The sequence below is a fragment of the Streptomyces katrae genome (assembly GCF_000717655.1).
Lineage (GTDB): Bacteria > Actinomycetota > Actinomycetes > Streptomycetales > Streptomycetaceae > Streptomyces > Streptomyces katrae_B.
The window spans coordinates 1-56,783 of record NZ_JNZY01000037.1; the positions used below are offsets into that span (position 1 = coordinate 1).

At 71.2% G+C, this 56,783-nt stretch carries 49 protein-coding genes and 5 pseudogenes (1 of these 54 running past the window's edge); 26 read left to right on the forward strand and 28 right to left on the reverse strand.

What is annotated here, in order from left to right:
* Window positions 1-137 precede the first annotated feature (137 nt).
* Both IF09_RS0131570 and IF09_RS0131575 read right to left on the reverse strand, forming a co-directional pair.
* Window positions 138-815 carry a hypothetical protein gene (locus IF09_RS0131570; protein ID WP_030301589.1) on the reverse strand — a complete coding sequence of 226 codons (678 nt, stop codon included), beginning with the start codon at window positions 813-815 and terminating at the stop codon, window positions 138-140.
* On the reverse strand, window positions 812-2,161 hold the full coding sequence (locus IF09_RS0131575) for a hypothetical protein (protein WP_158710094.1): 1,350 nt from the start codon (window positions 2,159-2,161) through the stop codon (window positions 812-814). Before IF09_RS0131575 ends, IF09_RS0131570 begins: the two co-directional genes overlap by 4 nt.
* 136 nt (window positions 2,162-2,297) lie before the next feature.
* Between IF09_RS0131575 and IF09_RS45940 the strand changes: the two genes are divergently transcribed.
* Window positions 2,298-2,567, forward strand: coding sequence for a hypothetical protein (locus IF09_RS45940; RefSeq protein WP_158710095.1), 270 nt, complete (start codon window positions 2,298-2,300; stop codon window positions 2,565-2,567).
* 583 nt (window positions 2,568-3,150) lie between these two features.
* Here IF09_RS45940 and IF09_RS0131590 read toward each other — a convergent pair.
* The 9 genes from IF09_RS0131590 to IF09_RS0131630 all read right to left on the reverse strand — a co-directional run bounded on the left by IF09_RS0131590 (window position 3,151) and on the right by IF09_RS0131630 (window position 11,672).
* Window positions 3,151-3,813 carry a deoxynucleoside kinase gene (locus IF09_RS0131590; RefSeq protein ID WP_030301591.1) on the reverse strand — a complete coding sequence of 221 codons (663 nt, stop codon included), beginning with the start codon at window positions 3,811-3,813 and terminating at the stop codon, window positions 3,151-3,153.
* A gap of 597 nt (window positions 3,814-4,410) precedes the next feature.
* A complete protein-coding gene (locus IF09_RS0131595; RefSeq protein ID WP_030301592.1) occupies window positions 4,411-5,541 on the reverse strand; it encodes a hypothetical protein in 1,131 nt (376 codons plus the stop codon).
* Window positions 5,538-6,470, reverse strand: coding sequence for a phytanoyl-CoA dioxygenase family protein (locus IF09_RS0131600; RefSeq protein WP_030301599.1), 933 nt, complete (start codon window positions 6,468-6,470; stop codon window positions 5,538-5,540). The genes IF09_RS0131595 and IF09_RS0131600 overlap by 4 nt, the downstream gene beginning before the upstream one ends.
* 14 nt (window positions 6,471-6,484) lie before the next feature.
* Entirely contained in the window at window positions 6,485-6,946 is a 462-nt protein-coding gene (locus IF09_RS0131605; RefSeq protein ID WP_030301601.1) for a lasso peptide biosynthesis B2 protein, read from the reverse strand.
* A 1-nt stretch (window position 6,947) separates the two neighbouring features.
* On the reverse strand, window positions 6,948-7,199 hold the full coding sequence (locus tag IF09_RS0131610; protein WP_030301602.1) for a lasso peptide biosynthesis PqqD family chaperone: 252 nt from the start codon (window positions 7,197-7,199) through the stop codon (window positions 6,948-6,950).
* Entirely contained in the window at window positions 7,193-8,992 is a 1,800-nt protein-coding gene (locus IF09_RS0131615; protein WP_030301604.1) for an asparagine synthase-related protein, read from the reverse strand. The genes IF09_RS0131610 and IF09_RS0131615 overlap by 7 nt, the downstream gene beginning before the upstream one ends.
* 120 nt (window positions 8,993-9,112) lie before the next feature.
* Complete coding sequence (locus tag IF09_RS45945) at window positions 9,113-9,235, reverse strand: lasso RiPP family leader peptide-containing protein (RefSeq protein WP_158710096.1); 123 nt, start codon at window positions 9,233-9,235, stop codon at window positions 9,113-9,115.
* 176 nt (window positions 9,236-9,411) lie between these two features.
* Complete coding sequence (locus tag IF09_RS0131625) at window positions 9,412-10,461, reverse strand: COX15/CtaA family protein (protein WP_267882190.1); 1,050 nt, start codon at window positions 10,459-10,461, stop codon at window positions 9,412-9,414.
* An 863-nt stretch (window positions 10,462-11,324) separates the two neighbouring features.
* The gene (locus IF09_RS0131630) at window positions 11,325-11,672 is read right to left on the reverse strand and encodes a hypothetical protein (protein ID WP_030301607.1); all 348 of its coding nucleotides are present in this window, start codon (window positions 11,670-11,672) and stop codon (window positions 11,325-11,327) included.
* 330 nt (window positions 11,673-12,002) lie between these two features.
* On the opposite strand from IF09_RS0131630, the gene IF09_RS0131635 reads away from it, so the two are divergent.
* Window positions 12,003-13,925: a hypothetical protein gene (locus IF09_RS0131635; RefSeq protein ID WP_030301610.1), complete on the forward strand. Its 1,923-nt coding sequence runs from the start codon at window positions 12,003-12,005 to the stop codon at window positions 13,923-13,925.
* Window positions 13,926-14,110: 185 nt separating this feature from the next.
* Complete coding sequence (locus tag IF09_RS40930) at window positions 14,111-14,482, forward strand: DUF6193 family natural product biosynthesis protein (RefSeq protein ID WP_030301612.1); 372 nt, start codon at window positions 14,111-14,113, stop codon at window positions 14,480-14,482.
* 136 nt (window positions 14,483-14,618) lie between these two features.
* Here the strand turns inward: IF09_RS40930 and IF09_RS42110 are convergent, their stop codons facing one another.
* Together IF09_RS42110 and IF09_RS0131650 are read right to left on the reverse strand one after the other, a co-directional pair.
* Window positions 14,619-16,253 carry a sigma-70 family RNA polymerase sigma factor gene (locus IF09_RS42110; protein ID WP_051833193.1) on the reverse strand — a complete coding sequence of 545 codons (1,635 nt, stop codon included), beginning with the start codon at window positions 16,251-16,253 and terminating at the stop codon, window positions 14,619-14,621.
* A 571-nt stretch (window positions 16,254-16,824) separates the two neighbouring features.
* Complete coding sequence (locus tag IF09_RS0131650; RefSeq protein WP_030301617.1) at window positions 16,825-17,235, reverse strand: DUF4345 domain-containing protein; 411 nt, start codon at window positions 17,233-17,235, stop codon at window positions 16,825-16,827.
* Window positions 17,236-17,328: 93 nt separating this feature from the next.
* On the opposite strand from IF09_RS0131650, the gene IF09_RS0131655 reads away from it, so the two are divergent.
* Window positions 17,329-18,045, forward strand: coding sequence for a TetR/AcrR family transcriptional regulator (locus tag IF09_RS0131655; protein WP_078613567.1), 717 nt, complete (start codon window positions 17,329-17,331; stop codon window positions 18,043-18,045).
* Here the strand turns inward: IF09_RS0131655 and IF09_RS0131660 are convergent.
* The 4 genes and pseudogenes from IF09_RS0131660 to IF09_RS40940 form a co-directional block, all read right to left on the reverse strand.
* Window positions 18,014-18,238 (reverse strand): hypothetical protein, encoded by a 225-nt coding sequence (locus IF09_RS0131660; protein ID WP_234321217.1) that lies wholly within the window; start codon window positions 18,236-18,238, stop codon window positions 18,014-18,016. The genes IF09_RS0131655 and IF09_RS0131660 overlap by 32 nt on opposite strands.
* 106 nt (window positions 18,239-18,344) lie before the next feature.
* A pseudogene (locus tag IF09_RS48625) lies at window positions 18,345-18,940 on the reverse strand (aldehyde dehydrogenase family protein).
* A pseudogene (locus IF09_RS48630) lies at window positions 18,870-19,280 on the reverse strand (aldehyde dehydrogenase family protein); the annotation flags it as partial. The pseudogenes IF09_RS48625 and IF09_RS48630, both read right to left, overlap by 71 nt.
* A gap of 151 nt (window positions 19,281-19,431) precedes the next feature.
* Window positions 19,432-20,140, reverse strand: a pseudogene (locus tag IF09_RS40940) (alpha/beta hydrolase).
* Between the two features lie 497 nt (window positions 20,141-20,637).
* Here IF09_RS40940 and IF09_RS0131680 point away from each other — a divergent pair.
* The 5 genes from IF09_RS0131680 (at window position 20,638) to IF09_RS45070 (ending at window position 26,470) form a co-directional block, all read left to right on the forward strand.
* Window positions 20,638-21,180 (forward strand): GNAT family N-acetyltransferase, encoded by a 543-nt coding sequence (locus IF09_RS0131680; RefSeq protein ID WP_030301625.1) that lies wholly within the window; start codon window positions 20,638-20,640, stop codon window positions 21,178-21,180.
* 587 nt (window positions 21,181-21,767) lie between these two features.
* Window positions 21,768-23,120: a discoidin domain-containing protein gene (locus IF09_RS0131685; RefSeq protein ID WP_030301627.1), complete on the forward strand. Its 1,353-nt coding sequence runs from the start codon at window positions 21,768-21,770 to the stop codon at window positions 23,118-23,120.
* Window positions 23,120-24,391: an MFS transporter gene (locus IF09_RS0131690; RefSeq protein WP_030301629.1), complete on the forward strand. Its 1,272-nt coding sequence runs from the start codon at window positions 23,120-23,122 to the stop codon at window positions 24,389-24,391. The genes IF09_RS0131685 and IF09_RS0131690 overlap by 1 nt, the downstream gene beginning before the upstream one ends.
* On the forward strand, window positions 24,388-25,374 hold the full coding sequence (locus tag IF09_RS0131695) for a hypothetical protein (protein WP_030301631.1): 987 nt from the start codon (window positions 24,388-24,390) through the stop codon (window positions 25,372-25,374). The genes IF09_RS0131690 and IF09_RS0131695 overlap by 4 nt, the downstream gene beginning before the upstream one ends.
* Window positions 25,375-25,858: 484 nt before the next feature.
* Window positions 25,859-26,470 carry an RICIN domain-containing protein gene (locus tag IF09_RS45070; protein WP_030301633.1) on the forward strand — a complete coding sequence of 204 codons (612 nt, stop codon included), beginning with the start codon at window positions 25,859-25,861 and terminating at the stop codon, window positions 26,468-26,470.
* A 71-nt stretch (window positions 26,471-26,541) separates the two neighbouring features.
* On the opposite strand, the gene IF09_RS0131705 is transcribed toward IF09_RS45070, so the two are convergent.
* A complete protein-coding gene (locus IF09_RS0131705) occupies window positions 26,542-27,408 on the reverse strand; it encodes a hypothetical protein (protein ID WP_158710097.1) in 867 nt (288 codons plus the stop codon).
* Between the two features lie 391 nt (window positions 27,409-27,799).
* Between IF09_RS0131705 and IF09_RS40945 the strand changes: the two genes are divergently transcribed.
* Window positions 27,800-28,603, forward strand: a complete 804-nt coding sequence (locus tag IF09_RS40945) for a M4 family metallopeptidase (protein WP_158710098.1) — start codon at window positions 27,800-27,802, stop codon at window positions 28,601-28,603.
* A 228-nt stretch (window positions 28,604-28,831) separates the two neighbouring features.
* A complete protein-coding gene (locus tag IF09_RS0131715; RefSeq protein ID WP_030301639.1) occupies window positions 28,832-30,298 on the forward strand; it encodes a multicopper oxidase family protein in 1,467 nt (488 codons plus the stop codon).
* A 199-nt stretch (window positions 30,299-30,497) separates the two neighbouring features.
* Here IF09_RS0131715 and IF09_RS0131720 read toward each other — a convergent pair whose 3' ends face one another.
* The gene (locus tag IF09_RS0131720; protein WP_030301640.1) at window positions 30,498-31,400 is read right to left on the reverse strand and encodes an NAD-dependent protein deacetylase; all 903 of its coding nucleotides are present in this window, start codon (window positions 31,398-31,400) and stop codon (window positions 30,498-30,500) included.
* Between the two features lie 85 nt (window positions 31,401-31,485).
* Complete coding sequence (locus tag IF09_RS0131725; protein WP_030301641.1) at window positions 31,486-31,995, reverse strand: MarR family winged helix-turn-helix transcriptional regulator; 510 nt, start codon at window positions 31,993-31,995, stop codon at window positions 31,486-31,488.
* Between the two features lie 52 nt (window positions 31,996-32,047).
* Between IF09_RS0131725 and IF09_RS0131730 the strand changes: the two genes are divergently transcribed.
* A complete protein-coding gene (locus tag IF09_RS0131730; protein ID WP_078613570.1) occupies window positions 32,048-32,659 on the forward strand; it encodes a TIGR03086 family metal-binding protein in 612 nt (203 codons plus the stop codon).
* A gap of 437 nt (window positions 32,660-33,096) precedes the next feature.
* On the opposite strand, the gene IF09_RS0131735 is transcribed toward IF09_RS0131730, so the two are convergent.
* Window positions 33,097-33,468, reverse strand: coding sequence for a peptidoglycan-binding domain-containing protein (locus tag IF09_RS0131735; protein ID WP_030301646.1), 372 nt, complete (start codon window positions 33,466-33,468; stop codon window positions 33,097-33,099).
* A 259-nt stretch (window positions 33,469-33,727) separates the two neighbouring features.
* Between IF09_RS0131735 and IF09_RS0131740 the strand changes: the two genes are divergently transcribed.
* Together IF09_RS0131740 and IF09_RS0131745 are read left to right on the forward strand one after the other, a co-directional pair.
* Entirely contained in the window at window positions 33,728-34,927 is a 1,200-nt protein-coding gene (locus IF09_RS0131740; RefSeq protein WP_030301647.1) for a sensor histidine kinase, read from the forward strand.
* 20 nt (window positions 34,928-34,947) lie between these two features.
* A complete protein-coding gene (locus IF09_RS0131745) occupies window positions 34,948-35,625 on the forward strand; it encodes a response regulator transcription factor (protein ID WP_030301649.1) in 678 nt (225 codons plus the stop codon).
* Window positions 35,626-35,775: 150 nt separating this feature from the next.
* On the opposite strand, the gene IF09_RS0131750 is transcribed toward IF09_RS0131745, so the two are convergent.
* Complete coding sequence (locus tag IF09_RS0131750) at window positions 35,776-36,501, reverse strand: DUF6193 family natural product biosynthesis protein (protein ID WP_030301651.1); 726 nt, start codon at window positions 36,499-36,501, stop codon at window positions 35,776-35,778.
* Window positions 36,502-36,661: 160 nt separating this feature from the next.
* Here IF09_RS0131750 and IF09_RS0131755 point away from each other — a divergent pair, with 160 nt between their 5' ends.
* Window positions 36,662-37,018, forward strand: a complete 357-nt coding sequence (locus tag IF09_RS0131755; RefSeq protein ID WP_030301653.1) for a VOC family protein — start codon at window positions 36,662-36,664, stop codon at window positions 37,016-37,018.
* A gap of 13 nt (window positions 37,019-37,031) precedes the next feature.
* Window positions 37,032-37,310, forward strand: coding sequence for a DUF2079 domain-containing protein (locus tag IF09_RS0131760; RefSeq protein WP_030301655.1), 279 nt, complete (start codon window positions 37,032-37,034; stop codon window positions 37,308-37,310).
* A gap of 145 nt (window positions 37,311-37,455) precedes the next feature.
* On the opposite strand, the gene IF09_RS42115 is transcribed toward IF09_RS0131760, so the two are convergent.
* Both IF09_RS42115 and IF09_RS0131770 read right to left on the reverse strand, forming a co-directional pair.
* Complete coding sequence (locus IF09_RS42115; protein ID WP_051833200.1) at window positions 37,456-39,309, reverse strand: hypothetical protein; 1,854 nt, start codon at window positions 39,307-39,309, stop codon at window positions 37,456-37,458.
* 160 nt (window positions 39,310-39,469) lie between these two features.
* Complete coding sequence (locus IF09_RS0131770) at window positions 39,470-40,633, reverse strand: ricin-type beta-trefoil lectin domain protein (protein WP_051833203.1); 1,164 nt, start codon at window positions 40,631-40,633, stop codon at window positions 39,470-39,472.
* A gap of 743 nt (window positions 40,634-41,376) precedes the next feature.
* Between IF09_RS0131770 and IF09_RS0131775 the strand changes: the two genes are divergently transcribed.
* The 9 genes and pseudogenes from IF09_RS0131775 (at window position 41,377) to IF09_RS0131805 (ending at window position 52,560) form a co-directional block, all read left to right on the forward strand.
* On the forward strand, window positions 41,377-43,596 hold the full coding sequence (locus IF09_RS0131775) for a serine/threonine-protein kinase (RefSeq protein WP_030301662.1): 2,220 nt from the start codon (window positions 41,377-41,379) through the stop codon (window positions 43,594-43,596).
* Between the two features lie 490 nt (window positions 43,597-44,086).
* Window positions 44,087-44,593 (forward strand): annotated as a pseudogene (locus IF09_RS47465) (carbohydrate binding domain-containing protein); the annotation flags it as partial.
* Between the two features lie 42 nt (window positions 44,594-44,635).
* Window positions 44,636-45,751, forward strand: a complete 1,116-nt coding sequence (locus IF09_RS47470; protein ID WP_418953085.1) for a chitinase — start codon at window positions 44,636-44,638, stop codon at window positions 45,749-45,751.
* 1,135 nt (window positions 45,752-46,886) lie between these two features.
* The gene (locus tag IF09_RS0131785; protein ID WP_030301666.1) at window positions 46,887-47,720 is read left to right on the forward strand and encodes a PIG-L family deacetylase; all 834 of its coding nucleotides are present in this window, start codon (window positions 46,887-46,889) and stop codon (window positions 47,718-47,720) included.
* A 418-nt stretch (window positions 47,721-48,138) separates the two neighbouring features.
* Window positions 48,139-49,245, forward strand: a pseudogene (locus IF09_RS46525) (type III polyketide synthase); the annotation flags it as partial.
* A gap of 201 nt (window positions 49,246-49,446) precedes the next feature.
* Entirely contained in the window at window positions 49,447-50,046 is a 600-nt protein-coding gene (locus IF09_RS46530) for a cupin domain-containing protein (RefSeq protein WP_199920513.1), read from the forward strand.
* Between the two features lie 106 nt (window positions 50,047-50,152).
* Window positions 50,153-50,707: a hypothetical protein gene (locus tag IF09_RS0131795; protein WP_158710099.1), complete on the forward strand. Its 555-nt coding sequence runs from the start codon at window positions 50,153-50,155 to the stop codon at window positions 50,705-50,707.
* A 27-nt stretch (window positions 50,708-50,734) separates the two neighbouring features.
* The gene (locus IF09_RS0131800; RefSeq protein ID WP_030301673.1) at window positions 50,735-51,274 is read left to right on the forward strand and encodes an ArsR/SmtB family transcription factor; all 540 of its coding nucleotides are present in this window, start codon (window positions 50,735-50,737) and stop codon (window positions 51,272-51,274) included.
* Window positions 51,271-52,560, forward strand: a complete 1,290-nt coding sequence (locus tag IF09_RS0131805; RefSeq protein WP_030301675.1) for an MFS transporter — start codon at window positions 51,271-51,273, stop codon at window positions 52,558-52,560. The genes IF09_RS0131800 and IF09_RS0131805 overlap by 4 nt, the downstream gene beginning before the upstream one ends.
* 163 nt (window positions 52,561-52,723) lie before the next feature.
* Here the strand turns inward: IF09_RS0131805 and IF09_RS0131810 are convergent, their stop codons facing one another.
* Complete coding sequence (locus IF09_RS0131810) at window positions 52,724-53,242, reverse strand: cupin domain-containing protein (protein WP_030301677.1); 519 nt, start codon at window positions 53,240-53,242, stop codon at window positions 52,724-52,726.
* A gap of 82 nt (window positions 53,243-53,324) precedes the next feature.
* On the opposite strand from IF09_RS0131810, the gene IF09_RS0131815 reads away from it, so the two are divergent.
* The gene (locus IF09_RS0131815) at window positions 53,325-53,933 is read left to right on the forward strand and encodes a TetR/AcrR family transcriptional regulator (protein ID WP_234321218.1); all 609 of its coding nucleotides are present in this window, start codon (window positions 53,325-53,327) and stop codon (window positions 53,931-53,933) included.
* Between the two features lie 194 nt (window positions 53,934-54,127).
* On the opposite strand, the gene IF09_RS0131820 is transcribed toward IF09_RS0131815, so the two are convergent.
* From IF09_RS0131820 to IF09_RS45960, 3 genes are all read right to left on the reverse strand, one after another.
* Window positions 54,128-55,453: a hypothetical protein gene (locus IF09_RS0131820; RefSeq protein ID WP_051833207.1), complete on the reverse strand. Its 1,326-nt coding sequence runs from the start codon at window positions 55,451-55,453 to the stop codon at window positions 54,128-54,130.
* Between the two features lie 453 nt (window positions 55,454-55,906).
* Window positions 55,907-56,350, reverse strand: coding sequence for a hypothetical protein (locus tag IF09_RS45950; RefSeq protein WP_199920514.1), 444 nt, complete (start codon window positions 56,348-56,350; stop codon window positions 55,907-55,909).
* 276 nt (window positions 56,351-56,626) lie between these two features.
* Window positions 56,627-56,783, reverse strand: partial view of a hypothetical protein gene (locus tag IF09_RS45960; protein ID WP_030301683.1) — the 3' portion only. It continues 77 nt past the right edge of the window; the window shows 157 of its 234 coding nt (coding positions 78-234); the start codon falls outside the window, past its right edge — the gene reads right to left on this strand; the stop codon is at window positions 56,627-56,629.

Sequence of the window (56,783 nt, forward strand, 5' to 3'; positions counted from 1 at the left end):
AGCCACCAGCGGACAGCAGACACACGAAGACGCCCGGCCGGGACCTCCCGGCCGGGCGTCTTCGCGCGCCCACCCGTCCACCGCGCACGGCGCCGGCCGCCGGGCCTCGCCTTGGGCAGCGTGAAGCGGCCCGGGGTCTACCTGCGCCCCCAATGAACCGGCGGAAGTGGTGGCGGGGGTGGACCGAGTGGCGGCGGGGGCGGTGCCGTGGGCGGGAGCGGCGGCCGGTGCCGCAGCAGATCGATCGGCTCGCGCAGGCGCAGCGCGGCGGGGAGGTCCAGCCGCCCCTCGCGAGAGGCGACCACGACGTCCCGCACCGCGAGCTTGCCCTCCACCGCGCACTGCCCGCTGCGGACGGCGACGAGCAGGCCTTCGCGGACGACCCCGACGAGTCCGCTGATCCGGAAGAGGACGCTGAGGTTCACGAGGACGGTGGCGGCCGGCGCGCCGTCCACGAGGAGGTCCACCGACGGGTGATGCGCGGAGCTGATGGTGTGGGTGGCCAGGGCGACGACCTCCTCGCTGCCGGGATACCGGCGCGTGCTCCGCGCCGCCTCCTTGAGGGCTTCGTGCTTGGACCAGCCCGAAGCCACCAGGGAGACGAGGTCGAGGTCGAGGAAGCCGTTGACGACGCTGGCCAGCTCGCGCCCCACGGCCCGCTCGGCCGCGGTGTTCAGGCGGTGCACGCCCGGGAGGAGGCCCGTCACCGCACCGTGGGCCTGGAGGGAGTCGGCGAGTGCTTCGGAGCCCCGGCCCTGGGGGCCGAGCAGCAGGTCCCGGACGGTGAGGGGCTCGACGACGGGGGCCGTGGTCATGAGTCCTCCTCCTTCAGCGTCTGGTCACCCGGGTCCGGGTGCGGTTCCAGCCGTACGGAGCGGGTCGGCGGGCCGGTCTCGGAGGGCTCGGCCACGTCCGTCGCCGCGGGGGCGGGTCGCAGCCGGGAGCTGACGTGGTCGTGGACCCAGCGCGGCCCGCGGTGGCGGTGGCTGAGGTATGCGGATCCCGCGAGGGCCAGCAGGGCCGCGCCGAGCAGGACCGAACCGACCAGCAGGCCGACGGGAACCGTGACGGGGGCGGGTTCGGGGCTCGGGGTCGGGGTCGGCGTGGACGGCGTCGGGGTCGGGGTCGGAGGCGTCGGGGTGGGTGGGACCGGACCGGCGCCGGTCACCGCGAACGCCGCCTCGGCGCCCGCACCCGTGTCATCCGTGCACTCGGCCCGTACGGTGTACGAGGCCTCGCCCGTATCGGGCGTCACGTCGAACCCGGTGTCGAAGGTGCCGTCCTCGGCGGGAGCCACCGTGCCCCACTGCTCGCCCTCCCACGACAACGCCACCTCCGGGCAGTCGAATCCCGAACCGGATACGGCCACGGACCCGCCACCGAACGGCAACGAGGGGGGATCGAGCGTCACCTCCGGCTGCGGACCGGGCGCAGCGGTCACCGTGAACCGCTGCCCGGCATAAACCTGCTCGTACCCGGCGCAGGTTGCGGTGACCGTGTGATCCGTGGCGTCTGCGTCGGACGGAACGGCGAACTCGGCCGTGAACGCGCCGCCGTCCACCGTGATCTCCGCCGGCGTGACATCCGGGAGCGGACTGCCGTCCCACGTCAGCGTGACCGTACCCGCCTCGCCGCGGTCCGCGGTGCAGCCGTCGAACCCGGAGCCGGTCACGGCGACCGACGTCCGTACGGCACCCTCGGCCGGGTCCAATGTCAGGGACGTCGGCCCGGGCTCTGGTGTCACTTGGAAGTCGGCGGTCGCCTTGAGCTTCGAGTTGACCGTGCAGAGCGCGGTGACCTTGTAACTGCCCGGAGTCGCATCGGACGGAACCGCGACGGCCGTCTCGAACTCCCCGTCGGCGTCGGCCGTGACGAAGCTCGGATTTTCGGCGCCCTCCCAGGAGACGCGGATCTCGGCGGCCTCGGCAGGACGCGGCTCGGGCGCGAGGCCCGCCCTCGTGCAGTTGTCGAACCCGTAGCCGTGGACCCCCACCCTGCTCCCCGGCGCGCCCTGGGACGGATCGAGCGTGATGGACCGTGCTGCAGGGGCCCGGACCGGCGGGGCGGCAGCAGGAGAAGCAACGGGCACGCCCCACGCGAACACCGTGCTCAACAGCACCGCGGTCAGCGAGCGGCCGGCCCATGGGGCAAGGGGAAGCATGACCCTCCGTGAGCTGCTCCCCATTCTCCTCCGAGTCCCGCCGGCCCGCCTCCGCCGCCCGTCGGGGCCCGGTCGCGAACGTCCGGAGCGGGGATTGCCGCAAGGCCGTCCCCGAGCTTCGCGGCAGGACCTTACGGTGGACGGTGTCGGCGGCTTCCGGCGCGACGTCCACGAGTGTGGCGCACAGGCCGAGTGCCGCGTCGACGTCGCCCCTACAGCAGGGGGCCAGAGCGAGGACGATCCTGCGCAGGTCGTCCGGCTCGCGCCCGTACGGCGTTTCGGGCGCGCGCAGGGCAATGAAGGAGGCCAAGTGCGGTGCGTCGGACGGAAGTTCGCCCAGGCCCTCGGCGACCGGGCCGAGGAATCCGCAGGCGGCGGCTGCCTGTGTCTCGACCTTGAGGGCTAACGCGCCGCTCTCCACGAAGGGGTATCCGAAGCGTCCCCCTCCCGGAGGGTTCATGCCCGCAACAACGTCCCGGGCCCGGTCCACCTGACCGCCTGCCCACACGGCCTCGGCGAACGCGGCCTGTACCCGGAGGGCTTCCTCACCGAGCGCCTCCTGCTGTCCACGAGGCGGTTGAAGGCCGAGCGCGCCGACTCCCGCCCGAGGTACAGGGACTCGATGTTGATCCCCCGGACGTGCGCCCGGCGCGGCGGAACCGACCGTCACGGTCGGTCCATCGACAGCGTGGGCTCCGCGCGCATCAACTCGGCGAAGTGCCCGTCCTGGCGCATCAGGGCGCCGAAACCAACTCCTCGACGAGGCCCCGCCCCAGGAGCGTGTCGTCGTCGTCCGCGTGGCACAGGTGCCCGACCACCACCGTCGACGGATCGCCCGGACCGATTCGTCCAGGAGCTCGCGCGCCAAGGCCGACTTGCCGGAACCGGGCTGGCCGACGACGAGCAGTGGCCCGTCCTGCCGCCCGGCGAGGTGGCCGAGAGCGCTGCAGCGGGATCGTGGAAGCCCGGGCCGGGGTCGCACGGCGAGCTCAGACTCGGTGCGAGACCGCCGCCAGGGCGTCCTTGACCTCCTGCGCCACACGGGCCGCGTCCTCGGGGTTGTTCACCACGTCCGTGTGGTTCATGTCGACGACGAGGACTTCGCTGGCCGAGTAGTGCTTGTGGACCCAGTCGTCGTAGCCGGACCACAGCGTCCGGTAGTACTCGACGAGGCTCTCGTCCTGTTCGAAATTGCGACCCCGCAGCCCGATGCGGTGCAGCACCGTCTCGAAATCCGCCTTGAGATAGACCATGAGGTCGGGCGCCTTGCGGTACGGCAGGCCGTCTATTTCGCGCATCATCTCGTTGAGCAGCCCCTCGTACACCTGCATCTCGAGGGAGCTGATCCGGCCCAGGTCGTGGTTGACCTTGGCGAAGTACCAGTCCTCGTAGATGGACCGGTCGAGGACGTTGTCGCCCTGCTTGTACGCGTCCTTGATCGAGGCGAACCTCGTCTGCAGGAAGTACAGCTGGAGCAGGAAGGGGTAGCGCTTGGCCTGGATCTCCTCGGGGCTCGCCGTGTAGAAGAGCGGAAGGATCGGGTTGTCTTCCACGCTCTCGTAGAAGACTTCGCTGCCCAGTTCCTTGGCGAGCAGTTCGGCCACACTCGTCTTGCCGATGCCGATCATGCCTCCGACGCAGATCACTGGCATACCTCACTTCTCCCTGGCGGTCTTCTGTTCGTGGGCGCGAGGGCTGGGTGCCCCACGCCACTGAGACGCACGCCGGTGGTCACGCGACTCCCCGGGATCTTCGTGATCAGCGTCATGTGGTGGTCCCCGTCCGGACCAGGGCTCTGGCACGGGCCGCCCCCCTCGACCGGTCGGCCTGCCGTTCCGCAGTCGCCACGCACAGCGACGAGCCGCAGCCCCGCGGCCGCCTTGAATCTTAAATGACGATTCACCCCACGCAGGCCAGAGCGCCCGGCACCCGCCTCACATACGGCGGGGCCCGCGCGCTGCCCGGCCGCGGGCGGTCGGCAGGCCCCGCGCTCGGACACCCGCTCGCCGGGTTCCCGGCGCACCGGGACGATGCCGACACCGCCCACCGCGGCCTCCCACGGACACTTCCCCGTCCTGCGGCAGGGGCGTGCGCAGGCTTATGTGACCGGCCAGGGCTGGAACGGCAGGTGCCCGGGGAGCAGGTGCCAGTCGTTGACGTCCTCGTCGGCGGGCGGCAGCGCGGCCGGCGTGAGGCGTGCGCCGACGACCAGGGGCAGGTGTCGTCGCCGGTGGCCTCGCCCGACGGGGCTACGTCGCGACCGGAAGCGTGTCCGGGCGGGGGCGTGCCGGGGTCCGGGCCGTCCGGGCCGCCTCCACCGCCGCGGCCGAGGTGTAGAGGGTGAGGGCCCCTCCGCCGTGGAGCAGCTTGGCCGCTGCCCAGTGGAACGGGTTCGCCGGCCCGTCCACAGCCGCGGCGTGGTCACCCACCAGCCGCCCCACCCGGGCCAGGAGCACGGGGTCGAGCCTGCTGCGCAGCCGGCTGTGCGTCTCCTGCTGCTGCGGGGCATACAGGCTGAACGGCAGGTACAGCGTGGCGTCGTCCGGGCGTTTCCCGCCGCGCGAGGTCATGCTCCAGCACAGGGTCGGGCGCACCCCCGGCGTGTCCAGCGCCGCCCCGCCCTGCGGGGCGGCGTCCGCGACCAAGCCGGCCGCGGCAGCCGCCGCACCGCGGCCCAAAGGAGCCAGGCGTGCCTCGAGTTCGGCCGTCGAGCGTTCCGCGACCGTGGTGTAGAACTTGATCCGGGCGTGCGGGGACTCGTCCACGTCGAGCGCGAAGAAGGCCGGCATCAGGTGCGCCATGCCCTGCGGGTCGTGGCGCCGCAGCCAGCTCCACGCCCCGCCCTGGCCGAGCCGGACGAGCGCCGTCCCGACCGTCTCCCGGCTCTGTTCGGTGCCCGCCGCCAGCGTGTCGAAGTACACCTTGGGGCGGGCGATGCCCGAGGCGCGGACCGAAGCCGCCAGGCACATCCCGAACGCCGCCCGCTCGCTGCGCGGGCGGAACAGATCGGCGACCTCCCGGGCCCGCTCCAGACGCGCGACGCCCCGCCGTTCCAGCTCGGCCAGCGTCCGCCCGCCGCGCTCCCAGCTCCCGTCCGCCGTGGCGGGACCCCGTTCGGGAAGCGGCCGGAAGAAGAGCCGTACGTCGACGCGGTCCTCCCGCAGCACGAGCGAGTACTCGAACGGGGCGGTCGACACGGCCTCCTGCCTGGTCCCGCCGCCGTCGACGTCCCGCGAGACCCGGTGGCCCCATCCTTCGAAGAGGGTGCAGACGGACTCCTCGGCCGCCGCGTCGAAGCCGCGCCCCAGTTCCAGTACCTCTCCGAGGTAGCGCAGCCCGTCGACGGCCAGTCCCGCGTACCCGGACCGCTCCGTCGTCACCGGGCGACCGGCGCCGGGACCTGAACCGGGACCTGAACCGGGCTCGGCGGCAGGTAGGGCTCGGAGTCGATCCCGGGGTACATCCGTTCCAGGTGCCCGATCGTCTCGTCGGTCCAGTAGTCGTCCCCGGGGGGCGGGAAGCCCAGGAGGTGGCGCTGGCGCGGGTCCAGTTCGACCATGAGCTCGTGCAGGGTGTCCCAGTTCGGGTGGGCCGGCCGCATCGACCACAGGTGCTTGTCCGTCCAACGGGCCTGCGCACCGTGCATGTTGAAGAAGAGCGCGAGCCGCCGTCCGAGCCGTTCGTTGTAGGCCGACCCCCGGTGGACGATGTCGCCGACGAACAGCAGGAGCGAGCCGGCCCCGGCCTCGACGGGCCGCTCCTGCTCGTACAGGCCGGGATACTCCGCCTTGTCGTACGAGCCCTTGCCCGCGTCGGTCAGCAGGGGAAGCCCGAGGTGCGCGGCGCGGTCGACGACGTAGGTGGGCGCGGTGTCCACGGTCACGTCGGTGAGGTAGAGGATGCCGTACACGCGCTGGTAGACGCCGTCCGCACGCGGGTGCACCAGGCTGCTGGCCGCCCAGGCGTCGTTGTGGAGGGTCTGGTCCCGGCTCTCTCCGTACGCCGTGCCGTACTTGGCCTGGATGAAGGAGCTCGTCAGCCGCAGGTCGGTGGTGCCGAGCAGGTCCTCGACGACGTCGATGACCCGGAGGTCCAGCGCGTGCCGGTTCAGGTCGTTGCTGGTGAAGGGGAACGGGACCGCGTGCTTGAGGGCGTTGACCTCCTCGGGGGTGCTCCCGCTCGCCTCCGGGTCGGGGAAATAGGTGTCGATCGCGGCCTGCGCCCGCGCGAGGGCCTCGCCCGTCACGAAGCCGGGCACCAGGGCGTATCCCCGGCTCGCCAGTTGCTCCACTATGCGCTTGGTGTCCATGGTGTCCGTCCGTCTCAACTCTCGGAGGTGTGCTCGTCTCGCCCGCCGCTCCGCTCCGTGCGGGGGGCGCGGGAGACGACGATGTTCTTGTGGAAGGCGTCCAGCCGCATGGACTCGCCGACCGCCCGGCCCTCCACCTCGATCCACGCGTGCGCGGCGAACGGCATCAGGCTGACGCCGGAGACCCAGTCGGGCCAGCTGCCGCGCAGTCGGGCCAGCAGGGCCGCGGCGATCGAGCGTTCCAGGCAGTACGGTCCGGCGGCGCGACGGCTGACGGAGACGACGTCGCTGCGCGCGGCCAGTGCCTCGGCGTGGGTGGCAGGGCGGGCGCCGCCGCTGGCCCGGCGCAGCACCCGCTCCAACGCGTGCGGGCTCAGCCGGGTCAGGAGGCGGCTCGCCACAACGGCCAGCATCGGCAGGGGCCGCCGGCGCAGGGGCAGCCGGGCGCGTGGCTCCAGGGTCATGGGCAGTGTCACGTCACACCAGCACCCTGGCGCGCCGCATGGTGTCGATCAGCTTCGCGACGTCGCCCGGTATCCGGTCGGCGGCCGCCGGGTGGCGTGCGGACAGCTCGTTCACGACCTCGTCCTGGGTGCGTCCGGCGGCGAGCATCTCGAACACCGCCGTCCCCATGGGATTGATACGGAAGTACGTGCCGGACTTCTTGTCCAGGAGAACCGCGGCGTCCTCGGTCCTGGTGAGTACGACGTGAGGGGAGATCTTCAGCATGGTGAGGCCAGTCGTCGGTTCGTGAGGGGGAGTTCGGGCGCCGGGGCCGGGGCCGCCGCGACGGCCTGCATCCAGGCCTCGGCGGCGATGGTCAGCTCCAGCGCATTGGTCTCGTACTCGGGGCGCATCGTGTCCCGCAGGGTGGCGCGCAGCCGGTCGATGTCCACCAGGCCGTGCTCGGCGAGCAGCGAGTCCTCGAACAGGCCGAGGAGCGAGCGGCGGTTGCGGGCCAGGCCGCGGTGCACCGACATGCTGAACTCGCCCTTGGTGGAGCGGGAGAGCGCGCCCGCGCGGGAGTCCGGCGTCGCGTCCACCCGCATGGCGGCCTTCAGGACCGGCTTGAACCCCGTGCCCGGCAGGGCCTCGGCCCGCGAGACCGACAGGGCGGCCTCCAGTACCGCGTCGTCCATGTACGGCAGTGACAGGGTGATCCCCTGGTGCTCCATCAGCGCGCGCAGCGGACCGAGCCGTTGTCCGCCGATGCGGTGTCCCGCGATGCTGGTGTGCACCGAGCGGGAGTCCGCCTGCGGTGTCCGGCCGCCATCGCCGGCGGCAGCGACCGCGCGGACGGCCTCGACGTTGGCGGGTGTCGACCACGGGGTCACGCGGACCTGCGGGCCCCAGCTCAGGCCGGGGCCCAGGACGTCCGGCCGGGGCAGGTGCAGACTGCCCAGCTGTTCCTCGAACCAGCCCTGGTACGTCTGTTGCCGGGCGAGCGCGCGCAGGACGGAGGGCAGGCTCCAGCGCCTCAGCCGGGCCAGGTCGCGGATGCCGCGTACCGCCCGCAGGGGTGCGCGTGCGTAGAGGTCGCCGAAGTACGACGGCGCGATGGTGAACAGTTCGTCCCCGCCGAATCCGCCGATGTGCACGTCGGAGCCGGTGGCGGCGAAGATCCTGGACATCGCGGTCTTCCGCGCCCGGTTCCGGATGAGGGTGTACGGCTCGCCCAGTCCGTAGGGGACGTCCTGGACGAGTCCCCGGACCGGTTCCCAGATGCCGTCGTACGGACCCGGGACGTCCTCGGGGCCGAGGACCGTCAGGGGTCGGTCGATCTCCCGGGCGGCGATCTGTGCCCAGTGGGCGTCGTCGTGGTTGGGATCGACGGTCTGCTCGACGAAGGACTGGAACCGGGCGCCCTGGCCGGCCAGGAGGAAGCAGAGGGACGTGGAGTCCATTCCGCCCGACAGGTCCGCCGAGAGGCCGCGCGCCGTGGCGAGCCGGACGGCCACCGCCTCCTCCAAGGCGGCCCGTAACCTGGGTGCGCCGTCGGCGACGGACAGCTCCGGCGCCGGGGGATGCCACCAGGTGCTGGACTCGACCCGGTCGGCGGTCATGTGCAGCCGCTGGTCGGCGGGGAGCCGGTGGACCCCGTGCCAGTAGGTGCCGTGGGTCAGTCCGTAGTCGAATCCCGGGTGCAGCATCCCCCAGGCGACCATCTCGATGCGCGGCGTGGCACCGCTCAGCCGGGCCAGTGGTTCGGCCGAGTCGGATGCGGCGTACGAGCCGTCCTGCCGACGGGTGTAGAACACCTGGCGCAGGCCCGAGGCGCTGCCCTGGATGTGGGTGGAGCGGCCGTCGGTGTGGAGGATGTGGAAGCTGCCTGGGATTTCGTGCGCGGCGGCCATCAGGTCGGCGGCGCGGTCGTGCTGCGCCAGCAGGCGGGCCAGACACCCCGCGTCGATGCTCGTCTCGCCGAACAGCGCGAGGCGTCTGGCGCCGGCTTCCGCGGCAATCAGGCGGGAATGGGAGCGGTCCGCGACCACCCATGTCCGGCCCGAGGCGTACGTCAGCACTTCGGTGTTATCAGGCGGCCCGGTGGGGACCGGAAATGCGTCATCGACGTTCTCCGGGAAAGCGATGAACCATGACGCACTCAAGGAATCCCCCTAGCCAACTGAATTTGCGCGCGGTGATCAGATGATCGCCGTGCCCTCACCGTCGTTGCTGGCCCAGCCGTACCACATCGTGAGCTCGGAGAACTCGCCGATGGGCAGCATTTCGGGCGCCTCGTACTCGAGGACCTCGTGGTCGTTCATTTGTGTCACCCCCTTCCGCTCGATTGATTTTCAACCTAACAAGCGGTGGCGGGGATTTGCGAGAACGTTTTTTCGATGCCGTCGCCCGTGGTGGCCGGAAGCCGAGGCGCGAACGGAAACGGAATCTTGAAGTCCAATTGTCGAGTACATGGCAGATACACTGGTCCCCGGGTGGATCAGGCGTGCGTAGCGGCGCCCCGCGCACGCGGCAGCGGTGCGCCGCCCGGCGGACCGGAATGACCGAAAGAGGCCCTCTTGACCGTGAAGTGCACCTGAAGTACTCCCGTCCACACGAGCGCCGAGCCCAGCAGGTGGAGCATCACGACGAGCGAGGGCAGGGCCGTCAGTGACTGCACGAGCCCCACGACGCCCTGGCCCAGGAGCACGGCGAGGAAGACGCCGGCCTTGCGGCGCGCGGCACCGAAGCCGTCCCGGGACAGCGCGGACAGCAGCACTCCGGCCAGGACCAGGACCGCCACGGCCAGTACGCCGTGGACTACCGTCACGGCCGTCCAGTTGAAGGGCATGCGCGGAACGTCGGAGGAGTCACCCGCGTGCGGTCCGGAACCGGTGGCGAGCGTGCCCACGACGATCAGCACGGCCGTCACTGCGACCAGCGACGCCGACAGCGACCGGATCCGCGCGGCGGACCGCGGCGGGAGCGGGGCCGGTGCGCCGGGCCGGTCGCCCTCGCCGCCCTGGCTGCTGTCGTCACTTCCGCCACCCGCGCCATCCACAGCACCGTCGGCACCGGCGTACGCCGCGTGCCAGGTGTACACCGCGGCGGTGAGCAGCAGCGTGGCGGCGAGGAAGTGCGCGGCGACGATGTACGGGCTCAGCCGCATCCACACGGTCACTCCGCCGACGACCGCGTTCAGCACGACGATCCAGAACTGCGCCCAGCCTCCGCGCAGTACCGCGGGCATCGGCTTTTCCTGGAGGCGTGCGGTAATGATGACCCAGCCCACCACCGCGCACAGCGCCCCGGTCAGGAGCCGGTTCCCGAATTCGATGGCGCCGTGCACTCCCATTTCCGCAGTGGGGGCCAGTGTCTCTCCCGTGCACATGGGCCAATCGGTGCAGCCGAGACCGGAGCCGGTGACGCGGACGATTCCACCGGTCACGATGATCGCGATACTTGCCACGACCGAGCCCAGTGCGGCCAGTCTGACGCTTCTCGCTCCGAGCGAGTACCTGCCGGCAAGCCATGAAAGGGGAGTTCGCACGATCAGCCTTCCTTTATTCCGCTTTTACGTGCCGTGGCACGGAACCCCCAGCCTACGCCGCGCTTTTACCCCGGCCTGACGGGGCGTCGCACCCGGAAGGGAGCGGGAAGAAGGGGCGGAATGGGCGCGCGATCCGGCGCGGGCGGGCGGGGTGAGGCGGCGGCTCCCCGGCGGGGGCCCCGGCCGACCACCGGGACACCCTCCCCCCACCGATACGAACGGGCTGCGCCTGGTCAGTCGGTCGCGGCGGGCGGTTGCGCCCGCCCACGGCAGTGGCAAGCGGAGCGCGCCGGGCCCTCCGCGGGCCGGGGACGCGCCGGCGTCTGCACGAGGGCTGCGGAGTGCAGCCCTTCCCACGCCCACGACCGGGACGCGTTGGGATCCACGGCCTCCAGCCCGTGGGCGGTCAGCCGGACACAGCTCCCGTCGGCGGCCGGCGGGGAGCCGACGTATGCCGCGTCCGGAGTGATCCAGAAAAGTCCGACCATCGCCACAACCGACTCCCACTCTCGTCTTTTCGGATGCCGGGCCCCCTCTCCACACCGGTATCAAAGACACGCCGAGTGCCGCGATGCGAACTGCTCCGGCGCCCTGAAGCGGGTGCCGGAGGAGGTACCCAGGGCGGCAGCCGCAGTACCTCGCGCCGGCGTGATCCCCGCGTCCGTCACCCGCGCGCGTCTCCTCCGTCGCGGCCCGGATCCCCGGCAGCGCCCATCCGGGGCGACGTCTCGGCGCCCCGGATGAGCGCTGCGCCCCTGGCTCTGGCCGGCTGTCAGTGCCAGGGGGGCAGTGGGGAAGCCAGTTCCCGTACGCGTCGGCTACGCATGTGTGCTGTAGCGGAGCCTGGGGGCTGGTGCCCTGGCTCAGGCGGTCTCGTACACCCAGCCGGAAGTCGCGCCGCCGCCGACACGGGCCCGCCACGCGATGGTGTTTCCGTCCCGGATGCCGGTCTCGTTGGCGTACACGTCGCGCCAGGTGCCGTTTCCGTTGTGGTTCCCGAACGTCTGCTGGGGACCGCCGTTGACCCTGACGTCCAGGTACGCGGTGCGGCCGTCGGCCTCGGTGTCGCCGATGCCGAACATGTTCCGGGACGGGTCGAAGTACACGTACGCACCCTTGATGACGCGGGTGTCGGCGCTGGCCGAGGTCGCGGCGGTCACCACGGTGACCGCGGCTGTGGCGACGGCGAGCAGAGCGAGCTTCTTTCGCATGTGTTCGTCTCTTTCGGCAGAGTTCCGGTTGTTCCGGCGGATGGGTTCCGCCGGTGTTCCCAGATTTCGGCCGGCCCGATTGTCCGTCCACAGAAATCAGGGAAATCGCAGTTCGGCCGCGGACAATCGGGATTGTCCGCGGACAGGTCCGGATCCATCGCCGTCCGCGTCCCTCCTTTGCCGGATGAGCCGTGCGGAATCGAGCCATGGAACGTCAGGTTGTCCGACAACCAGTGGAAAGCCCGACGCCTCACCTGATCTGCTGGTACGTCGACCGGAACGGGGCGGGCGGAAACCCGGGCGCCCCGCGGACACGGAGGAGCCGCACGGATGGGCAGGGCGGGGCGTCTGCAAGGGGAACCGAAGGGGGAGACCGTCCAGGCGAATGCGCTGGCGGTGTTCCTGCGGGGCATGACGGAGGGCCGTACGGTCCGGGAGCTGGCGAAGTCGTACGGGGCGGGAAAGACGAGTTGGAGCGACTACCGTTCGGGAGCGAAGATCATTCCTCTGGACCTCCTGAAACACGTGGTATTCGGCCGGGTCCGCGATGAGAGGGGCCGCGCCGAATTGTGGAGGCGTGCCCGGGAACTGCATGCCGCCGCGTGCGCGGCCGAGGACGGCAGGGCCCGATCGGAGGGCGGAAGGGAAACCGCTCCGGAGACATGGGAGACGCTTCGGCGCGCCCGGCGTCAGGCCGACACCGAACTGGCCCAGTCGGAAGAGGCGTTACGCACCCTTCTGGGGCTGACGGCCAGGCTCCAGAAGGAACTCGACGACGCCATCGCCCGAGCCGAAGGCGGGCCGGCCGTCAGCGCCGAACCCGAGCCACAGCAGGTGGAGCGGCGCGCAGACGCAACGCCCGCGGACCGCGCCGATCACCTGCCGGGGACGGAGCTCGTCCTGTGGGCGCCGCGTCCTCCCGCCCTGTACCGCCTGGGGGACGCCGTGGCCCGGATCGGCGCCGAAGCAGAGGCCCGCAGGCGGCAGATCACCCTTCTGCGCGACGAGGTCCGGCACTTACGGGATCCGTATCCAGCACCGGTGAGCGGGAGCCTGGTACTCCGGGAATCGCGCGTACCGGCCGCCCGGGCACACCGGAAGCTGCCGGCCTTCCCGATGCGCTCCCGCATCCTCCGAGGCGCCCGCGATCCGCGACGGCTGCGCCGGGTGCTGCTGCTCACCGCGCTCGCCCTGGTCCTCTCCGTACCTGCCACCTCCCTGGAGCAGGTCCGGCAATGGACGGCGCCCTCGGCGGCCGTGCCCGTGACCACCCTCCCTCGCGGCCCCCGGGAGTCCCCCGCGGGCTCCCCGCCCCCGGCCGACTCGCTGTCGCCGGGAAGCGTGCCGCCACGGAGTGCCCCCGCCGCGGGCGCCACCGCACCCCCACCGACCTCGTCCCCCTCCCCGGCGGCGGCGAGCGCCGGTGACCCGGACGCGGCGCCGACCGCCCCCGGCGGACCCGTCGACGTACCGGCCGCGACCGGCAGCGGCGTCTACGCGATAGCGGAGGACGGTTCGGCTGTTCTCCAGTGGAGCGGCGACGGCAGCGAATGGGTGAGGATCGGCGGTCCGGCGGCCGAGCTCTACGCCGGCCCGGCCGGGGTCTTCGCCACCGATCCGGGGACCGGTGACCTGCGCGGCTACAGCGGCGTTCCCGGCCGCTGGCGCACCGTCAGCGGCCGCGCCGCCGGCTTTGCGATCAGTGGCTCGGAGTTGTACCGGCTGGCCGGGGACCACAGCGCCGTCCACCGGTGGGACCGGGCGCACGCCTCCTGGACCCGGGTCGGCGGTCCGGCGGGACGTCTCTACGGCGGGGGAGCGGGACTGTTCGCCACCGACCCCGTGGACGGCCGGATCTTCGCGTACGGGGGGAAGGGCGGAGCCTGGTCGTACGCGGGGGCCGCTGGCGCCGATTTCGTCGTGACGGACCAGCATCTGTACGGGCTCAACCCTGAGCGGAGCGCGGTGTTCCGGTGGAGCGGTGAAGCGGGCGTGTGGAGCCCGGTCGGAGGTCCGGCGGCCGCCCTGTACGCCAGTCCGTCGGAACTGTACGCCGCCAACGGGGCCGACAGCGGCCTGTGGCGCTACCGCGCGGGCGTCTGGACGCGCGTCGGAGACGCCGGAACGGCGTTCGGCGCACGCGGGGAGCGCCTCTACCTCCTGGACAAGGACCGCTCGGCGGTCTGGGAGCGGAACGGTGCGGCCTGGCTACGGATCGGCGGCCCCCTACGCGCACTGGTCGTGGCCGGATGACGCGGGCTGATCCGGTCTTGCCGCTACGCAGACCCGTCAGGAGGAGCGGGACGGCCGGAACCCTATCGCCCGTGACGCTCGTCAGGCATTCCGGGAACGAGCGCATCGAAGTCCCCCGCCCCGACATTCCCGAACCGAACCCGCCGAACGTCGACGACAAATCGAAGAGGAGGTGAGCTCGCAGCATGACGGACAGCGAGAACTCCCTGAAGGCAGCAGAGATCGTCACGGAACGCTGGAAGGAGTTCCTCGGGTTCGGGGGCGACGTGATCGACCCCTCCATGGTCCGCGCCGCGTACGCGGAGCCGCGGCTGCGGGCGCTCCTTCCCGGAGTCAGCCACGGCATCCTCTGCCTCAGCCGGTGCACCGGCTACCCCGCCTCGCAGGACGTGCCGCTCGTCTACCCGCTCGCGGCCGGCGGGTTCCAGGTCACGGGTCGCGCCGGGGAGGGCGTTCTCGGTGAGGTGGCGACCCTGGAGGAGGCCTTCGCGATGGTGGTGGCCAACCTGCCCGAAGGCTGCGGCCCCGCCATCCTCGGGACGAAGGACGACCTGTAACCGCGGCCGCGGGCATCGCGGCACACGCGGGGCAGGCCGCCTTGGTCCGCGAGGCCGGACCGGAACGACCCGGCCGTGCCGCGGCCGCGCACCCTCCCACGTTCTGGGGTGATGCGCGCACGGCCGGCCGGTGGACTCATCCCAGGGTGAAGAGGAAACTGACGGAGTTGTAGTAGTTGGGCAGCTGTACCAGCGCCGAACCCTGGCGCGGAGGATCGGACTTCGGCCAGTTCCGCGGGCCCAGCAGGTGGTCGGCGTAGTCGCTCTTCGGAACCGGTGGCACGAACCAGAGCCGGAAGGCGCCGGATCGTCCGACCGGCTCGGACCTCCAGAGCTGCGTCTCACGGCCGGTGCCGGAGCGGCAGGTGCGAAGGGTGACGTCGACGACGTTTCCGCCGGAGGTGGTTCCGTCGAGGCAGGTGCCGGTGCCCGTGTTCCGGAACTGGTACGTGCCCTGGCCCGTCGGCAGGCGCTGCCAGCCCTGGGACGCGTCGCCGGTGCACGGCTGGAGTTTCAACGGTCCTTCGGAACCGCTGCCGACGAAGCCGACGCACAGCCCCGAGCCGGTGTTGACCAACGGCAGGCCGGTGGGGGAGGGGGCCGGCGAGGGCGAAGCGGAGGACGGCGTGGGAGTGTCGGGGGCGGATGGGGCGGCGACGGCCGACACGGCGGCGCCGATGGACACGATCGGTGGCGTCGAGTCCGTCGGGGACGGCAGCAGGTACGGGTTCGGCTCCGGGTTCGGGTTCGGGTTCGGGCTCGCGACGGTGGGCGTCGGGGCGGCCCGCTCGGGCCGGTCCTCGGCCGGCAGCAGGGCGAACGCGGTCACCGTCGTACCCGCGACGGCCGCCGCCGCGGTCCACTTCGCAGCGCCGAACCGCGCTGCGGCCACCTTGATCCCCGCCAGCTTGGCCGCTGCCAGGTGGTGGGCGCCGTGCACACCGGTGGACAGCGCGGAGGAGGCGGGATGCCACAGCAGGATTCCGGCCGGCAGCAGCGCGCCCAGCCGGCTGTTGACCGCTCGTAGATCACGCTCGGCCCGGGCACAGGCGTCGCACGCCTGCAGGTGCCGTCCCAGGTCCCGGGTGACGCGCTTGCCCGGTCGGCGGAGCGCGGCGGCGAGCTGGCCGCCGTAGTGCCGGCACTCGTCGCTCGCGCTCTGGTCCAGGTGGGCGCGCAGGTACGCCTCGCGCAGGCCCTCCCGGGCGCGCGCCGCCAGGGAACCGACGCCCCCCGCCGAAATCCCGAGGCGCCGGGCGGTCTCGGCCGCGGGCTCGTGTTCGACGACCACGTGCCACAGCACGGCCTGCCAGCGCTCCGGCAGCGACCGGAACGCTCGCAGAACCAGCGAGCCCTCCTCCGCCAACAGGGCGGCGCCCTCGACGTCCTGGTCGTCGGACAGGCCGGCCGCCCATGTGTCGAAGTCGTCCGACAGCTGTGTGCGGGCACCGCGGCGTGCCCATTCGGTTGCCACCCGGCGCACACAGGTCATCAGGTACGGCCGCCAGGCATACTCGGGGCCGGCGCCCCAGGCGACCGCCCGATAGGTGCGGGCGAAGGCCTCGGCCGCGAGGTCACCGGCGGTGGCCAGGTCGCGGCAGCAGGTGCGGGCGTAGGCGAGTACGGCGTCGTGGTGACGGGCGAACACCTCGCCCATCACGTCGCTGAGATCGGCACCTGGCGCCGAGTCCCGCTCGCGGAGCAGCGCGCAGAGCTGTGCGTCGCTGAGGTCGTGGAGGTCCTGCCGGCGGGCAGTTCCCGATGTGCTCAACCTTGCTCCCGTTGGCTTGCTGATGGCCGGCACGGCGAATGCCAGGCAGGTGGGCAGTGGGGTGCGACGCTGCGCCCGGCCGGAATTCGCGCAAGTGTGCACGCTTTCAGGGCCTGTGGGCAACCAGACGCCTCGGCCCTGTCCGGCCTGACACAACTTCAGTAAATACCTGGCAAAGTCGCGGTATGGCGCCGCGGCCATGCGGTCTCCCACCTACCAACGACAGGCCAGGAGGCGCCAGTGCGGTACCGCGAGACCCCGTCCATTCCGCTCGGCACAGCCACGCTGCCACGCACATGGTCGGCGCCCGTGACGGCTTCGGCGAACCCGCCAACGGGTCGTCACCCGCGGGGCACAGTCCCTTCTGACCGAGGCGATCGAGCAAGCCGCCGCAGGAGAGTTCGACGGAAACGAAAGCACTGCAGGGGCAAGCGCTCTGCCGTTCCTGCCTGACCGGGGTCCGCTTCGGTCGACTGGACGGCTACGGCGGAGTCCCGTGTCAGCGCTCCGGCTCGGCCGAGCCACGCCCTCGATGGCAGCTCGGCACAGCCCCGGTCGGCAGCCGCGTTCCTCACCCGGCGGGCACGGCCTCCGCGTCGCTGCGCAGCTCCCGCTCCTCCGCGTCGGCCAGCCAAAAGAAGACGGGCGGCATGCCGAGTTCGATGGCCGCAAGGACGATCTGGAACCACTGCGGCCAGCCGTGCACGGCGAGCGAAAGCACCCGACCCACGCCGCCCAGCAGGAAGACGCCGGCCAGCCACCGTACCGCCGGAGCCGGGATCGGACGCTGCCGTGCCGCCCAGAGCCAGGCCAGCCCGTAGCCGACGAAAACGGCTCCCATGAACCGGCCCCAGCTGTCGACCGTCGCACCGGCGGAACCGGCGCCGGGGATCGCGGCGTTGCCGAGTGTCACGTGGAGCAGGCCGATCGCCACGCAGGCCCAGCCCATCAGCTGGGTGAGTACGCGCAGAGCCCTGGACATGGTCCCTCCAAGCCGTTTCGGCGGAGCGTAGTTGACATGCGTCTACTACCACCTTGAAGGCAGTAGTAGACACATGTCAACTAAACTGGGTCCATGTCTCCTCGCCAGCGACTCGCTCCGGCCGACCGCCGCGCCCAACTCCTCGCCGTCGGCGCACGGCTCTTCGCCGCCCACCCGTACGCCGACGTACTGATGGAGGAGGTCGCCGAAGAGGCCGGTGTCTCACGGGCCCTGCTCTACCGTCACTTCCCCAGCAAGAAAGCCCTCTTCGCAGCCGTCTACCAGCAGGCCGCGGACCAGCTGCTCGCCGAGACGCGGCTCGCCCCGGCCGACTCGCTCGTGGAACAGCTCATCCAGGGCATGGACGTCCATCTCGACTATTTCGTGGCGAACCGCAACGCCGTCCTCGCCGCGAACCAGGCCCTGGCGGGCGACCCGGTGATCCAGACGATCATGACGAACGAGCTCGACGCGCTCCGGGCGCGGCTGCTGGCCGTACTCCCCTTCGTGGACGAGAGTGCCGGCGAGGCCGTGTCCGGCGTCCTGAAGAGCTGGCTGGTCTTCGTACAGATCCTCTGCGTCGACTGGCTCACCCACGAGACCTGCACCCGCAACCAGTTGCGCGATGTCTGCATCGGAGCGGTTCTCGGCGCCCTCCGGCCGCTCCTCGCCGAGGACCCGGCCCCCGACTGGCCACCACGAGGACCCGGCGCGAATGCCCGGCGCCTGCCGCCACGCCCCGCGCAGGCTGCGGAGTCGCGGCCCACTTCACAGGTCGTCAGCCGGCGGCCAGAACAGGGCCGGCTGTGACCTGAGGACGGTTGGGGAGCAGCGGCGCGAGGTTGTCCCTTACGAAGTCCGCCGCCTGCTTGACCGACTCATCGGCCCCGGATCGGTCTTCAAAGATGCTGGTGGACACCATCACTCCGTCCCCGGCGTCCACCCAGTAGTAAGCCACGAAACCGGGGACCCGGCGGAGGAGGGGCACGAATTCCTCGTCCACGCGGCGTCCTGCCTCGCCCGGGTCAGTCACTCCTTCGTAACGCCGAATCACTGCGTACACAGCTGATCTCCTCATGGATCCCAAGGGTGACCTTGCGCGAAGCGACCTACCCCCACCGAGCGTCTCCCGCTCGGGGGACGTCCGGAAGTGACCCGGATAGCGCACCGGTGGTCCGAACCGGGCCCGGCGCTGGGGCGATGGACTGCGTGGACACCGGAGTCAGTCGGACGGAGCTCACAGCATGAACCGAGGAGACGGAGGCCGTCTCGTCGTCTTGGCGCACGCCCGCCATGACGGTGGGTTCGACGAAGAAGCCGGGTCGGGCGAGTCGCGCGCCGCCGGTGACGATCCCGGCGTGGGCCGGGAGGCGGTCGAGCTTGGCCCGTACCGAAGCGAGCCGGGCCGCGTTGTCGAGCGGCCCGAAGCCGGCGTCCGGTTCGCTCGGCGGGTCCGTGCGCATCTTCGCGCCGATGCCGCGAAGGCCGCGAGGAACGCGTCGCGCACCCGGTGGAGGACCAGGAGCCGCGTGGGCGCGGTGCAGTCCTGGCCGGCGTTGTAGTAGGCGCCGGCAGAGGGCCGCGGCCGTCGCCCCGCCGTCCACGTCGTCGTGGACGATGACGGGGGAGTTCCCGCCCAGCTCCAAGTGGACGCGTTTGAGGCAGGCCACCGCGGCCGCCGCGATCTCCTGCCGTGCCCGCACACTGCCCGTGACCGCGATCAGGGCCACGTCGCGGTGGGCGGTGAGCGCCCGGCCGGTCTCGCGGTCGGCGCAGACGACGTTGAGGACGCCCGGCGGCATGTGTGCGGAGGCGATCCGCGCGAGCAGCGTGGACGAGGACGGGGTGGTGTCGGCGGGCTTGAGCACGGTCGTGTTCCCGGCGGCGATCGCCGGGGCGCTCTTCCACGCCGCCCTCATCAGCGGGTAGTTCCACGGGGTGATCTGGGCGCAGACCCCGACCGGTTCGCGGCGCAGCAGGGAGGTGCGGCCCTGCGTGTACTCGGCCGCGGCCGCACCCGGGAGGTTGCGGGCGGCTCCGGCCACCGGCCGGTACCGCCGATGCCCAGTACCGCCGCGATCGGGCCTTCATGCATCTGCCCGCCACCGCCCATCGAGGAGGGCCGGAACCCCTCCTCGATGGGCGGCATCCTGGCCGGCCGTGCCTACCGTCTGCTGCCGGCCTGACGGCCCGGTCTCATTTCAGGTGCCGGTCGTAGAACCGGCTCCCGTCCTCCACCTCGAACCACGGCGTACCGACGTGTCCGCCCAGATTGGCGTGCAGGGTCTTCTCCTTGCTGCCGAAGGCGTCGAACAGGTCGAGGGCCCGCTGCCGGGGGTTCCCTTCGTCGTCCCACTGCAGCAGGAACAGCAGCGGAATGGTGACCTGTCGGGCCTCTTCGCGCTGGGCGCGGGGCACGTAACCCCCGGCGAAGAAGCCGGCGGCCGCGATGCGCGGCTCGACCACCGCCAGCCGAATGCCGACGGCGGTCCACCCCGAGTACCCGACCGGGCCGCCGATCTCGGGCAGGGCCAGGAGGGCGTCCAGGGTGGTCCGCCAATCCGGGACCGCCTTTTCGACCAGCGGGCCGATGAAGGACTCGAAGACCTCGTCGACCGGCTCTCCGGCCTGCATCGCCCGGCGGAGATCGGCGCGGGCCTGCTCATCGGCGGCGGAACGGGGCCGGTCACCACACCCGGCGGCGTCGATGGCGGCCACCGCGTAGCCGAACGCCGCGGTTTTCCGGGCCCGGGCCACCAGCCGGGACGCCGCCTTGGGCAGGCCGTTGTTGTGGGCCATGAGGATCAGCGGGGCCGGTGCGGCGGAGGGTGCCGGGGATCTCGCCGAGGGTGAATTCGCGTTCGAGGACGCCGTCGTCGAGGCGCTGCTCGGAAGTGAATTGCATGGTCGTGCCTTTCGGGAGTGCTCTGAGCGGCGCTCCCGGACGACCTACCGCCCGACCGTGACCCCGGAGGGGAGCACCCGTGTCGATACTGCGTTCACGGGTACCACCTCCTCGTTCTCTCGCACGGCCTCCGGAAAAGTAGCAGTGGTCGCCGTGGCCCGCCAACAGGTTCTTGCGGAGGCCCCGTAACCGGCAAACCCCCACCGGGCGGCCGGTCCGGATGTCGTGCAGCGACGTCCACCGGCCTGAGACCTCGCTCGGACGGGCACGGCACCGCCGGTGCCCGGTCGTGCGGCGGGGCCCTGCGGCCCGCGCCAGGTTGAGCCGCACCATCGAGGCGCATGAGGAGCCGTAGCCGTAGCCGTAGCCGTGCGTCGGCTTCGGCGGAGCCTCAGCCACACCGCCCCACCGGGGTTCGAGGCGCGGGAGCAGATCGGAGCCGATTGCTCCGCAGATATCCTGCCCAGTCGACAACCGACCAGGGAGGCCACCCCGCCATGAGCAGCACCACGTCGTCCTTTCCCGATCGCATGGAACTGGCCGGGGAAGGCCTCGTCCTGCGCGACTGGACGGAAGGGGACCTGGCCGCCATGCCCGCGTTGTTCGACGACCCCGACGTCGCGTACTGGACGCCCCTCGTCTCGCCCTTCGACGAAGCGGCAGCCCGGGCACGGCTGGAACGGGACCGGCGGATGCGGGCCGAAGGCACGGTCATCCTGCTCGCCATCACCGTCGACGGACACGAACCCCTCGGCGAGGTGATGCTGCGACGCGCCCCCGAGGGCACGGAACTCGGCTACGCGGTCGGACCGGCCCACCGCGGCCAGGGGCTGGCCCCACGGGCGGTGCGCGTGATGGCCGCGTATGCCTTCGAGCAGCTGGGCGTGGACCAGGTGATCCTCGAGCTGGAGGCCGAGAACGCCGCCAGCGTTGCGGTCGCCGTGAAGGCGGGTTTCCGCCTGCTCGACGTCCCGTTGATCGAAGGCGACGAGAAGGGGCGGCCCTACGCCTTGCAGACCTGGGCCCTGGACCGCCCCTGACCTCACGCCTGACCGTTGCCTGCCGATGCCTCGGCGTGCGGTGCGGCTCCGGATGCCCCCGGGCCCGCCGCCCTCCCGGCTCCCCTCGGGAGGCGGCGGCGCGTTGCCGGTTGACGGCGCCCGCTCCCCGGCGCTGACTGGCCGGCAAGCCCACCACGAACCCGTCCGCCGTGCCCGCCTGCCACGCCCACGCCGTACTGACCGCCCCGGCGCACGGCGCCGCCCGCCGCGAAGCGCCGTCCTCACGGTCGAGCCCGGCAACCTGCGGCGCTTCACGTGGTCATCGGCCGGCTGGTCCAGCAAGGCCACGTCGTGGAGACCGCCCGGGGGAGGCCCCCTCCTGTGCTGCCGTGGCCCCATCCGCCCCTGCCGACAGGCGCGTTGAAGCACTGGTAGGAAACTTTCCTATCCGCTACGCTCCCCGACGGCGGCTTGGCGCGGTGCCTGATGCCATGGGCATGACGCGCTCAGCGAGAGCTCTGACCCGGCCGCCGTGACGCTGCCCCCTGCTCGCCCCCATGGTCCGGGGGCGGCGCTCTCCGCACCGGTGTCCAGCTCTCGCCGTTTCCCAGCCAAGGAGTCCAGGCATGCACCTGTACGCCTCCGCCCCATCCCCCACATCAAGAGGTCGGCTGCGACCCGCCCTCCTCCTCGCGACCGTGGCCGCCGTACTCGCGCTCGTCGCCGGGCTCCTCCTCGCCTGGCCCGGCCGGGCCGGGGCCGCCGCCGACCCGCTCATCTCGCGCGGCAAGCCCGCCACCGCCTCCTCCACGGAGAGCTCTTCCCTCGGCGCCGCCAACGCCTTCGACGGCTCCGCCTCGACCCGCTGGGCCAGCGTCGAGGGCAAGGACCCGCAGTGGATCCGCGTCGACCTGGGGGCCGCCGCCACCGTCTCCCGCGTCAAGCTGACCTGGGAGGCCGCCTACGCCAAGGCCTACCGCGTCGAGGTCTCCGCCGACGGCACGAACTGGACCAGGATCGCCGAGGAGAAGGCCGGCAACGGCGGCACGGACGACCTCGCCGGCCTCTCCGGCAAGGGCAGGTACCTGCGCGTGTACGGCACCGCGCGCGGCACGGCGTACGGCTACTCCCTCTTCGAGGCCGAGGTGTACGGCACCGTGGACGGCGTCCCGCCGGGCGGCGGCGCCTTCACGGTCGTTGCCGCCGGTGACATCGCCGCCCAGTGCACGGCGTCCGACAGCGGCTGCGCGCACCCGAAGACCGCCGCCCTGGCCCGGCAGATCGACCCGAAGTTCTACCTGACGATGGGCGACAACCAGTACGACGACGCCCGGATCGCCGACTTCCGCGCCTACTACGACAAGAGCTGGGGCGCCTTCAAGGCCAAGACCCACCCCGTACCCGGCAACCACGAGACGTACGACCCGGCCGGCTCCCTCGCCGGATACAAAGCGTACTTCGGGAACATCGCCTACCCGCAGGGCAAGAGCTACTACAGCTTCGACGAGGGCAACTGGCACTTCATCGCCCTCGACTCCAACGCCTTCGACCAAGCCGCCCAGATCGACTGGCTCAAGGACGACCTCGCCGCCAACGGCAAGAAGTGCATCGCCGCCTACTGGCACCACCCCCTGTATTCCTCGGGCGGACACGGCAACGACCCCGTCTCCAAGCCCGTCTGGAAGATCCTCTACGGGGCCAAGGCCGACCTGGTCCTGAACGGACACGACCACCACTACGAACGGTTCGCCCCCCAGAACCCCGAGGGCAAGGCGGCCGCCGACGGGATCGTCGAGATCGTCGGCGGCATGGGCGGCGCCGAGCCCTACCCCATCGAGCAGGTGCAGCCCAACAGCCAGAAGCGCATCAGCGGCCAGTACGGGGTCCTCAAGCTCGACTTCACGGACTCGGGCTACAGCTGGACCTACGTCGCCGCCGACGGGGTCAAGGACACCAGCCCGAAGTACAGCTGCCACTGATGTACCTGGCCAACACCGGCCGCCCGGACGCGCCGCCCCGCCTCCTCGGGGCCCGGCGGCGCGTCCCCGCCACCGTCATCGCGCTGGGCGCCGTCAGCCTCGTCACCGACGTCTCCTCCGAGATGGTCACGGCCGTGCTGCCGCTCTACCTCGTCCTGGGGCTCGGCCTCTCGCCGCTCCAATTCGGCTTCCTGGACGGTATGTTCAACGGGGCCACCGCCTTCGTGCGGCTCCTCGGCGGCCGGCTCGCCGACCGCGGCGGCCGCCACAAGAGGGTCGCCGGTGCGGGCTACCTGCTCTCCGCCCTCTCCCGGCTCGGGCTGCTCCTCGCCGGCGGCGCCACCGCGGGGATCGCCGCCTCGCTCGCCGCCGACCGACTCGGCAAGGGCGTGCGCACCGCCCCGCGCGACGCGCTGATCTCGCTCAGCGGCCCGCCGGAGTCACTGGGCCGGGCGTTCGGCGTGCACCGCGCCATGGACACCACCGGTGCGCTGCTGGGCCCGCTCGCCGCGTTCGCCGTGCTGTGGGCGACCGCCGACGCCTACGACGCGGTGTTCGCCGTCAGCTTCTGCACGGGCCTGCTCGGCGTGCTCCTGCTCGTGCTGTACGTCCCCTCCGCGGCTTCCGCGGCTTCCGCGGCCTCCGCGGCCTCCGCGCGACCGGTGCGGCCGACACCACTCCGGCACGCGGCGCTTCGTGATCCCGCCTTCCGTCGGATCCTGTACGCCGCCTCCCTGCTCGGAGCCGCCACCATCGGCGACTCCTTCCTCTACCTGCTCCTCCAGCGCAGCCTCGACCTGCCGCCCGCCCTGTTCCCGCTGCTGCCGCTCGGCGCCGCCGCCGGATACCTGCTGCTCGCCGTCCCGGCCGGCCGGATCGCCGACCGCGTCGGGCGCCGGCTGCCGTTCCTGGCCGGACACGCCGCGCTGCTCGGCGCGTACGCCGTCCTGTTGCTCCCCGTGGCCTGGCCGGCCGTGGCCGCGGTGCCGGCACTCCTCGCCGTCTTCTACGCCTCCACCGACGGGGTCCTGATGGCGCTGGCCGGCCCCGTACTGCCCGCGCACCGCCGCGCCGGCGGGCTCGCGGTGCTCCAGACCGGCCAGGCGCTGGCCCGGCTGCTGGGCGCCGCGGGTTTCGGGGCCGCCTGGACGTTCTGGGGGCAGGGGCCCGCCCTGGGGGCCGCGGCGCTCACCCTGGCGGGGGCGCTCGCGGCCGCCTGGCGCATTCTGCCCGCCGCCGCACCCGCCCTCGACACACCGGAGGCACCGTGAACCACCGGCCCGCACAGCTCCGCCGGCTCGCCCTCGTCGTGTTCGCCGTCCTGCTGCTCGGGGGCGGCTCCCTGGGCTACGTGCTGCACGCCAGGCACCGCGATCTGCCGGCTGCCGCCGCAGACGGATCGTTCAGCCTGGCCGAACCCGGGCTCTACTACCGGGACTCGGCCACCGGGCAGGTCGCCCGCCGGAGCGGCACCGGCGGGCCGCCCGCCACGGGGGGCCCGGCGTGCGAGCGTTTCTACGCCGCGGGGGAGCGCGCCCTGTGCCTGCGCAAGCTGCCCGGCATCCCGGCCCGCACCCAGGCCCTCGTACTGGACCGGCAGCTGCGCGAGACCAAACGCCTGACCGTACCCGGCATCCCCAACCGGGCCCGCGTCTCGGCCTCGGGCAACGTACTGTCCTGGACGGCCTTCGCGATCGGCGACTCGTACGCCACGACCGGCTTCTCCACCCGGACCTCGATCCTCGACCTGCGCACCGGCTACCTGGTCAAGTCGATGGAGGAGATCCCGCTGACCATCGACGGGACCCGCTACCACGCGCCCGACGTCAACTACTGGGGAGTGACCTTCGCCCGGGACGACAACCGCTTCTACGCCACGGTGTCGACCAAGGGCCGCACCCACCTCGTCGAGGGGGACCTGCACGCCTGGTCGGCGAAGGCTCTGCGCGAGAACGTCGAATGCCCGTCCCTGTCACCGGACAACACCCGCATCGCCTTCAAGAAGAAGGTGTCCGACGACCCCGCCGCACCCTGGCGGCTGTACGTCCTGGACCTGGCAGACCTGCGCGAACGCCCGCTCGCGGAGATGCACAGCGTCGACGACCAGGCGGCCTGGCTGGACGACGGGACCGTCGGCTACGCCCTCCCGGAAGGCGAAGGACGCGCCGCCGGCATCTGGTCGGTCCCGGCGGACGGCACGGGAGAACCCCGCCTCCTGGTACCCGGCGGCTCCTCTCCGGCCGCCACGAGCTGAAAGGAGGCGGCCGGCTGCCGAGTCGGCCGCTCCGGTCAGCTTTCGGGAGACGCGAAGTCTGTCCACCATGCGCCCATCACCTGTGGTCACACCGGATCATGCAGCGCCGCGGCCGTCCGGAGGCGCCGGCCCGACCGCTGCCGGCACCCGTCTCCCGCCGCAGTACGGGAGCGCCGTCGTCCTTCCCGACCGCCCGGCCCGGCCCGACCAGGTCACGCTGAGCCCCTGCCACCATCTCCAGCGGCTCGGCCGGGCGATCTGCTGCGGCTCCGTGCCCGGCCGCGGGCACGCCCCGCGTGCCCGACGGTCATGCCGACCAGGTCGAGGGGGGCGCGCCCGCTGGCCGGTTCGGCACTCTGACGCGACCGCGCCGGGCTGTGTTGAGCTACGTCACGGCACGGCCGTGCACCGGCACGCACTTCACCGGTGCGTCTTCGGTGTGCCGCCGAACGGCCCTTGTACGCCCGATGAGGTAGGAGAGGTCATGTCCCGTATCACACGAGGGACCGCGGCCACCGCCGTCGCCTTCGCCACCGTACTGGCGGCAACGCCCGCTGCCGGCGCGGCCGAAGGATCTGCCGTCGGGGCCGGGGCGGCGCCCCGCCCGGTGTACTGGACCGCGCAGCCGCAGGGGGTGACGGCCGCGGCGCCGCAGCGATTGCTGAACCAGGCCGTTTGGATCACCAACGACTTCGCCAAACGTCCCACCACCCAGTGTCTGGACGTCGACGCCAACGGCGGCGCCAACGGCACGGTGGTCCAGATCTGGCAGTGCAACGGCACCACCCAGCAACGCTGGTACCTCTGGAACAACGGCGCGCTCGAGAGCTACCGCTTCCCCGGCAAGTGCCTGGACGCGGACCTCAACGGGGGTGGCAACAACGGCACCAAGGTGCAGATCTGGGACTGCAACAACACATCGCAGCAGAGCTGGTCGCACCCTTCGGGCGACCGTGCCTTCTACAACGCCCGCTTCTACGGCGGCGGCAACATCGTCATGGACCGTGACGCGAACGTCCTGGGGAACGGCGCCCGCGTCCAGTTGTGGCAGAAGAACTTCCAGTCACAGCAGTGGTGGGACGTATGGACCGACTGACCCGGTAGCGGGGCAGCCCTGCAAGGGCGTCCGGACGTACGGCACAGCGGGTCCTCCCGGCCGGCCGGCGGTCACGGGCTCGGTGGGCCGGGCCGTCGGCGGTGGGGGAGCGGGCGGGTGTAGCGGCGGTGCAGTGCTTCGCGCGCGGCCTCGAAGGCGGTTTCGCCGCAGGAGGCGGGTCCCGCGGCGACGTCGGAGAGGGCATGGATCCGGGTGCGCTCCTCGGCGGCGATGGTTTCGCAGGCCCTCAGCATGTCCAGAGTCGGGGCTCCCGCGTTGACCAGGAGGACGGGCGCGTCCGGTGCGGCGGGCATCTTGAGGGGGAAGGTGACCAGCGACAGAACGGCGAGGCGTTCGCGGCTCTCGGCCCGGGCCCTGACCGTGCCCGTGGTGGCGGCCAGGTGCCCGCCGGCCGCCGTCACGTCGTGGAGCAGCCGCAGCGGGCCGGTCTCGGCCGACCTGCGGGAGCGCCGGGGCGTCACGAGCGGGTCCCGGGTGGCGATTTCGTTGCAGGCGAGCTCCAGGCGGCGGGCCACGCGTGGGTCCCGCAGGCCGGAGGCGAGGGCGAGGGCGTACGGGGCCAGGCGACCGTCGATCAGATCGTCGAGCGGCAGCAGCTTGAGGGTGCGGGCCCGCAGCAGCCAGGCCACCTCCACCCGGTAGCGGCCGTTGGGGTCGACGGCCTCCAGCTCGAGGCCGCTGTGCCAGCTGACGATGACCCGGTCATGGCGGTCGTCCCTGGGAGAAACCTCGACCTGCACGTCCGCCACGGACCAGCGGCGGTTCCCGTACTCGACGAGCGGCAGGCACAACTCCCCACCGGGGGTCAGGGCGCCGGACCGTGCCAGGCCGCTCAGGGTGGTGGTACCGGAGGGACGTGAGTGCAGCACGGCGCCGTCGAGGCGAACCGGCCGGAGGCTGCCGGCGAACGTCAGCACCGCCTCCCGGGGCAATCCCGATCCGCCTCGGCCGTCACCGGCCCCGAGGTGCGGGGTACTGGTACCGGAGCGGTCAATGGTCTCGGTGTCCGACTCTGCCCGAGCCATCAGGTGCGTGAGATCCATGACGGACCGATACCAGGGCCGTGGTGCTCGCGCAGGACGCCACGCCGGTGACGGGTCAGCCGGCTCCGGGCCAGAGGAGGCCACCCAGCTTCGCGAGGGCGGCTTGACCGCGGCGGGCGGGGTGCGCGGGATCCGCTCCGCGACGGGAAGACCGCCCGACTCCGTGACTACTTCGCACCGGACCTGATCAGCTGACGACGTCGACTTGACTGATCGAGTAGGGGAGGGTGCCGCCGCGGCCGGGCCGCCTGTCAGCATGCCGATCATGACTGAGAGTGCATCTGTACGTCCGGTTCGCAGAATATTGGACGGCCGGAACGATCCCGACAGCCCGGTGTCGGCGCGCGAGGAGGGCGGAGCCCCGAGCGGCGACGCAGTGGTGGACGGTGCCTATGACGCCCTCGGCGTCACCTGGGACTTCTTCCGCACGGTGTACGGCCGCAACTCGATCGACGGCAGGGGCGGTCCCGTGGAGGCGGTCGTCCGCACCGGGGAGCCGGGTGTGGCCTGGCAGCGTTCGCGCATCCTCCTCGGTGACGGCGGGGTCCCGCCAGTGGAGGCGTTCGCCGAGCAGTTCACGGCCGGCATCATCCACCACACCGCCGAGCTGGAGTCGTACGGTGAACCCGGCGCGCTCGCCGCCTCGCTCGGGAACGTCTTCGGTGTCCTGGCCAAGCAGTACGGCCTGCAGCACACGGTGCAGGAAGCGGACTGGCTGTTCGGCCGGGGCATCGCGTCCTCCGACGCAGCCGGCGGCTCACTCAAGGATCCCGCCCGGTTCCACCAGGCGGCCCACATGACCGAGTACGACGACACCTCCGGCGACGACGGGGGCGTACACGCCAACGCGGGGATCCCGAGCCGCGCGTTCTACCTCGTCGCGACCGGGCTGGGCGGCCACGCCTGGGACCGGGCCGGGCGCATCTGGTACAAGGCGCTGATGGAGTACGCCGCCAGGACCACGAACTTCTCCGCATTCCGCTACGCGACCCTCGGTGCCGCCCGGGACCTCGACTGGTCGACGGACGTGGTGGCCGAGGCGTGGAGCGCGGTTGGCGTGGAGCGCTGACCGCACTCCACGGGCTCGGGCCCCGGCAGCCGCATACGGCTGCCGGGGCCCGCGTCGTGTTGCCGGTGGTGCCGGTCGTGCCGCTCGGCCGCCCCGATCTGCGGCGTGATACCTGACATTCTCCCGCTTTGGGCAGAGGCCACCCTGCGTGCAATCGGGATCATGAGGGAGGGCGTTCGGCATGCGAACGCCAGTACGCACTCCCATCGTTCGCAGGAGGACATTCGCATGGTCACCAGACGTCGCGTGCTCGTCGGCACGCTGGCCACGACGGGCGCGGGCCTGATCACCGGTGCCGGCCTGCTGCCCGTACTGCGCACCGCCACCGCGCAGGCCGCCGAAGACGCGGGCCCGGCGGTCCCGCCTGCGCCGTTCACGGTGAAGCTGCCGCAGCTGCCCGTGCTCACCCCGTACTCCACCGAGGGCGGGCAGGACGCGTACCGCGTCACCGTCAAGGAGGTCTCGAGGGAGATCCTGCCCGGGGTGCAGACCAAGGTGCTGACCTACGACGGCCACTTCCCGGGGCCGGTGCTGCGGGCGCGCAGCGGCCGACCGGTGTCCATCCGGCACCGGAACACCCTGGACATGCCGATGGCCGTGCACCTGCACGGCGCGAGCGTTTCCCCCGAGAACGACGGCGCCCCGATGGACACCGTCGCCCCGGGCACGGCCCGTACGTACACCTACCCGAACCAGCAGCCCAATGCCACGCTGTGGTTCCACGACCACGCCCACCACATGGAGGCCGAGCACGTCTACCGGGGGCTGTCGGCGACGTACATCCTCACCGACGACACGGAGCGGGCCCTGCCGCTGCCCTCCGGCAGGTACGAGATACCGATCGCGCTGCGCGACGCCCGTTTCGACGAGAACGGGCAACTGGTCTACGTGATGGACGACTTCCGGGGCCGCACCACGCTGCTCGCCAACGGCCGCCCGAGCCCGTACCTGGAGGTCGCGGCCCGCAAGTACCGCTTCCGCCTGCTCAACACCTCCAACCTGCGCTTCTTCAAGCTGCGTCTCGCCGACGGCGGGCAGTTCGTACAGATCGGCTCCGACGGCGGCCTGCTGGAGCGGCCCTTCACCACCGACACCGTCTCGCTGTCCCCGGCGGAACGGGCCGACGTGGTCATCGACTTCTCCCGCTACCCGGTCGGCACGAAGATCGTCCTGGAGACCACGATGGGCGGAGGAGCACCCGGCCAGGTCGGCAACGTGCTCCGGTTCGACGTGGTCCGCACCGCTCCCGACCCGAGCCGCATCCCGGACGTGCTGCGCACCCTGCCGCCGGTGGACGCGCTGCCCAAGCCCGCCGTCGAGCGGCGCATCGTCTTCAGCATGGACGAGGACGGCCGCACCGAGCCGCGCGGGCTGATCGACGGACTCCAGTGGGACCCGGACCGGATCGACCAGACGGTCACGTTCGGGACCTCGGAGATCTGGACGGTGACCAACGCCAACAAGCTCATCCCGCACAACTTCCACATGCACCTGGTCCAGTTCCGGCTACTGGAGCGGGGCGGCGTCCCCGTCGGACCGGCCGAGGCGGGCCTGAAGGACACGGTCCAGCTCCTTCCCGGCGAGACGGTGAAGCTGCACGCCACCTTCGACGCGTACCGGGGCACGTACGTCTACCACTGCCACCTGCTGGACCACTCGGCGATGGGCATGATGGCCAACTTCCGCGTGCGGTAGCAGGATCCGGGCCGGGCGCCGCCCGCACCCGGCCCGGCAGACGCCGCAGGCGCTGCGCGTCGTGTGCACTGCCCCGCAGCCGGGACGCCGATGATCACCGCGATCGGTCGATGCGGCTGGGTCACCGGCCCCGAGGGAAACCGGCTCGAACTGTGGCAGCCCGCCTGACCGCGTCTTCACGCAGGCGGTGACGTCTGCCCTATTCAGCCGCCGCCCGGTCGTCGACCGGGATGTCCAGGCGGTCGGCCAGGGTGGTGAGGGTCCTCCCCAGAGGGAGCGCGACCCGGGTGACGGCGTGCTGGTCGCCGCGGGTCGGGTCGCGGTTGACGATCAGCACGGGTTTCCCGGCCTGGGCTGCCTGACGGACGAACCGGAGCCCGGACATCACTGTCAGTGAGGAACCCAGGACCAGCAGCGAGGTCGCCTCACCGACCAGTTCGCGGCAGCGCTCGACCCGCCCTGGCGGAACGGCTTCGCCGAAGAACACCACATCCGGTTTGAGGATGCCGCCACACCCCGAGCAGGGCACCACGCGGAAGTCGCGGACCTGTTCGTCGGTGAGGTCGGCGTCACCGTCCGGGTTCAGTCCGGCGGCCACCGGTTCGAAGCCCGCATTGGCCTCCTCGAGCCGCCGGGCCAGCTCATGGCGCGAGCTGGAGACGCCGCAGGAAAGGCACACGACCCGATCCAGTCCTCCATGGAGTTCCACCACACCCTGGCTGCCGGCGGCCTGATGCAGGCCGTCGACGTTCTGGGTGATCAGACCCGAGAGCAAGCCGTGCCGCCCGAACGCCGCCACAGCCCGGTGCCCGGGGTTGGGCCGGGCGCGGCCGAACGTGCGCCAGCCGAGGTGACTGCGCGCCCAGTACCGGCGCCGGGCCCGGGCATTGGCGGTGAATTCCTGGTAGGTCATCGGGGTGTGCCGGCTCAGGCTCCCGCCCTTCCCCCGGTAGTCGGGGATCCCCGACTCGGTGGACATGCCCGCCCCGCTGAGCACCAGTACACCGCCGGTCCTCAGCGCATCGGCGACCGGCTCCGGATCCGTGGTGCCAGGCCGGAGGTCCTCGGTGGGCGTCCAGCTCAGAGTGGGGCGCATGCGCATTCCCCCAGCGTACGGAACGGGCAGCGCACCGGCACAGGACCCTGACCGCCCGGGCCGGCCACGCCCGGCCGGCCTGGCGTGTTCCTCACCCGCCCAGGCCAGGGTCTGCACCGGGCGTGGGCGATTCGCCGGACGGTCGTGAGTCTCCACTGATCTCGGAGGGAGGTAGCGCGGCGAGCGCCTGCAGGGTGTTCAGGAAGCCGCGTCGGTCTTCCTCCGGCAGGCGGGCCAGCAGCCGTTCCTCGCGCCGCTGGATCGCTGACCGGGCCGCGTCGCGCACCCGGCGCCCCGCAGGGGTGAGGGAGAGTACGCGCGCCCGCCGGTCCGCCGGATCAGGCTGCCGCCGGATCAGTCCGCGCTCTTCCAGGTCGTCGAGGACGCCGATGATCCGGGTCTTGTCGGCACCGATGTCACGCGCCAACGCGGCCTGCGTCCGTACCGGTTCGTCGTCGAGCCCGAGCAGTACCGAGTACGCCCACATGACCAGCCCGTGTTCGCGCAGCACCGGCAACTCGGCGGCCACCAGTGCGCGGCCCAGAGGGACGATCATCGCCGCCAGGTCAGGGCGCCCCTCGGGTGTGGTGTTGCCAGTCATGGAGAAGAAGATACTCGTTGACCAATGATGAGCTGGTGCTTATCGTAAGCGCATGCGTATGAACTTGACGGCCGTCAAGGCTTTCAACGACCGTGCGGTACGCGAGAGCATCGCCGCGGTCCGTCGGGCGGACGTGGAGGACCTCACCCGGCCTACCCCCTGCTCGGCCTGGAACCTGGGCGAGCTGCTCGTGCACATGACGGCCCAGCACCGCGGTTTCGCGGCGGCGGCCAGGGGTGACGGGGGCAATCTGGCGCACTGGAAAGGCGAGGTGCCGGGGCCGGAAGCCGTCGGGCGGTACCTGGCCGCCGCAGAAGCAGCCCTGGCCGCGTTCGCCGAAGTCAGCTCGATGGAGCAGGAGTTCGCCCTCCCCGAATTCGGCGAAGGCGCAGTCTTCCCGGCGATCCGGGCCATCGGATTCCACTTCCTCGACTACGTGGTCCACACCTGGGACGTCGCCCGTGCCCTCGATCTGCCCTTCGTCCCGGACCCCGACATCCTGGATGCCGCCCTCCCCATCGCGCTGGCCGTCCCCAACGGAGCCGACCGCACGCGGCCGGGCGCCGCCTTCGCCCCGAGCCTCCCCGAGCCCACCGACTCCGACACCCTGACCCGAATCCTCATGCACCTGGGCCGCTCCCTGTCCTGGGCCCCGCTTCTGTGATCACGTGGTTCGCCGGACGTGGCGCCCGCGCCCGTTGGCAGTGGCACTTTCGTCGGTCGCGTTCGCCGCAGGGGGAGTGGCGGCCAGCGCAAGCAGTGCTGCGGCCGTGGGCGGATGCCCCCGGGCAAGCCGTGCCTGTACGAGACCACCCGGTTCCGCGACCTCGATGTCACCTCGACAAGTACGCGGGCCTGCATCTTCCTCGGCCACTACGCTGAGACCGGCTTCTTCGACGGCATCGGCTCGGTACATGAACAACCTGCCGGTCAACGCCGTGGTTTACCACTACAGCGCCGATCAAGAGGCGGTTCTGCCTGCACGGGTGCCGTGTGCACCGGCGGCGTCAACCCCAACGCCGGTCTGTAGCGGCTGAACCACAGCACGGCCGGGTCCCGGTCCGTGTCCCCGGGGCCCGGCCGCGACCGGGACCCTGCCGGTCAGCAGCCCGGGTTCTTCAGGGCGCTCCAGGTCTTGGGACCGACGATGCCGTCGACGGGCATGTGGCACATGTCCTTCACCCGGCGCTGGAACTCGCGCACGGCGCGGTCGGTGTCGGGACCGAAGTCGCCGTCGACGCCGGAGGAACCGATGTACACGTTCCAGGTCTTCAGCAGACACTGGGCCTGCCTGACCGCAGCGCCCTTGGCACCCCGGCTGATGGTGGGCTGGGAGTCGGTGTAGTTGCAACCGCGCGAACCGGCCACCGACGTACCGGAGTCGGTAGCCGCCACGGCCGACGGGGCCAGGGCGACACCGGTGCACAAGGCAGTGGAGGCGACGAGGAGCGCAAGACGCTTGCTGACGATCATGGCTGTTCCGTCCTTCGATCGGCGCGGGCCGTCCCCCCGCAGGTGTCCCCCGAGTGACCCGCTGTCCTGGTGTGCGGGACCGGTGGTCGGCCGGTCCCGTGGTCCCGGGACATGAAGCTACGGGCCGGGGCCCGGGCCCGTCGTCCCGTGCCCGATGGATCTCCGCGCCAACCTCCGGCGCAGCGCCGCTCCTTCTCCCACTCAGGGTTGAGTACGGGAGTGGGAGACCGGTCCGCGCCGTCCGGGCTAGGCTGCGGCGATGCGGATCCGCCCCTCCTCCACGGACGCGCTGACAGCCCTCGCACAGACGGGTGTGGCCGTGCTGCTGGGCCGGGAGGCGGTCGCCCAGGGGTGGCCTCCCCTGGACCTCGCCGCGTACCTGCTCGTCGGGCTGGTGACGGTGCCGGTGGCCGTGCGGACCAAGGCGCCGGTCGCGGTCTGTCTGTTCACCCAGCTGATGTGGGTCGTGTACATCACCGCCGGGTACTGGCCTGTGGTCACCTGCTTCGGTCCCATGCTCGCGGTGTACACGGTGGCCGCGCTCTGCCCGGTCCGCACCTCGTCGGCGTGCGCTGCCCTGATGGGGGCGGTGTGGGTCTACGCGGGACTGCTGGGCAACGGCCCCGGCGGTTCCATGGCGACCGTGCTCGCGCAGGCCGTGGTCTTCCCTGCAGTGCTGTGGCGGTTCGGGCTGGTGGCCCGCCGGTCGGCCGAACTGGCCCGCCAGCTGCGGCGCGAGCGTGACGAACGCGCACGCCGCGATGTCGCCGAGGAACGCGCGCGCATCGCAAGGGAACTGCACGACATCGTGGCCCACCACATGTCCGTGATCTCGGTCCAGGCGGGCCTGGCCGGGTACGCGTTCGACGCGGCGCCCCACACGGCCCGTGCGGCCCTGTCCACCATCGAGGACACCAGCGCCGAGGCACTGGACGAACTCCGCCGCATGCTCAGCCTGTTGCGGGACACCGACCGGGAGCAACCGGACGGCGGAGCCGGCCCGGAAGCCCCGGCCCGGGACGCCCCGATGCCGGGCCTGTCACGGCTGACGGAAATGACCGAACGGGTCCGGGCCGCCGGCGTTCCGGTGAACCTGCAGGTCACAGGCGATGCACGCGCCCTGGCCCCCGGCGTGGAGCTGTGTGCGTACCGCGTGACGCAGGAGGCGCTGACCAACGTCCTCAAGCACGCCCCGGGCTCCCGCGTGACCGTGACCCTCGACTACCGGCCCACGCACCTCTCGGTCACCGTGACCGACGACGGCACGGGCAGAGGCCCCGTTCCGGCCAAGTTGGTACAAGGGAGCGGGAACGGGTTGATCGGCATGCGCGAGCGGGCCAAGCTCTACGGAGGAACGATCAGCACCGGGCCACGCACCGAAGGGGGCTACGCCGTGTGCCTCACCCTGCCGACCTCCGCCCGGACCGTACCGCCACGCGGGGACGGCCGCCCGGCGTGACGGGATCCGGACCCTTGAGGGTGCTCGTGGCCGACGACCAGTTCCTCATCCGGGCCGGGCTCGTGGGCCTGCTCGAGATGGCGGAGGGCTTCGAGGTCGTCGGAGAGGCCACGGACGGCGCCGAGGCGGTCGAGCTCGCCGCCCGTACCCGCCCCGACGTGATCCTGATGGACATCCGGATGCCGCGCATGGACGGGATCGCCGCCACGGAGATGATCCTCGCGCAGACCCCGCCCCCGGCGCCCCGCGTGCTGATCCTGACCACCTTCGACCTGGACGAGTACGTGTACGGGGCGCTGAAGGCCGGAGCCTCCGGCTTCCTGCTGAAGGACTCCGGCCCCCAGCGGCTGCTCGCCGCCGTCACCGCCGTGGGCAGCGGGGACGCCCTCTTCGCACCGACGGTGACCCGGCGGCTCGTGGAGGCCTTCGCCACCCGCGCGGGCCGCGAAGAGGCCGGCGACGCCGGCCGGGCCGGGGCGGCCGGACTGGACGCGCTGACGGGCCGGGAGATCGAGGTGCTGGAGCTGGTCGGGCAGGGCCTGGCCAACGCTGAAATCGCCTGGCGGCTGTTCATCACCGAGGCCACGGTCAAGAGCCACCTCAGCCGGACCATGACGAAGCTGGGCCTGGAGAGCCGGGCCCAGGCAGTGGTGACGGCGTACGAGAGCGGGCTGGTGGTCCCCGGCCGGAACACCTGAGGAGGCGGCTCGGGGGCGAGCCGGCGCCCCACAACGGTCGCCGGTGCCCGAGGCCCGGCCGCTCCAGCACTCCGAGGGCGGTGTCGGGCCGGCAGCGGACGCACGCAGGGGACTCTCGGCGAGCAGCCTCCGCGCTCGTCATCCGACTTGTTAGGCGGTTCCCGCGACGGCCGGACCGAGATCGGCGGGGAGGTGGCACACCGCCATGGCGACGGCTTCCTCGGCCGTGGCGGCCTCGCCGAGAACGCCGTCGGAGAGAGGATGCCCCTTCACACGGAACGGGCTGCCATTGTGTGACGGGACGATGGCCACCTCACCGCGGAACGGGTATCCCGTGCAGGAGCTGAAGCCGAGCGTCCAGTGGCTGGAGAATACGTAGAGCTGTCGCGTCCGCGGTTCAGCATGAGCGGCTTCCACGAGTTCGCCGAACCCGGTGAAATCCGGTTCCTCAGCCGCCTGTTCCCGCATCGTGCGCCACTGCAGTTCCACCACCGCGGCCGGCCCGCGTTCGTGCGCTTCGGCGCGCTTGCCGGAGCGCAGAAACGACAGTTCCGCCCGCATCTCCTGCAGGCTCCTGCCCCGCCCCCACGCCGCTCCGGCCCTGACGACATCCGCCGAGTCGGGCGTCGCTCCGGTGATGAGTTCGATTCCGCGGCTCCAGCCGGACACTCCGAACCAGCGGCTCTCGGCCCCGATGTGAACGGACAGGGGCTTGCGATCAGGGACCGACGAGGCGATGCCGGCCGAAACGAGTGGGCCCCCATCGCCGGGTACCACCATGAGGTCGACACCGAGTTCGGCCGCCGTGCGTTCCAGCGCTGCGGCCAGGCTGCCCGCAGCCGCCAGATCAGGGTAAAGGTGAGGGTCCACCCCCATAGTCTGGGGCACCGTAACCGATGCAAGGTGGCGTACGGGGCCTGCCGGCCGGGGTACGGACCCGTCCTTCCCCCTCGCAAGCGGCCGGATCCGCGGTGCTGCTCAGTTGCTTCCTTGCGCGTAGCGGCGGGGCGACTCAGCGGACTGCTAGCTTGAGCAGATGATCACCGGTGCACACACGATCATCTACGCAAGAGATGCCGAGGCGGCACGCGCATTCTTCCGCGATGTGCTCGAGTTCCCGCACGTCGACGCCGGAGCCGGCTGGCTCATCTTCAAGTCCCCACCGGGCGAACTGGCCGTGCACCCGGCCGACCCGGACGCCGACGGCGTCACCGAACTGTTCCTCATGTGCGACGACCTCGCCGCCACGGTCACACAGCTGAAAGCCAAAGGCGTCGAGTTCACCACCGACATCACCGAGCAGCGCTGGGGCTCGGTCACCACCCTGGCCGTGCCGGGCGCGGGCACGATCGGCCTGTATCAGCCGAAGCACGACACCGCGTACGACCTCTGACCCGCACTCAGTAATGGCCCGGATCCCCGACGGAGCGACGGTCGCCGCATCCAACCGCTTGGTCCCCCAGCTCACCGACCGGTGCACGGTCGCCGTGTTCGGCTTCCCCGGCATCCCCCTGACCTCGGACTGGATCACCGACGACACCCATGCCCCCATGGGGTGGCCCCTGTCCCCCGAGGACGAAACCCAGACCCTCAAAGCCGCGCGCGACGCCGGCTACCGCACCGTCGACCAGCGCGACGGATACGTCCTTCTCCGCCGCCCCAGCGCCGGACCAAGCGATCCCTGAGCTGCACCATCCACCCGCGGACCGACAAGCGTTGAACCGAATCCCACCGTGCCGAGCCGACCCGAGTCCGCGACAGCCCCTTGGACGAGGAAAGCGGCCGAAGGGATCGACACCGGCTGCACGCATGCCGTTACCCAGGCGTGCGCTACCGGAGCGGCGGAGTGGGCAGAGGGTGACCTTGCCGGGCGCGCAGCGTCATGACTGCCAGGGCGTCCGTCCAGCCGAGCGGCGCGACGGATGAGGGGTTTCCCGCGCCGTTGACCGTCTCGGGGAACTCGCCGAGCCCGTTGCGCTTGGCGAGGACCCAGTTCAGCACCGCGTCAGCCCGGTTCGTGTCTCCCAGCTGCGCCCAGGCCAGCGCGAAGAAGCCGGTGCTGGGGGTCCAGGCGTACGAACCCCAGGGCGCGTCGGGGTCATTGCCCGGGAGCAGGCCGCCGTTCGGCAGAAGCAGGGCGCGGTAGGTGGAGACCAGGGCGGCGGGCAGATCGGCCGGGGCCTCGTTGAAGGGCGGCGCCATGAACGCTGCCGCGCTGTCCCTGCCGTGGTTGCCGTCGATGGTGCGCGGGTAGCCCAGCGGCGCGAAGTACCGGGCGATCGCGGTCGAGAGCTTCCCTGCCGCGGCGGTCCACCTCGCCCGGTCGGCGTCCTGCCCGAGGAATCCGGCGAGGTCGGCGGCTGCGTTGAGACCGGCGAGGAGCGGCGCCGCGGTACCGATGTTGGTGGTGCCGGTCGGCAGTTCCCAGTAGTCGGGGGAGGCCGGCGGGAGCCCGTTGGAGCCGAGGGAGGCAGCGGACCGGTCCGCTGCCTTGCGTACCATCGGGTAGAGGGCGTTCAGCCGCGCGTTCCGGTCGGCAGCGGGCGCTGCCTGGTACCACTGCCAGGTGGCCCAGGGCACCCAGCCGTTGGCGTCGAGCTGCCAGGGGCGCGCGTCCGGCGGGCCGCTGCCGTCCAGTTTCGTCCGGGCCTCCCAGGTCCCGTCGGCCCGTTGCGTGCGGGCGTCGTACTGGAGGATGCGGTACGCCTCTTCGTCGTGGCCGGCGGCCGCGAAGGCCGTCGCCACGAACGCACCGTCCCGGGGCCAGGAGTACTCCCAGGGCGGGGACCACGCTGCTGCCGAGGCCCCGTTGGGCTGGAGGAGGGCGCGCATCGACAGCAGCGCACGTCGTGCGGCCGCCCGTTGGGTGTCCGTGGTGCCGGGGACCGTGCCCGCGGCCAGCCAGCGCTCGCTCTCGGCGATCTGGGAGAGTGCTCCCGGGTCGTTCGCGGGGACCACGACGGAGGTCCGTGCCCCGGCGGGCAGGTACCGCCAGCGGCCGGACGGCAGGCGCAGCACGTTGCTGTCGCCCACATAGGACGCTCCGACGGCGAAGGCGGGCAGCACGGCCTCGGTGGAGCTGAGGTTGCCCAGCAGACCCGAGGTCCGGGCCGCGAGTGCCGTGGTGGGGACGTAGCACTGCTCCGTCTCGCCGCACCGCTCGCTGCCGGTGGGCTGGACGTAGAACGCGAGCCGGGAGGCGTAGGCGTGCCAGCCGCCCCAGTACGTCTTGTCGTAGTTCCAGCTGGTGAGGGAGCCCGGCACGGAGGAAACGGTTCCGTACCAGGCGATCGGCTTGTTCTCCGTCGTGGTCGCCTGGAGGTGGAGGTAGTAGGTGGCGCCCGGGGTGACGGCGGCATCCACGGGGAACTCCAGCCACCCCGCGCCGGCTCCTCCCAGGGAGGCCAGGTTGATGGTCCTGCTCGCGATGGAGGAGGCGCCGTCCGCCTTGTTCCTGCGGATCTGCGCTGTGATCTGACCGGTGGCGGCGCCGCTGGCCACGTACGCACTCACCCGGGTGACGCGGCTGTTCCCGGTGGTGAAGGCCTGGGCTGCCGCGTTGTTCGTCGCCTTGACGCTGAACAACGCCGTGCCGTGCAGCGACTGCCCGTCGTACGACGCGGCCGCGACGGCCGCGGGCGCCGCTCCCCCCAAAACTGCCACGGCCATCACGGGCGCCAGCATCCCAGCCACCGGAATGATCAATGCTATGCCCTTCCGAAGACGTGAGGCACGGAAGAGCCGCACCATGGGCCCAGCATGTCATTGCGCGACCGCCACGACGGTGAGCGCTCGGCGCTCCCACTCGGATAGCTCAATCATCCAGCCGTGCGAGCCTCCCGGGCTACCAGAGCCAGCGCAGCTCGGGCTGATAGGGGAAACACGACTGCAAGGTGAGGCGGGGGGCGAGTTCCGCCAGGTCGTCCTGGTGGAGGCAGCGCTCGCCCGACCCGATCCTGCCGTCGGCGTCGCGCCACCAGGTTTGGCCGCTCGAGCCGTTGCAGGACGCCACGCCCAGAGCGGCGGTCAGGCAGCCGTCGGACGCGGCGGCCTTGATGCTGCCGTCGACGAAGGTCCACTGCTGGGCGGGGCTGCCGTCACAGTCCTCCGTCGTCACGGCGGCCGTGGGCCGCCCGACGCCGAGCGTCAGGCACCGCTCGACGGCTGCCCGTTCTGCGGTACGGCCGATGACCGACATGACCTCCCCGGGACCGGGCTGCCGGTGCACCCTGCGGTGCTCCCTTTCCATCCACTGCTGATGGCTCCGGCTCAGTGTGGTGCGGGACGGGCAGGGCAGTGTGATGCATCCCGCGTACGCGGCGTAGGCCTCGTACGCGGCCTTCTTGTCGCGTCGCTGCCGCGGTGTCAGGTTCGGTGGCAACAGCGGCAGACCGTAGCCGACGTACGGCGTGACGGCAGGACGGCCGGGGGATCGGAAGGCAGCCCTCCGAAACAGCCGTCCGGTGATCTCGTGATCGCTGTGATCGGCCGGATTCGGTGGCCCGACCCCGAACGTAGCGCTGTCGTAGTCCAGCGTCAGAACGTGCTCCGCCTTGCGGAGGGTGAGCACCCCGGACAGGACGGAGGCCAGCTCAGCCTCCGTATAGGGCCTGGCCCCGTCCACCGGTCTCATGGCGGCGGACTGCCCCCGGAACAGCTTCAGCAGGCTCTGCCGCCCGTACCGCGGACTGCCGACACCCCTCGGGAAGCCATCGGGCAGTCGCAGGAAGACCAGCCGTACGTCGGGGCGGCCGGCCAGGACGTAGGACACCAGGTCGCGCCCACGCACCGTGAGGTCTGCCCGGAACCAGTGGTCCGCGGCGCCCGCCATCCGTGCGTACGCCGCCCGCAGACCCCGCTCCCGACGGCGTACGTAGGAGTCGCCGCCGGTGAACGGGCGCCCGGCGTCCCCGGCCGTCAGATAGACGGTGCCGACGAAGCACCGGGCGCGTATGAGCCTTTGAACCTCGGGGCTGATGAAGAGGAGGTCGTCGTCCTGGTGTGCCACGCCCGCCAGCGTGGGCCGACACCCCGCGTCCGGCTCCACGCCCCGGCGGACACCGGCGCTCGCCACGCCGTGCGCATGCCCGTTCCCGACCGGCAGGGTCGAAGTGATCGCACCGAGGGCCAGCCCCAGAGCGAGCAGACGCGCCCGCGAGCGATACCGCCGGACCCCTCGCGGTGCCGAGCAGGGGGAGCGCCCCGGCTCCGTGCACCTCCTGCCGTCGTGCGGCTCAGACCTCACCTCGGATCCCTTCGGCTGACGCGTGGCACGCCGTGCCGCGAGCGGCACCTCGCGTGTCGGCCGCCTGCGCCCGATCCTACGAATGAACGTGCGATGGCTGCGACACGATTGGGCCGACCGGTGGACGAGGCGGGACACGGCCCATGCCCTCCCGCGTCACTCTTCGACCAAGAGCGACGTCGACGTGTGACAGTGACTCCGCGATCGACGTCACCTCCGCCCCGCCTTTCGTCCGGGCCGTGAGGCCGACACCCCGCGCCGAAGCTCGGGACCAGCGCCCTCCCGGCCCCTTACCCCGGTCACGCCGGAAGCACGACGTCGGCTGCTTCGAGCGCCATGACCGGTGTCGTCCTGTCCTGCGCAAAAATGACCGGTCCGTGAAACCGGGTGTCAGCTGGTATCAGCCACCGATTGGATGGGGGACGTGGCACCGGACGGCAGGTGTCCTCGAGGGGTGACGGAGTCGTCGGCGCGTAGCAGGGGTGGTTCAAGTGGGGGTGTTCCAGATGCTGGAGGCGGGGGATCCGCAGCAGGTGGGGCCTTACAGGATCGTGGCGCGGCTGGGCTCGGGGGGTATGGGGCGGGTGTACCTGGGCCGGTCACGGGGTGGGCGTGCGGTCGCGGTGAAGGTGGTGCGCCAAGAGCTCGCGGACGATCGGGAATTCCAACGGCGGTTCGCCAGGGAGGTGGCAGCGGCCCGCCGGGTGAATGGTGTCTTCACCGCGGGCGTGGTCGATGCCGACCCGGACGGGTCTCCGGCGTGGCTGGCGACGGTGTACGTGCCGGGGGTGTCGCTGGGCGATGCAGTGGCCGGTCACGGGCCTTGGCCGGAGGCCTCGGTGCTGGCCCTGGGAGCCGGGCTCGCTGAGGCGCTGGAAGCGATCCACGCCGCCGGAGTGGTCCACCGGGACTTGAAGCCCTCGAACATCCTGTTGGCGGTGGACGGGCCGCGGGTGATCGATTTTGGCATCTCGGTGGCCGGTGAAGCCAGTGCATTGACCCAGACCGGAATGCTGGTAGGCACGCCGGGATTCATGTCTCCCGAGCAGCTGACCGGCAAGCACGTGGGACCGGCCAGCGACGTCTTCTCCCTGGGAGCGGTTCTGGCCTTCGCCGCTGGTGGGGCCGCTCCGTTCGGAACCGGCTCGGCGCACGCCCTGAACTTCCGCGTCGTCTATGAGGAGCCCGACCTACAGGCTCTTGCGCCCGCGCTACGGGACGTTGTGGAACAGTGTCTCTCCAAGAAGGCCGTCCAACGGCCCACCGTAATGGAACTGCTGGACCACCTGGCCAGCGCCGTCGGTGACGGCAGCGCGGTCACCGCGGTACTCACCGAGACCAGCTGGATGCCCGCTCCGGTCGCCACGAAGGTGCGCTCACGCAACGCCGCCGGGCCTCCGACGCCACCACACACTGCGTGGACCGAACTCGCGCAACTTCCTGCACCCCCCAGGACTGGACAGCCTCCCTCCACGGAACAGCCGCAAACAGGGCCAGCCGCCGCAGGCCCGGGGCCGCGCCAAACAGCACATCCGCCCAAGCAGAAGCAGCCCCACCGCACTCTCCTCCCCACCCGCCGCAACCAGGGTGAGGGTGGAGCTGGCCCCGGCCCTGCAGGGATTCCCCCACAGGCAACCGGATCCCAGCCGGGGGCAGATCCGGCGGTACTCCCCACGAGGATCACTCGCCGCCGTGCCCTGCTCGGTCTGGCTGGCGCCACGGTCGCCGGAGCCGGCGGTCTGGCCACCTGGAGGATTCTCGACAGCCGAGCCCCCGAGCGCCGGCGGTGGAAGTACCCGGCCGACCTCTTCCTCTCGTCACCAACGGTGGCGGAGGGGGTGGTCTACGTCGGCGGCGGTTTCGAATGTGCGTTGTACGCGGTCGACGCGACCACCGGGAAACAACGCTGGACGTTCCCTGCCCGAAGTCTCGTCTCCTCCTCGCCGGAGGTTGCCCTCGGTGTGGTCTACGTCGGCAGTGCAGACCGCAACCTGTACGCGGTGAACGCCAGCGATGGCGAACAGCGGTGGAAGTTCCCCACCGGCGGTGCCGTGGAATCATCGCCGGCGGTGGCCGACGGCGTGGTGTACGTCGGCAGTGAGGACGGCTACCTGTACGCGGTGAACGCGGTCACCGGCGAGCAACAGTGGAAGTTCCCCACTGGTGAATGGGTGCACTCGTCGCCGACGGTGGCCGGGGGCGTGGTGTACTTCGGCAGCTGGAACCACAAGGTGTACGCCCTGGACGCCGTCACTGGCGAACAACGATGGAAGTTCGCCACCGAGAGCCTCGTGTCCTCGTCGCCGGCAGTGGCCGACGGGGTGGTCTACGTCGGCAGTGAGGACGGAAACCTGTACGCGGTGAACGTCAGTGATGGCAAACAGCGGTGGAAGTTCCCCACCGGTGACGGCGTGTCCACGTCACCGGCCGTGGCCGACGGCGTGGTCTATGTCGGCAGTAACCGCAACGTGTATGCCGTGGCGGCCGATACCGGCGAGGAGCAGTGGAAATTTCCAGTGGGTGGTCATGTGCCCTCCGTGCCTGCGGTGGTCAAAGAGGTCGTCTACTTCGGCGCCGAGGACGGCAAGGTGTATGCGGTGGATACCTCTACCGGCGAGGAACGGTGGCGATACCCTGCCGGTAGCAAGGTGAATTCGTCTCCGGCCGTGATCAACGGCGTACTCTACGTCGGCTGTGATGACGGCCTGCACGCAGTATCGGTCTGAGCTCGACCATGTCGGGCGACGACTCCGAAGCGGCGGCCCGCGCCGGTCGCCCGGGCACCTCAAGCCCCGGCTGGAAACGCCCGGTTGCACGGGTCCTGGCGAGGACGGGTGAGCGGAGGACGCTCGGTCCTCCGGACGTTCACGCGCGTGGAAGCCCGGCCGTGGGCGCGGGATCAGGCGGTCCGGGCGCTGCCGCGTCGGCGCGCCGACGGGACCGGCCGCAGGGGTCAGGGCAGTCTCAGGGGCCGTCGATGAGCCGCTGGAGGCCGGGGGCGTAGAGGTCCGCCAGGCGTTGGCGATTGTGCACCCCCTGGTTCGCCGCCTTCGGGGTCTGGTTGTCCGGCCAATGGTCCAGACCTATTGACGGGGCTTGTCGGCGCTCCTACGATCCGGTCCGGCACGGCCCCACATGTCCCCACCTCACCCAGGCCGGGCGTCACGCCCCCACGCGTCGTCATGCCCATGTCGCCCGGCGGGAAGGGAGCCCAGCATGTTCCGTCGAAGGTCGTGTACTCCACGTCCATCGGACGATCTCCCCCGCCGTCCCGACCCCGACGGGGCCGTCCTGAGGCGCGTGCTCGCCGCGGTCAGCGCCACTGCCGTCATCGCTACCGGCCTTGCTGCGGCCGGCTCCATCACGGCCGGGGCCGCCACCACCAACCTGGTGGCCAACTCCGGCTTCGAGAACGGGCTGACCGACTGGACGTGCCCTGGCGGTGCCGCCGCGGCCGTCGGTGGTCCGGTCCGCTCCGGCACCTCCGCGCTCAAGGCGGCACCGACCGGTCAGGACGCCGCCCAGTGCACCCAGACCATCAGCGTGCAGCCCAACTCCTCGTACGACCTGAGCGCCTACGTCCAAGGCAGCTACGTCTACCTGGGCGTCACCGGAACCGGCATCACCGGCGCCCCGTCCACGTGGACGCCGAACAGCCCGGCGTACAGCCGGCTCGGCGTCGCCTTCACCACCGGGCCGAACACCACCTCCGTGACCGTCTACCTGCACGGCTGGTACGGGCAGCCCGCGTACTACGCGGACGACGTGTCGCTCAGCGGCCCCGGCGGCACCGACCCCACGCCGACCGCCACGCCGCCGACCACCGTCCCACCGACCAGCGCCCCGCCCACCACCACCCCATCGACCACCACCCCATCGACCACCGCTCCACCGACCAGCGCCCCGCCCACCACCCCGCCGGGTGACACCTGCCCCACCAAGCCCAGGCCGTCAGGAAAAGTCCTCCAGGGCTACTGGGAGAACTGGGACGGCGCCTCCAACGACGTCCACCCCGGCATGGGATGGACCCCCATCACGGACAGCCGGATCGCCGCGCACGGGTACAACGTCATCAACGCCGCCTTCCCGGTGATCCTCTCGGACGGCACCGTCCTGTGGCAGGACGGTATGGACGCCGGAGTCAAGGTTTCGACGCCGGCCGAGATGTGCCAGGCCAAGGCGGCCGGGGCGACCCTGCTGATGTCGATCGGCGGTGCCACCGCAGGGATCGACCTGAGCTCCAGTACCGTCGCCGACAAGTTCGTGGCGACCGTCGTCCCGATCCTCAAGAAGTACAACTTCGACGGCATAGACATCGACATCGAGACCGGCCTGTCCGGAAGCGGCGACATCAACACGTTGTCCGCTTCCCAGTCCCACCTGATCCGCATCATCGACGGCGTCCTCGCGCAGATGCCGGCCGGCTTCGGCCTCACCATGGCTCCCGAAACCGCGTACGTCACCGGTGGAAGCGTCACCTACGGATCGATCTGGGGCGCCTACCTGCCGGTCATCAAGAAGTACGCCGACAACGGCCGCCTGTGGTGGCTGAACATGCAGTACTACAACGGCAGCATGTACGGCTGCTCCGGCGACTCCTACCAAGCCGGCACCGTCCAGGGCTTCACCGCACAGACCACCTGTCTGAACAACGGCCTGACCATCCAGGGCACCACCATCAAGGTGCCCTACGACAAGCAGGTGCCCGGCCTGCCCGCCCAGCCCGGGGCGGGCGGCGGCCACATGGCGCCGAGCCTCGTCAGCCAGTCGTGGAACGCCTACGGCGGCTCGCTGAAGGGGCTCATGACCTGGTCGCTCAACTGGGACGGCTCAAAGGGCTGGACCTTCGGCGACAACGTCAAGATCCTGCAGGGTCGTTGATGTCGGCCTGATCGGGGTGGACGTCGAGGGAATCGGCCCGGCTGCAAGACCGACGGGGCCGTTCGCGTAGCCGTGGACCGTCTCGGTGACCTCGGGCTCCCGGGGTGAGCGGCGCTCTGCGGCCGGGTCGTGTCCAACGGACTTTCCGTTCGTGAGGAGGCCGATGTCGCGCCCCAACCGGCCCCCCGACGTAGGCGCCCCGACCGCCGCGGGCACTCCCGCGACCCCGCAAGCACTACGTCGTCGTCGCCATGGGCTGCGCCGGTGGCCTGGTGATGCTCGACCAGACCGTCGTCGCGCTCGCTCGCTGCGGGACACCGGCCTCTGCCTGCTCCCGCTGGTCACCGCCCTCGCGGTGGGCACCTTCCTGTCCGGATACCTGCTGGACCGCTTCCGGTCGGTCCGGGTGCCCGCCGTGCTCGGCCTGGCGCTGGCCGCACTGGGGGCCGTGGCCTGGACTTCGCGCTGCCCGGCCTCGAGTACGCCTGGCAGGTGCCCGGGATGGTCCTGGCGGGGCTCGGGATGGGTCTGCCTGTTCCGGCACTGAGCGCCGCGATGATGGGCAGCGTCCCCGCCGTGAAGCGGACCGACGCGTCCGTCGTACGGCAGACGTTCCGGCAGCTCGGCGGGTCGATCGGACTGGCCGGCGCGGGTGCCGTCGTCCTGGGCGTCAACGCCAACGCCTCGGACGAGGCGGGCATCGTCACCGCCTCGGCCGCACTCGCCGCCTTCGTGATGGCCAGCTGCTTCCTCGGGATCGCCCTGCTCGTAGCGGTCGTGAAGCTGCCCCGGGCGCGCACCCGAGGGGGACGAGCCGGCACCGCCCCTCACACCCGCGGCCCCCGAACACATCGCCATGACGGTCATCCGCAGCGCCTCCGCACCCCGGGTGCCTGCCTCCTCCCGCATGCTTCGACGTCGATGCCGAAGTGGGCGGGGGCATGCCGATGCATGGGAAAGCCGAGCCGCCGCGCCGGGAATAGCCGGTCCAGCAGGCATCGTTGCATCGACCGGGGGTCTGGCGCTGCAGGGGTGGGAACAATGTCATCCGCCCCGGCAGGATCCGGCCTCCCGGGATCGCGGAACGCCCGCCGCGCACTCGGACCCACACATTTCTCTGCAGGAGGACTCCTTCATGACTGACCGGCCCTTGACACTCATGGCCGTGCACGCCCACCCCGACGACGAGGCCACCGGAACGGGAGGAGTCCTCGCGCGGTACGCGGCAGAGGGCATCCGCACGGTTCTCGTGACGTGTACCGACGGCGGTTGCGGTGACGGGCCGGGGGGTGTCAAGCCGGGCGATCCCGGGCACGATCCGGCGGCCGTGGCCTTGATGCGCCGTCAAGAACTCGAGGCGAGCTGTGACGTCCTGAACGTCAGTGATCTGGAGATGCTGGACTATGCCGACTCCGGGATGATGGGTTGGCCGAGCAACGACGCCCCTGGATCCTTCTGGCAGACCCCCGTGGAGGAAGGCGCCGCCCGGCTCGCGGCCCTCATGCAGCACTACCGGCCCGATGTGGTCGTCACTTATGACGAGAACGGCTTCTACGGCCATCCCGACCACATCCAGGCCCACCGCATCACGATGGCGGCGCTCGAGATGACCGCGCTGACACCGAAGGTGTACTGGACGACGATGCCGCGCTCGGCGATGGAGCGGTTCGGCAAGATCATGCGCGAGTTCCATGAGGACATGCCGGAGCCGGATCCTGCCGAGGCTGCCGCGCTGGCCGACATCGGCCTCCCCGACGATGAGATCACCACGTGGGTGGACACCACCGCATTCAGCGGTCAGAAGTTCGACGCGCTCGCCGCACACGCCAGCCAGGGCGAGAACATCTTCTTCGTCAAGATGGGCAAGGAGAGGTTCGGCGAGTTGATGGGCATGGAGACCTTCGTACGTGTCAAGGACGCCACCGGCGCGGCCGTACCCGAGAACGATCTCTTCACCGGTCTGCGCTGACCCGACCGTCCGGCCGTGCACCCGCCAGCCGGCATCGCGCGGCCCGTGACAACGGCGTCTGATGGCGGTGCGGCTTGCCTGAACGGGGCTGCCCAACGCCGACTTGAGGGTTGATCGTGCCGTGTGGAGTCCGAGGGCGGTCGCCGTCCGGCGGGGAAGTCGCGGACGGCCAGAGGGGTGAGGTGCTTGAGCCGTCCAGGAGCCGCAATTGCGGAACCTGGGAACGCCGGGGTGACCCGGTCGGACGGGTGTCTGTGAACAGCAGCGTTCTCCTGATGACACTTTTGTGTACTGCTGAGCACTATCGGACCGGTTTGCGCTCACGGGCTGCGACGATGGGTCGAGGCTGTTCAGCCGCCCGCCCGGAACGCGTCACCCACGCCGGGGCGTCTCTCCATCACCGCTGGGATGCGTGTCCATGGCTGTCTTATGCCGTCCTGCCGTCGCCGTGCCCGAGTACGTCATCACCGCAGAGGAGACGCTCGGCTTGGTGCGCACCGTGCACCAGGACCATCCCCAACTGGGGCTCGCCCTGCGGTTGATCGAGAACACCGGCGTGGGTAAACGGCATCTCGTGCAGCCGCTCGAGGACACCCTGCGCCACCCCGGATTCGAGGCCCGCAACAAGCTGTACGAGACGCAGGCGAAAGCCCGGGTCCCGCAGGTGGTGCGGGAGGCGCTGGCGAGCGCCGGGCTGTCGGCACGTGACATCGATCTGATCGTCTACGTCTCGTGCACCGGCTTCATGATGCCGTCCCTCACGGCGTGGTTGATCAACACCATGGATTTCCGGCCGGATACGCGGCAGGTGCCGATCGCCCAGCTCGGCTGCGCTGCGGGAGGCGCGGCCGTCAACCGTGCTCACGACTTCTGTGCGGCCTATCCGGGGGCCAACGTGCTGATCGTGGCGTGCGAGTTCTGCTCGCTGAGCTACCAGCCGACCGACCTGGGTGTCGGCACGCTGCTGTCCAACGGTCTGTTCGGCGACGCCGTCGCCGCGGCCGTGGTGCGGGGTGAGGGCGGTACGGGAATCCGGCTGGAGCGCAACGGCTCCCATTTGGTGCCGGGGACGGAGGACTGGATCGCTTACGCGGTGCGCGACACCGGATTCCATTTCCTCCTCGACAAACGCGTTCCGGGAACGATGGAGGCGCTGGCTCCGGTCCTGGCAGGTATGGCGGGGCAGCACGGCTGGGACGTTTCCCGGCTCGGCTTCTACATCGTGCACGCGGGTGGCCCTCGAATCCTCGACGACCTCTCCACGTTCCTGGGCGTCGCGCCGGAAGCCTTCCGTTTCAGCCGCGCCACGCTCACCGAGTACGGGAACGTCGCCAGCGTCGTCGTGCTGGACGCCCTGGCCCGCCTGTTCGACGAAGGCGGCGTGGAGGAAGGCGCCCAGGGCCTTCTCGCGGGCTTCGGCCCGGGCATCACGGCGGAGATGGCGCTCGGCCGCTGGACGTCGGCGACGGAAACGGTGCTGGTCGGGGCGGCCGCCGACGGTGCCCGGGCCGTGGAAGGGCGGGCTCCCGCCCTCCCGCGGGCACGGCAGGGGGGCAGCGCCGCGCTGCGCCCGCCCGCGCCCGCCCGCGCTCCCGCGTCCGTTCTGGCCGCGGCACAGACGGCCGATGCGCAGCGAGTGCACTTAGGGAACGTTGATCCGCGGTCCCGAGAAGCTGCCGGTGGCGTGGGGACCCGGCGACCGGACCGATACCCGAGGGAGACATCCGTGTACGCATGCGACACCGGCCGCGCCGAGGGCCTGATCGTGCCGCCCGGCAGTGGCCGGACCATCAAGACCGCCGCGCAGGAAGTGACGTTCAAGGTGACGGGCGCCCACTCGGCCGTCGCGTCCACCTTCGAGGTGACGGTGCCACCGGGCTTCGACGTCGGTGCCCACACCCACAGCCGCAGTGAGGAACTGTTCTACCTCATCGAAGGCGAACTCGATGTGATGGCCTTCGAGCCGAAGGTCCGGATCCGGGACGACTGGCGGGAGTGGGAGTCCCCCTCCGGCAGGCGACACGTACGGGCCACGGCCGGCACGATGATCCTGGTGCCGCCCGGCTGCCCGCACGCCTTCGCCAACCCGACCGGCAGCCCTGCCAGGATGCTGCTCCAGGCAGCTCCACCCCCGGACCACGAGCGCTACTTCGAGGAGTTGCTCGAGCTGCTGAACAGCGGCGGCGAGATCGACCAGGCGGCCGTGGAAAGGCTCCGGATCCGTTACGACATCGAACAGCTCACCCCCTTGCGGCACATCCCGCCCCGCGCGCTTGCGGCACCGGCCGTCCCCGCGTCGGCGGGCTCGCAGGAGGCCGCCCGGTGAAGGGGGCCGTACGCCCGCCGCCGCCGAAACGGCCGTTCCGCTGCCGTGCGCGAGGAGCGGGGAACCCCTTGGCCCCAGCGGCCCGACGACCGTGCACTACTGGCCGGTGGAACACCTCGACGCCCTCCACTTCGATCCCCTCCTGCACCGGCTCGTCCGCGAAGAGCCCGTCGCGCTGGTCCGGATGCGGTACGGCGGAGGCCACGCCTGGCTGCTGACCCGCTACGAATACGTCAAGGAGGTGACCTCCGATCCGCGGTTCAGCCGTGCGCTCACCGTCGACCGTCCGGTGACCGGCATGACACCCCGCGACGTCGCTGCCGCCCGGGGCATCGGCCGCACCGACGCCCCCGAGCACACGCGGCTGCGCCGCCTCGTGCGCAACCGCGCTGCGCTCACCAGGATCCATCACCACGCGGTGCTGTCGACGCTGCTCCGAAGGCACCGGGGCTGCGGCTTGCAGTGCCGCCCGAAGAGGTGCGCTGGCGTCGGGGCGCCATCAACCGGGCCCCGCTCCCGCTGGCCCGGTGAGAGCAGCGCCCGGCGGTCACGACGCCCTGTTCTGAAGCGCCTCCCGTCCTTGCCTGGCCCGTTTACGGCGCCGGTTCCCACGCCTCGGGGCCGGCGCTTCGGCATGAGAAGCGAAAATCCCCTTGCCTAATGGTCAAGAGTTGTTGACCATTAGCGCATGCCTACCGATGATCTTCCCGAGACGTTCCACGTCACCACTGACGACCAGCTGCGCGCCGTTTCGAATCTCACGCGTCACCGGATCATGGCCGTGCTCCGCTTCGAGCCTGCGACGATCACGCAGATCGCCGAGCGGGTGGGCCTTGCGAAGGGGAGTTCCAGCTACCACGTACGGCTGCTGGAGCGGGCCGGCCTGGTGAAGGTGGTACGAACGCGGAAGGTCCGGGGGGTCACCGAGCGGTACTACGCCATGGCCGCGCGGGCGATCGTGCTGCCGGATCCGGGCGAGGGAGGGCCGGACGTGCTGATGCGGCATGCGGTGGCGGACCTGGAGGCAGCGCCGGCCGATTGCGAGCGGCACGTGCGGATGGCGCATCTGCGGCTCACCGAGGAGCAGTTCGCGGAGCTGGGAGCGCGGCTGCAGGCGCTGGCGGACGAGTACCGGGAACTGTCCGATCCCTCGCTGCCGGACGCGTCTCTCGTCTTCGCACTGTTCCACCCGGCATCGCGCGTGCAGGCCGAAGGGGAGGCCAAGTGACCACAGTTGTCCGGAAGTTGCCGGCCGGTTTCGGACGGCTGTGGACTGCGCAGACGGTGTCCTCGCTCGGGGACGGGGTGACGCATGCAGCGCTGCCGCTGCTCGCGCTGACGTTGACGCGGGATCCGATGGCGCTCGCCGTCGTCACGGCCGCCGGAACGCTGCCGTGGCTGCTCTTCGGGGTGCTCGGCGGTGCGCTGGTGGACCGCTGGGACCGTCGGCGCACGATGTGGGTCACGGACGCGGCGCGTGCGGTGCTGCTCGCTATACCGGCGACAGCAGCCGCACTCGACGTGCTGAGCATTCCGCTGCTCGCAGCCGTCGCCTTCCTCCTCGGTCTCGGCGGACTCTTCTTCGACACGGCCGCCACGGCCTATCTGCCGGATCTGCTCGGCCGCGACCCCGCGCTCCTGGAGCGCGCCAACTCCCGCCTGCGCGGCACCCAGACCGCCGCGTCCGGCTTCGCCGGGCCGCCTGCGGGCAGTGCCCTGCTCGCGCTCGGGCGGGCGGTCCCGCTGCTCGCCGACGCGGTTTCGTTCGCGCTCTCCGCACTGCTCGTCCGGTCGCTGCCTGCCGCGCCCCGGCCCGTACCGCAGGCCCGTGAGTCGCTGCTGCGGCAGGCGCGGGCCGGCGCCTCGTACGTATTGCGGGATCAGTTGCTGCTCGGGCTCGCGTTGCGTCCGGCGGTCGGGAACATCGCCTTCCTCGCCGTGGAGACCGTGCTCGCCCTCTTCGCGCACGATCGTCTAGGCATCGACACCTTCGGCTTCGGCCTGCTCCTCACGGCGGAGGCCACCGGCGGTCTGCTCGGCGCGGGCATCGCCTCCCTCCTCGGCCGACGACTCGGCACCGGCACCGCGCTGACCTGCACGGCCGCAGTCGAGGGACTCGCCATCCTGGGCCTGGCCGCCGCCCCGAACCCGTACGTCGCCGGCCTCGCGCTCGCCGTCTGCGGAGCGGGCATGGGCGCCACGATGGTGCTCGGCCCCTCCCTCAGGCAGGCGATCGTCCCCGCCCATCTGATGGGCCGGGTCGCCTCCACCTCCCGCATGCTCGCCATGTGCGCCGCCCCCTTCGGCGCCTTCCTCGGCGGCTGGCTGGCCACCACCTACGACGTGCGCACGCCGCTCTACACCGCCGCCGGCCTCCTCCTCACCATGACCGCCGTCACGTCGACCATGACCAGCAACCGCCGGGTTGAGGCAGCGCTGCGTGCCGCCGCCCCCGCCGACGATCCAGACCATCACCTGGCATCCGGGGATCCCGTTCAGGAGCGTGCCATGTAAGGCTCCGTGAGGTCGTTGAGCCGGTGCTGAATCCAGCTCGGCGTTCCTCGCCTCGGCCGCGGAGCGTCGGGCGCCTGGCCTCCACGGGATGCAACGAGTGGCCCGGTGGGCCGGGTGCGCCGCCGTCAACGTCGGCCTAGTCCGGTGGGGCCCCGTGGCTGGGTCAGAGGCCTGGCGGGGGCGTCAGGCCGAACCTGGAGATGACGTCGGGCAGCCAGGCGGGCTTCCCGAGCACGAGCCCGTACTTGGCGGCGAGCACCGGTACTGCGTCCTCGGCCTGCGGCTGCCCATCGGCGAGCATCTCGGCCACCTCGCGGAAGAAGTGTTCGAATCCGGCCGGACTGATGATCTCGATCATTCGGGCGGGGACGGGCCCGGCGTTCCACATCGTGTGCAGTTCCCCGCGCGGCTTGGTGATGTAGCCGCCGGCGCCCAGAACGGTTTCACGGTCGCCGGAACGGAACCCGATCTCGCCTTCGGTGACGATCGAGTACTCGTCCTCTCGGGTGTGCAGGTGGGGCGGCACCAGTGCCCCGACCGGGAAGGGGTGCTCAACGACGGAGACTGCGCCGCCGGTGTCTTCCCCCCACAGCTTGAAGGCGACGCCGATCGAGCCGAGGAAGCCCTCGGAGCCCTCGCCGGGGCGAACGATGGTGAGCGGCGGGGCCAGCGGCTCTGTCATGGCGATCACTCCTCGACAGAATTTGGAGATACACTGGTGTTCTCTTAAAAAGTCTCCACCGCATACGGCAGGACGTCAACAATTGAGTGATCAGCAGCGTTCGGCGGCACCGCGTGGCTACGAGATGCGCAAACGCGCCGAGGATGTGGGCCGGACGCGGCAGCGCATCATCGAAGCCGCGGTGCATCTGCACGGCACCGCCGGCCCGGCGTCGACGAGCATCGCGGCGATCGCCGAGCGTGCCGGTGTCACTCGGCTGACGGTGTACCGGCACTTTCCGGATGAGACCGCCCTGTTCGAGGCGTGCTCGGGGCACTGGCTGTCGCGGCAGCAGCTGCCCCGGCCCGAACGGTGGAGTGCGTTCGAGAGTCCCCTCGAGCGACTCACGGCCGGGCTCGCCGACCTCTACCGCTTCTATCGCGCGGGCGAGCAGATGCTGACGCTGGTCATCCGCGACCAGCACGCCGTACCCGAGTCGGTCCGCGAGGCTCGAGCGGCGATGAGCCGAAACTACGTCGAGGTGCTGGCCGGTGCCTGGTCTGAGGCCGACGCCCCGGTCCGGCGGGCGGTGATCGGGCATGCCGCTTCGTTCTCGACGTGGCGCTCTCTGTGCCGGGAGCAAGGGCTCACGGACGACCAGGCAGTCGAGGTCATGGTCACGCTGGTGGAAGCGGTCGACGCAAAGGCGTGAGGATCTGCTCGCAGGCCGGTGCGTACCGGCGGGCAGGCGTCAGATCGGCCGTTTCCCCGCTGGTGGCGCTGCCGGACGCGGCCCAAGCGGAATCGTTCGATTCGGAGAATCGCTCATGCCGATCGGTACGGGCGACCCGGATTGTTGGAAGTTGCGGAACCGCCGATGTTCCTCAGTCCGGCGCGAGCTGCTTGTCACGAGTCCTGGGGCGGACGCTGTCCCGGTGTCCCGGTCGGCTCATTTGCCTCCCCCAGGTAGCTCAGGGCTTGGCGGAAGTCGGCGAGGGCGGGCTGGAACTCGCTGGTGGCGGTGTGGAAGGTCGATCGGTCGATCAGGATGCCGGCCAGTGTTCGCGTTCCCTCTGCCGGGTCGTGCTGAGACAGTCGGCGGGCCAGGCTCACACCGTCGTCGAACAGGGAGCGCACTTGCTCCGCGGACAGGTGGGTGCGGTTCTGCCAGTAGACGGCGGAGCGGATGGTGAGGACGCGATGCAGGCGGACCAGTTCGGCCAGGTGCCGGTCCGGGTCTTCGGCGGCTCGCGGAGCGAGGGTGTCCACCTCTTCGCGGAGGGTATGACGGCTGTCGAAGTAGCGCTGCTTGACATCGGGCGACCACTGGATGGGCGCAGCCCCCGAGGGCGGACGCGGCCCGTCGGACGCAGGCCGATCGCTTTCGGCGCCGGAGAAGGTCAGCAGGACCGCCCAGAACGACGCCTGGTAGCCACCCCAGGAATTTCGCTCACCGGTATCGGCCAACTCCGTCAGCAAGGTGAGTGCCTCTTGCCGCACGAGGGCCGCCTGCCGGCCTCGGCCGTGGGTGTCGAGCATCCGTGCGTACCCGATGAGCGAGTAGAGATGGCAGGCTATCGAGTCGCCGCCGTTCGCGGCTTCGGCCGCTTCCATGTTGACGAGTGTCTCGAAAGCGGCGAGTGCTTCGTCGGAGCGGCCGGCGTCATGGAGGGCGGCGATCCACTCCAGGAGTGACCAGGCGAGAGCCCCGCTGCGGGGCCCGCCGGGCAGGATCGCTGCAACCAACTCGGTCAGGACATCGGCAGCTTCGGCATACCGGCCTTCCTCGGAGAGTCCGGCAGCCCACTCATGCAGCCCATTGACCACGGGGACTCCGGACAGTTCGGCCTGTGCACGGCTGATGGCGATCATCTCGGCGCGCATGGCGAGTCCGTCGGCGCGTCGGCCCACGGTGTACAGCTCTCTCTGGCACGTGTTGAGGGCCTGGTACAGAGCGCCCGCGCGGGCTGGTTCGGCCGGATCGATGGACCGCGCCGCGGCCACCGCTTCCTCGCACAGAGCCAGAGAGGATGCATGCCTTTTGCCGGAGCCAGTGTCGTAGCTCAGACGTTGCAGGGCCCTGGCCAAGAGCGGTAGGTACGAGGCGGGGCTGACCTGGGCGAGCACGCGATAGGCGTCGACTTCCTCGCGCGGCGTGCGGCGTCCCGAGGCGAGCAGCACATTCCGCGCTCGCACAATGTCGTCCTGATCGACTTTCCCCGAGTGATTCATAACGGAGATTGTGGGTGCCCCGGAGAGGGCCGAACAAGGCTGGTCCGCTGTGCTGTTCCTCCTACGAAAACATGCGCTGACCTGTCATGATGGGTGTGACATCACTTTCCCTTGAGGCGTATCGCCAAGCCCGGCCATCAAGTGCGTGCGGGGTGTCCTGCGTGCCACCGCTGCGCGTGGCCCGCCCGAGTGTTGCCCGCCTCCTGGGACCAGAGCGTGACGCTGTTGATGTGGAACTGGCGGGAGCGGCGCGAGGCGCTGAGCCGGGGCCGGTGGCGTCGAAGTGATCTTGAGCTGTGGATCATGGTGTGGTGATACGGCGCCACTGACTGTCCGGTGTCGAGTGGGGAATTGCTTCCCAGCCGGTGCGCGGGTGCGCCTGCCTGCCGACGAGGTATCGAGTCAGGCAGACGTCGCGGCCCGTCGTGGGCTGGTCGCATCCGCCTGCCGTTATCAGGAGGCCAGGCGCTCTGTGGCGCGATGCCGTAGATCTCGTCGTCCGTCGCGCCCGGACCGACGTTCGTCAGTACCCGGCCGGCTTCGCCGAACCGGCTGTCCAGCTGCCCGTCCGCAGGTACGGGCCAGCGCCAGGCCGAAGGGGCCGCCCGCCTCGGCCGATCCGCCGACCGTGAGCCGCCCCTTGCCGTCGATCGCGACGGCCCCGGCAAGGCCCAGCCCATCGTCCGCCGCCACCGGCGTCACCACGAGGCCGTCCGAGCCGAAGCCCTGATCAGGCCGGCCGTCCTGCCGGGAGCGAGCCACGGCAAAACTGGTCCCGCCCCGTCCCGTCCCGCCCCGCCCGGTCCCGAGTTCGGCTGATCCCACGGCCACGATGCGCCCGCGCTCGTCCAGTGTCATGTTCTTGAACTGGTCCCGCCCGCCCGCGGCATCGCGCACGACAAGCCCGTCGTACCGAAGCCCCGGTCCGGACGCCCGTCGGGAAGGTAGCGGGCCAGCGCCAAGCCCCGGCCTTCGGTTCCCGGCCCGGTGCCGGTGAAGCCGGCGGCGACGATCCGGCCCTCGCGCTGGAACTGCACTGCCTGCGCCGCGTCGTCCCCCGTGCCCGGCGCCACCGGGGTGAATACCTTGCCGCGGATGCCGAAGCTCCGGTCCAGCCTGCCGGCGGATAGATAGCGGCCGAGCGCGAAGTCTCCGCACCGCCCGTCGCGGGTGTCAGGACCGTGCCGTTTTTTCTGCCGAAGGTGCAGTCCACCGCGCCGTCGGGGTGAAGCGCTGCACCCGCCACTGCACACCACCCGCCCCGCCGAGTTCGGACGAGCCGGACACCACGATCCGCCGCCGGCGGTCGATGACCAGGCCGTTCTCGATG

Excerpts from the sequence above, each read along its gene's own strand:
- IF09_RS0131570 (WP_030301589.1), bottom strand. The coding sequence starts at position 815 with ATGACCACGGCCCCCGTCGTCGAGCCCCTCACCGTCCGGGACCTGCTG.
- IF09_RS0131575 (WP_158710094.1), bottom strand. The coding sequence starts at position 2,161 with ATGCTTCCCCTTGCCCCATGGGCCGGCCGCTCGCTGACCGCGGTGCTG.
- IF09_RS0131590 (WP_030301591.1), bottom strand. The coding sequence starts at position 3,813 with ATGCCAGTGATCTGCGTCGGAGGCATGATCGGCATCGGCAAGACGAGT.
- IF09_RS0131600 (WP_030301599.1), bottom strand. The coding sequence starts at position 6,470 with ATGGACACCAAGCGCATAGTGGAGCAACTGGCGAGCCGGGGATACGCC.
- IF09_RS0131610 (WP_030301602.1), bottom strand. The coding sequence starts at position 7,199 with ATGCTGAAGATCTCCCCTCACGTCGTACTCACCAGGACCGAGGACGCC.
- IF09_RS45945 (WP_158710096.1), bottom strand. The coding sequence starts at position 9,235 with ATGAACGACCACGAGGTCCTCGAGTACGAGGCGCCCGAAATGCTGCCC.
- IF09_RS0131630 (WP_030301607.1), bottom strand. The coding sequence starts at position 11,672 with ATGCGAAAGAAGCTCGCTCTGCTCGCCGTCGCCACAGCCGCGGTCACC.
- IF09_RS0131635 (WP_030301610.1), top strand. The coding sequence starts at position 12,003 with ATGGGCAGGGCGGGGCGTCTGCAAGGGGAACCGAAGGGGGAGACCGTC.
- IF09_RS40930 (WP_030301612.1), top strand. The coding sequence starts at position 14,111 with ATGACGGACAGCGAGAACTCCCTGAAGGCAGCAGAGATCGTCACGGAA.
- IF09_RS0131650 (WP_030301617.1), bottom strand. The coding sequence starts at position 17,235 with ATGTCCAGGGCTCTGCGCGTACTCACCCAGCTGATGGGCTGGGCCTGC.
- IF09_RS0131655 (WP_078613567.1), top strand. The coding sequence starts at position 17,329 with ATGTCTCCTCGCCAGCGACTCGCTCCGGCCGACCGCCGCGCCCAACTC.
- IF09_RS0131680 (WP_030301625.1), top strand. The coding sequence starts at position 20,638 with ATGAGCAGCACCACGTCGTCCTTTCCCGATCGCATGGAACTGGCCGGG.
- IF09_RS0131685 (WP_030301627.1), top strand. The coding sequence starts at position 21,768 with ATGCACCTGTACGCCTCCGCCCCATCCCCCACATCAAGAGGTCGGCTG.
- IF09_RS0131690 (WP_030301629.1), top strand. The coding sequence starts at position 23,120 with ATGTACCTGGCCAACACCGGCCGCCCGGACGCGCCGCCCCGCCTCCTC.
- IF09_RS45070 (WP_030301633.1), top strand. The coding sequence starts at position 25,859 with ATGTCCCGTATCACACGAGGGACCGCGGCCACCGCCGTCGCCTTCGCC.
- IF09_RS40945 (WP_158710098.1), top strand. The coding sequence starts at position 27,800 with ATGACTGAGAGTGCATCTGTACGTCCGGTTCGCAGAATATTGGACGGC.
- IF09_RS0131715 (WP_030301639.1), top strand. The coding sequence starts at position 28,832 with ATGGTCACCAGACGTCGCGTGCTCGTCGGCACGCTGGCCACGACGGGC.
- IF09_RS0131720 (WP_030301640.1), bottom strand. The coding sequence starts at position 31,400 with ATGCGCATGCGCCCCACTCTGAGCTGGACGCCCACCGAGGACCTCCGG.
- IF09_RS0131725 (WP_030301641.1), bottom strand. The coding sequence starts at position 31,995 with ATGACTGGCAACACCACACCCGAGGGGCGCCCTGACCTGGCGGCGATG.
- IF09_RS0131730 (WP_078613570.1), top strand. The coding sequence starts at position 32,048 with ATGCGTATGAACTTGACGGCCGTCAAGGCTTTCAACGACCGTGCGGTA.
- IF09_RS0131735 (WP_030301646.1), bottom strand. The coding sequence starts at position 33,468 with ATGATCGTCAGCAAGCGTCTTGCGCTCCTCGTCGCCTCCACTGCCTTG.
- IF09_RS0131740 (WP_030301647.1), top strand. The coding sequence starts at position 33,728 with ATGCGGATCCGCCCCTCCTCCACGGACGCGCTGACAGCCCTCGCACAG.
- IF09_RS0131750 (WP_030301651.1), bottom strand. The coding sequence starts at position 36,501 with ATGGGGGTGGACCCTCACCTTTACCCTGATCTGGCGGCTGCGGGCAGC.
- IF09_RS0131755 (WP_030301653.1), top strand. The coding sequence starts at position 36,662 with ATGATCACCGGTGCACACACGATCATCTACGCAAGAGATGCCGAGGCG.
- IF09_RS0131760 (WP_030301655.1), top strand. The coding sequence starts at position 37,032 with ATGGCCCGGATCCCCGACGGAGCGACGGTCGCCGCATCCAACCGCTTG.
- IF09_RS42115 (WP_051833200.1), bottom strand. The coding sequence starts at position 39,309 with ATGCTGGCGCCCGTGATGGCCGTGGCAGTTTTGGGGGGAGCGGCGCCC.
- IF09_RS0131775 (WP_030301662.1), top strand. The coding sequence starts at position 41,377 with ATGCTGGAGGCGGGGGATCCGCAGCAGGTGGGGCCTTACAGGATCGTG.
- IF09_RS0131785 (WP_030301666.1), top strand. The coding sequence starts at position 46,887 with ATGACTGACCGGCCCTTGACACTCATGGCCGTGCACGCCCACCCCGAC.
- IF09_RS0131800 (WP_030301673.1), top strand. The coding sequence starts at position 50,735 with ATGCCTACCGATGATCTTCCCGAGACGTTCCACGTCACCACTGACGAC.
- IF09_RS0131810 (WP_030301677.1), bottom strand. The coding sequence starts at position 53,242 with ATGACAGAGCCGCTGGCCCCGCCGCTCACCATCGTTCGCCCCGGCGAG.
- IF09_RS0131820 (WP_051833207.1), bottom strand. The coding sequence starts at position 55,453 with ATGAATCACTCGGGGAAAGTCGATCAGGACGACATTGTGCGAGCGCGG.